Below are 44,732 nucleotides of genomic sequence, written 5' to 3' on the forward strand. Positions count from 1 at the left end.
TCGGAGCCGAACTCCGGGTATCCGTTCAGGCCTCAAGGGAAAGACGAGGGCGATCCGACTCTAGCTCGACCCGTCAAACGGTCAGATTGCGCGAACAGCGCGGCGATCTTGCCGGTGATCGACAGCATTTCGGAGCAGTAGTCGAGATAGCGGGCAAGGTCGGCGGCGTTGGTGATGCGGGCTGGCGAATGCGCAGTCGGCTTGAAACTGGCTGAAAGCGTTGCCGGATCCTTGGTCAGCTGGTGCATGTCGATGACGTGGATCAGCGAACGCAGCCCGTGGAGCTGGCGAAACACCCGCTTGCGCTTGATCCGCTCCTCGGAGCGAATCAGGGCCAGAAAGCCCAGCACCGCGAGGATGATCATGTTGAGGGAGGCTTCGATGCCTTGCATCGACTGGAAGGCATCGTGGTTTCCCGAGATGCGGCCGAGCGGCAGGATTGTGCCGACGAACAGGAACATCAGCGCTCCGACGACGAAGGCGGCGATGATGAGGCCGCGCAGCCACCAGATCGGCGCCTCCAGCGCCTTGGCTGCCTTTGCCAGATCGCGCGACAGCGACACGAGCTCGGCGGCGACGCCGCGCAAGCCGGCATCGGGAAAACGCTCGGCGACGCGCTCTTCCAGCCGTTCGGCGGTTTCGAGGATCAGTTTCGAATCAAGCGAGCGGTAGCGCATGACGAAATATCCGATCGGCGCTCAGGGTTCGGCCGGTGCGTTGGTGCGCTTGCCGTAGCGGTTGGGTCCCGGCTGCCCGGGAAATAGGCAAAGCACGAGGAAAGCGATAATCGAGACAACCGGCACGAACAGCACCAGCGCCGCAACACCCGGCTTGTCGAGGTCATGCAACCGCTTCACCGCCAGCACCACGTTCGACCAAAGCGAGGCAATGAAGGCGATGAAGAAAATGAACGACCACATGTTGCTCTCGGTAGTGCCTTCCGGAACCAGCGTGAAACGGTAGAGTGGGAGGGCCTGTATGATGGCCACCAGCAGTCCTCCCAGAAAATAGGCCGCGCGGCTGACGCGGCCCGAAGTTCTGAAGAAAAGCCAGATGAGGTCTGATCTGTCAGGCAAGCGAATTCCGTCCGTATTCGTGGGGAAAGATCAATCGCGCAGCAATTCGTTGATCGATGTCTTGGAACGGGTTCTGGCGTCGACCCGCTTGACGATGACGGCGCAGTAGAGGCTGGGGCCCGGCTCGTTGTTTGGAAAAGGCTTGCCCGGCAGCGAGCCGGCGACGACGACGGAATTAGGCGGCACCTCGCCGTAGAAGATCTCGCCGGTGGCGCGGTCGACGATCTTGGTCGACTGGCCGATGAAGACGCCCATGCCGAGCACCGAGCCTTCGCGAACGATGCACCCTTCGACCACTTCGGAACGGGCGCCGATGAAGCAATTGTCCTCGATGATGGTTGGACCCGCCTGCATCGGCTCCAGCACACCGCCGATGCCGACACCGCCCGACAGATGCACATTCTTCCCGATCTGGGCACAGGAGCCGACCGAAGCCCAGGTGTCGACCATGGTGCCGCTGTCGACATAGGCGCCGACATTGACGAAGGACGGCATCAGCACGGCGCCGGGCGCGACATAGGCGGAGCGGCGCACGATCGACGACGGCACGGCGCGGAAGCCCGCCTTCTCGAAATCGACGGCGCTCCAGCCGTCGAATTTCGAGGGCACCTTGTCCCACCATACCGCCTGACCGGGACCACCCTTTATGATCTCCATCGGGGTGAGCCGGAACGACAGCAGCACCGCTTTCTTCAGCCACTGGTTGACGTGCCATTTGCCGTCGGCCTGCCGCTCGGCGACGCGGGCGACGCCCCGGTCGAGCAGGTCGAGCGCCGATTGGATGGCCTCGCGCGTCTCGCCGCGGGTTGCGGTCGAAATCGTGTCGCGTTCCTCGAAGGCGTTCTCGATAATCTCCTCGAGGCTCGCGAGATCGGGCTTCGACATGAATTCGCTCCATTACCAAGCTGTTAAGGGCCGGCGCCTTAACCTGTTTGAAAGTCGCGCGGACCCTATGTGAAGGCTTGGGGAGGGTCAATCGCGGCAGCGTCACGGGACGGCGCAAGTGAATGATTGGACGGGTAAAGCAAATATGACTCCCATGGAAAAGGCGGGATGGACGCCGCTGCCGCATTCGGACGAGGATCTGGAGCGGTCGAAAAGCGTGCCGGACACGCCGCAAACGCGCGCGGAGACATATCGGCTGGCCTGGAACGACCCCGATTTCATGACGCGGCGCGAGTTGCGCGCGGTCAGGCTGCAACTCGAACTGCTGAAGCCGGAGATGATCCTGGCCGAGCGCGGCATTCAATCGACCGTCATCCTGTTCGGCGGCGCCCGCATTCCCGAGCCCGGCGGCGAAGCCTGGGCGGCCAAGAACGAGACGCAGAAGAAGAACCTCGAGCAAAACAGCAAATATTACGAGGAGGCGCGCAAATTCGCCCGCCTCTGCTCACAGCAGTCGGCCACCTCGTACTATCGCGAATTCGTCGTGGTGACCGGCGGCGGGCCGGGTGTCATGGAGGCCGGCAATCGTGGCGCCGACGATGTTGGCGCGCCTTCGATCGGTCTCAACATCGTGCTGCCACACGAGCAGGCGCCAAACGCCTACGTGACGCCGGAACTCTGCTTCAACTTCCACTATTTCGCGGTCCGCAAGATGCATTTCGTCATGCGTGCCAAGGCCGTTGCGGTATTTCCCGGCGGCTTCGGCACGATGGACGAGTTCTTCGAAACGCTGACCCTGATCCAGACCGGCCGCATGGAACGTGTGCCGGTCATTCTGTTCGGCAAGGCTTTCTGGGCAAGGGCGATCGACCTCGATTTCCTCGCCGAGCAAGGCACGATCACGCCCGGCGACCAGGATATCATCGATTTCGTCGACACCGCCGACGAGGCCTGGGGGATCGTCAGCCGCTTCTATAAACTTTGAAATGCAAGCAAGGACTTGAAGCGCGCCGGCTGCCTCAAGCAGGGACTTCCACGATCGCCGTGAGAAAGCCGGCGAGGTCGTCGGTGACGAAGTCCACATCGTCCTCGTTGGCCGGGTCGCGTTCCCAGATTTCCGAGAAGGTCGGCTCGAAATTGCGTGGCACCACCAGCACCGTGGTCATGCCCAGCGATTTCGGCACCGACAGGTTGCGGGCAAGATCTTCGAACATCACCGCATTTTGCCCGGTAACGGCGTGGAGTTCGGCAAATTTCTCATAGGATTGCCGCGCCGGCTTGGGGTTCAGTCCGGCTGCGACAATATCGAAAATATCGTCGAAATGCTCGAGAATGCCCAGCTGCCGCGCGGTGCGTTCGGCATGCCGGCGATCGCCATTGGTGAAGATGAATTTACGGCCGGGAAGCTGGCGAATGGCGGTGCCGAGGACGGGATCGGGCACCAGCCAGGAATAATCGATGTCGTGCACTTTCTCGAGAAAATCGTCGGGGTCGATGCCGTGGCGCGTCATCAATCCGTTCAGCGTCGTGCCGTATTCGCGGTAGAGCTCCTTTTGCAGCTTGCGTGCTTCCTCGCGCGGCAGCGTCAGCAATTCTCCGACGTAGGCGGTCATCTTCACATCGATCTGCGAGAACAGATTCGAATGATGCGGATAAAGCGTGTTGTCGAGATCGAACACCCAGTCGGTGACATGGGCAAAGCGGGCGGGGTCGGGAAGCGTGGTCATACGTCCTTATGGCACGAAACGATCTTTCTAACAGGAGGTTTATCCACAACCTATGCGCGCCCTGGGTGGTAAAAATGGCGCCATGATTAAAATCTTAAGCATCGCCGAAAGGTGACATTCAGCGCTTTGCTGGAACCAAGACGGACCAGTGGGAGCAAGCGATGAATCGCATATTTCTAAAGTCTGCCGCCATCGCTTTCGCCTCCGTCGCGGTCTCGCTTTTGCTGACGCTGATCGTCGTGCCGGCAATGGGGTTTCCGATCAACCGCACCATCTGGCTGACATCCACCGTGTGCCCGCTCGCGCTTGCCTGGAGCGTCGGCGCCTATACGTTCTGGCAGGGCGAAAGGTTGCAGACCGCGCATCGCGAGCTCGCCCGCGCCCATGCCCAACTCGCCGCCGCGCACAGGCGCTTGGCGGAAAAGGCGAGCCGCGACGACATGACCGGCATGCTCAACCGCGAAAGTTTCTTTGCCGCTCTCGACGGCTCCCGGCGCAAATCCGATCGCGGGGCATTGCTGATTGTCGATGCCGACCATTTCAAGACCATCAACGACAGCTACGGCCATCTGATCGGCGACGATGCCCTGCTCCTGATCGCAAATGCGATAGAGCATGGCGTGCGCAGCGGCGACGTGCTTGGCCGCATCGGCGGCGAGGAATTCTGCGCCCTTCTGATTGGTGCCACCGAACACGAGGCCAGGCGAGCGCATCCGGCGTGAAGTCGAGCGTATCCGTTTCCGGCCCGTCGACGAACGAACGGTTCCGCTGACAGTCAGTATTGGCGGCATCACCTGCGGCAGAGACGCCGCAGTGTCGGAGCTAATGCGCGCCGCCGACCAGCGGCTCTACGAGGCCAAGCATCGCGGCCGCAATCTGTCGATCATCGACCGCGATATTTCCGAAGCCGCCTGAGCTCGGCCTTAAGCCTTCTGCTGCATTCAACCGCGCCGCTGCCCAGACTGTCAAAATCCGAAGATGGCGATGCGGAACAGCAGGGCGGCCGCCGCCAGCGCGACCTGAGCGATGCCAAGGCCAATGGGAGAGCCCCAGCCATACCACTCCATCGCCAGCTTGGCATATTTGAACTCCTCGGCCGGTGTGAGTAGGCCGCGCGTTGGGGTCTGATTCATGTTTCACTCCTTGCAGGCTGCGATAGGCCTTGCCTTGCGCCTGATGCAGCATATTACTATAATGGCCGTAATGTTAGGCAGATTGATAGTTAGATGGTCGAAATAAATTCGTCAAGCATGAATCGGGCCGACATGAAGACCGCCATCAGCCTTGCCATTATGGGCTGGCAGGACGCGACGCAGGCTTATGACGAGGCAGTGGGCGATAGGCTTGGGCTGAGTATGGCGGAACGCCATTGCCTGGCGCTGCTCTATGGCGGCCCGCGATCGGCTGGCGAGGTCGCTGCCGCAACAGGGTTGACGCCGGCCGCGGTCACCGCGCTGATCGACCGGCTGGAGGCACGCGGCCTGCTGACACGAACGCGCAGCCTCGAGGACAGGCGCAAGGTGGTCATAGAGGCGACGGAACTCACGCGAGAACTATCGGCGCGCTATTATGGCGCGATCGCGCAGGAGGGGGAAAAGGTGATCGCCACATTCAGCGACACTGAACTCGCCACGATCCTGCGCTTCGTCACGGCGTCACTCGACCTTCAGCGCGACCAGCTGGCCCGGCTGAAGGCCGAGGCTTTGGAAACAGCCGACAGCCTATAGGCTCGCCGGGTCGAGCGCTGGCTCGCCTTTGCGGCGCGCCACGATCGCCGCAAGATCGGCGGTCTCGAAAGCATCACGCAGGGCGGCGAACGACGGCAGCACGAAATAGGCACGCTGGAACTTGTCGATCTCGTAGCCGGTGCGCATCACGGTTTCCAGGTCGAAGGGGACATGGTGCGCCTCACCGCCTTCGACCGCGAACTGAAGCTCCGTGAAGGATGACATAAGCCCGGCGCCGAAAGCCTTCAGCGGCTGGCCCGGCTCGCGTATCAGCCCGTATTCGACGGTGTACCAGTAAAGCCTGGTGATCATCTCGTCGCCGCCGAGCGCAATCACGCTGTCGGCCTTCTTGCCATACATCTGCATGAAATCGGCAAAGACCGGCTGCGTCAGGATCGGCACGTGACCGAAGAAATCGTGGAACATGTCGGGCTCGACAATGTAGTCGAGCTCCTTTTGGGTTCGCAGCCAGTTGGTGACTGGGAACCGGCGGTTGGCGAGGTGGTCGAAGAACGGCGCGGCGGGAATGAGCCCCGGCACGGCGACGATCTCCCAGCCGGTGAACTTGCGCAGCTTCTCGCTGACCGCACCGAAATCCGGGATCTTATCGAGAAGACCGAGTGCCGCGACGCCGTCGAGGTAGGAGTGGTGGGCGAGCTTCCTGGTCAGCTTCGTCTGGCGGTCGCACAGCGTACGCCACACCGCCTGTTCTTCGTCGCTATAATTGTAGCCTTGCGCCACGGTGAAATCGGCACGGCAGACCGAATAATCGCCGCGAAGGCCTCGCGCCGCGCATTCGCGGGCATAGTCGGCAACGTTCATTGTCATGGCTTGCTCTCCCTGGAAATCATGATCAGCGGATTGCCGGAAATTCTAGCGGGATGGCGCGAGGCAAATCAGCTTTGATGGTGGCTCAAATGCGGGGTTGGAGGTAAAAGACTCCACGATCGAGCTTTGGGAGAGTGAAAATGCCTCAGTTTGATGAATTCGAGATCAAGATGCTCGACATCCTGCAGCGCGACGGGCGCAAGCCGGTCTCCGAATTGGCGCAGGAGATTGGGCTGTCGACGACACCTTGCGCGCGGCGCTTCGAGGCCCTTCAGCAGGCGGGCATCATAAAGGGCTTTGCTGCGGTGCTCAGCCGCCGCGCCGTCGGGCTGATGGTCGAAGTGTTCATCCAGGTGCGCCTCGTAACCCACAGCGACGGCTCACCCGAAACCTTTATCGCCGCCGTGCAGCGCATGGACGAGGTGTCGTCGTGCTGGACGATGACTGGAGACTACGATTTCCTGCTGCATGTCATGGTGCCGTCGGTCGACGAGCTCAATGCCTTCGTCATGCACCGGCTGATGCGGCTCGAAGGCGTGCGCGACGTACACACACAGCTTGTGCTGCAGAACATCAAGGGGCCCGGCCATGTCCCGCTTGCACATCTCAGACGATAGGCATTTCTGCGGAAAAGCTGCACACAAACTGCTGAAGCGAGCCAATCTCCGGAACTAGATCGCCGACTACGACATGCGGACCGCCATTGCATAAGGCCCGCCATGAAAATCGTCCTGATCAACCCGCCGCATACCGCCATCGGCAGCCGTGTGCCGGACGACCATCTGCCGCCGCTCGGTTTGCTGGCACTGGGCGGTCCGCTGATCGACGCGGGACACGAGGTGCGGCTCGTCGATGCCGAATTCGGGCCGATGCCGCTTGCCACGCTGGTCCGGGACGCCTTGAGCGATCATCCCGACTGCATTCTGATCGGCCATTCCGGCTCGACCTCTGCGCATCCGACAGCCCTGCTGATCGCCGGCATGGTCAAGCACATCGATCCGGCGACAATCCTGATTTATGGCGGCGTGTTTCCGACCTATCACTGGCGCGACATACTGGCCGAAACGGATGCCTTCGACGTCATCGTTCGTGGCGAGGGCGAGGCGACCATCGTCGCGCTGGCCGAAGCGCTGGAGAAACGCAAGCCGCTCTCGGCTGTGGCGGGGATCGCTTTTGCTGACGATGTGCGCCGTCCTTTTGCCACCCGGCCGGCAAGGACGATCGCCAATTTCGACGATTACCGCATCGGCTGGGAACTGATCGACTTCAGTCGCTACAGCTATTGGGGCGGCAAGCGCGCAGTAGTCATGCAGTTCTCGCGAGGCTGTCCGCATCTGTGCAACTATTGCGGCCAGCGCGGCTTCTGGACGCGCTGGCGGCACCGCGACCCCGTGAAGTTCGCGCGGGAGATTGCCTGGCTATACCGCAAGCATGGCGTCGAGCTGATCAACCTTGCCGACGAGAACCCGACGTCGTCCAAAAAAGCCTGGCGCGCCTTTCTCGATGCGATGATCGCCGAGAATGTGCCGGTGCTGATCGTCGGCTCCACCCGCGCCGACGACATCGTCCGCGACGCCGACAGCCTGCATCTTTATCGCCAGGCCGGCGTCATCCGCTGGCTGCTTGGCATGGAAAATACCGACGAGCAGACGCTTGCATTGATCCGCAAGGGCGGCAGCACCTCATCCGACCGCGAGGCGATACGGCTGCTGCGACTCAATGGCATCTTGTCGATGGCGACCTGGGTGGCCGGTTTCGAGGACGAAAGTTTGCGCGACCTCTGGCGCGGCTTCCGCCAGCTGATCGCTTATGACCCCGACCAGATCCAGGCGCTCTATGTAACGCCCCACCGCTGGACGCCGTTCTTCAGGATTGCCAGGGACCGCAAGGTGATCCAGCTGGACGCCCGCCTGTGGGACTACAAGCATCAGGTCCTGCAGATGACCCGCCTCAAGCCGTGGATGCTGTTCTTCGCCGTCAAGCTGATCGAACTGGCCGTGCAGTCGCGGCCCAAGGCGCTGGCGCGCATCCTGTTCCACAAGGATCCGGAGCAACGGCATTCGATGCGCTGGTACACCAAAATGGGCCGCCGCGTCTGGTTCCGCGAAGTCTGGGGCTTTCTGGTCCGCGACCGCCGCCTGAAAAATGGCCCGACGCTCGCCGAATTCTGGGGCGCGCCGCAAGACGAGGAAGAAGAATCGATGGTTGTCGAACGCCTGCCGCGTCAGTCCGTGACCGCTATTTCGCCAAACGCTTGAGCCCCTCAGACACCCGGCCTCACGGCACGATCAGCGTGCCGGCGCCGTGTTCGGTGAACAGCTCGAGCAGCACCGCATGCGGCGTCTTGCCGTTGAGGATGACGACGCCTGCGACGCCGCGCTCGATTGCCTCGATGCAGGTCTCGACTTTGGGGATCATACCGCCCGAGACAGTGCCGTCCTTGATCAGGGCCTTGGCCTCGGCCACGGTCAACTCGTCGATCAGCTTCTTGTCCTTGTCGAGCACGCCGGGCACGTCGGTAAGAAACAGCAGGCGCGTCGCCTGGCAGGCGCCGGCGATGGCGCCGGCAAAAGTGTCGGCGTTGATGTTGTAGGTATGGCCGTCGCGGCCGGGCGCCACCGGCGCCAGCACCGGGATCATTTCGGACCGCGCCAGGAGGTCGAGCAATGTGCGGTCGACCTCGACAGGCTCACCAACGAAGCCCAGGTCGAGCACCCGCTCGATGTTGGAATCCGGATCGATCATGGTCTTGCGCGCCTTTTCGGCAAACACCATGTTGCCGTCCTTGCCGCACAGGCCGATCGCCCACTCGCCCTCGGCATTGATCAGCGCGACGATCTCCTTGTTGATCGACCCGGCCAGCACCATCTCGACAATCTCGACGGTCTTCTGGTCGGTGACGCGCAAGCCGCCCTCGAATTTGGATTCGATGCCCATCTTGCTGAGCATGGCGCCGATCTGCGGCCCGCCGCCATGCACGACAATCGGGTTGACGCCGGATTGTTTCAAAAGTGCGATGTCGCGGGCGAAAGCCTTGCCGAGCGCGATGTCGCCCATCGCGTGGCCGCCATATTTCACCACGACCGTCTTGTTCTCGTAGCGCTGCATATAGGGCAGCGCCCTTGAAAGCAGCGCGGCCTGCATTTCGGCGGTGGCGGCGACATCCGTCATCGGCGTGGTTCCCAGCTTGGCATGAACGGCGGCGTCTTAGCGGGAATTGGACGAGGGGGCAAACGGCTTTGCTGTCACGATCGATCAAATCACCGCCTATGCCGGCCGCTGCAGCGGCGCCCGTCGGCCCAGCCAGCCCGAGATCCTTTCCATCTGCGCGGCGAACGACAAAAGCGTTTCCTCGTCGCCGGGGCGGCCGGCGGCCTGGACGCCGAGCGGCAGGCCGGCATCGGTGACGTAAACCGGAAGCGTGATCGACGGTTGCCCGCTGACGTTCTGGATCGCCGGCCAGTGGGTGAACCACAGGCTCTTGTCCATCAGCTGGCCGAATAGCGGCTTGAACTTCAGCAGACGGGCGAGGCGCAGTCTGTCCAGGACATTCTCGATGAATTCGTCGGCGCCTTTCGGGTCCATGGTGCCGCAGGCGAGCGGCGGGTGCGCGATGACTGGCATCAGCACTGCATCATAATGCGCGGTTTCGGCGATAAGCCGGCGCGAGGTTGCGTGCAGCCGCTGCAGGCCGGCATAGATTTCGCCGGCCGAGAGAATTTCACCGAACCGGCTCATCACGCGCGTGGCGCGTTCGATGTCGCCTGAGATGGAGCGGCCGACGCGCAAGGCCTCGCCACGCATCGTGCCGGCCACCGCCGCAGCGACGGTTCTGGCGAAATCGGCGATGAAATCGCGATCGATATAGGGCAGGTCGATCTCCTCGACGCTGTGTCCGCCTTCGCGCGCCAGCCCGATCGCCGCATCCAGAGCTTTCAACGTCTCTTCCGATATCGGCAGGCCGAGCGGCGATTTTCGATAGAAGGCGAGCTTGAGCTTGCCCGGATCGCGCCCGGCGGCCGCAGTGAAACTGCCGTTCGGCGAGGGTGCCGCGTAGGGCGACAGCGGGTCGGGCCCGTGGGTCAGGTCGAGCAGCAGGGCCGTATCGCGCACCGAGCGGGCCAACGCATGGTCGACGACGAAGCCGTACCAGCTTTCGGTGACGAGCGGCGTCAAGGGTACGCGGCCTCGCGAGGTTTTCAGCCCGATCAGCCCGGTACAAGCGGCAGGCACCCTGATCGAGCCGCCGCCATCCGAGGCATGCGCCACCGGCACGACGCCGGCCGCGACCAGCGCAGCCGCACCGCCCGAGGAACCGCCGGTCGTATGCGCGGTGTCCCATGGGTTGCGGGTGATGCCGAAAGCCGCCGATTCGGTCACCAGCCTCAGCCCGTGTTCGGGTGCGGTGCTGGTGGCGATCGGAATCAGGCCGGCGGCCAGATAGCGTTCCGTCATCACCGAGCTGAAATCGGGGGTGAAGGCCGGGATGCGGCTGCCGCCATGCGTCGGCACGCCCTTCATGGCGACGCCGAGGTCCTTCAGCGCAAAGGGCACTCCGGCAAACGGCAGCTTGTGGTCGACGGTTTTCGCCCGCGCCCGCGCCGCCTCATAGAGCGGTTCGGCGATGGCGTTGATCTCCGGGTGGGTGGCCTCGGCCCGGGCGATCGCCGCATCGACGAGATCTTGCGGTGTGATCTCTCCCTTGTGCACGAGTGCGGCCTGGCCGGTTGCGTCATGCTCCCACAGAACCCGCTCGATCGACATGGTCGCCCTCCCGCTCATTGCAAGCTAGCGGGCTGCGATTTCATTGGCAATCGACGCTGGCGCTGCCGGTGCGCAAGACCATTTCAGTCGTTGCAAATACATTGCAATCGCCTAATTTGGCGGCGGATGACGCCGCAGGACATCAGCAACCTGATTGTCCGGACTTCGATGAAGGACCGGGCTGCGTTCGATCTGCTCTACCGGCAGACCAGCGCGAAACTTTTCGGCGTCTGCCTTCGTGTATTGAAGGATCGGGGAGATGCAGAAGAGGCGCTTCAAGAGGTCTTCGTCAAGATATGGACGAAGGCGGACCGTTTCGCCGTTTCGGATCTGAGCCCGATCTCCTGGCTGGTGGCCATTGCGCGCAATCATGCGATCGATCGGATCAGGGCGCGGCGAGAGCCTGCCGCCTATATCGATGCCGCGCTCGACGTGGCCGATCCGGCGCCGGGGCCGGAGGCCATGGCCGTGGCGGGCGGTGAGTCCGAACGCATCTACCATTGTCTCAAGGAATTGGAGAAGGACCGGGCGGCGGCCGTCCGGGGCGCCTATCTGGATGGCAAAAGCTATGCCGAACTGGCGGAGCGCTATGGCGTACCGCTGAACACGATGCGGACCTGGCTGCGGCGCAGCCTGTTGAAACTGAGAGAATGCCTGGAAAGATGACGCTGGCTGACGACAATGGACCGGAACGTGGGAGCGACGACCTGTTCGCCGCCGAATACGTTCTTGGCGTTCTGGCCGCCGATGAACGCGAGATCGCGTCGCGCCGCATCGATGCGGACGCCGCCTTCGCGCGCCTTGTCGATGCCTGGGAGGCGCATCTTTCGCCGATGGCCGCCGCCTATCCGGAGACAGAGCCTCCGATCAGGGTCAAGGAAGCATTGGACCGCCGGCTGTTCGCTGCAGAGCCGCGCGCCGGCCTGTGGTCGAGCCTTGGCTTCTGGCGCGGTCTTGCCGCCGCCGCCATTGCGGCGCTGGCGATCTACATCGCCGTGCCTTACTTCCGCCCGTCCACCGAACCGCCGCAGGCGCGGCTTGTCGCCTCGCTGGCGGCCGAAGGCAGCGACGTCAAATATCTCGTCGTCTACGATGCCGCCCGTCACGAGGTCGGTCTTTCCCACGTTTCCGGCGAGCGGGCCGCCGGCAAGGACTTCGAGCTGTGGATGATCGAAGGCAAGAAGGCGCCGGTGTCGATGGGCGTCATCCCGGCCGGTGCGACCGCGCATTTGCCCATCCCGCCCGCCGTCCAGGAGAAATTGGCGCAAGGCGCCGTGCTTGCGGTCAGCGTTGAGCCTGCCGGCGGTTCACCGACCGGCCAGCCGACTGGACCGGTGGTCGCAGCGGGCGATCTGAAGAGCATCTGACCGCTTCTCATCTCCGGAAGCAGACCTGAAATCTATCTCCCGTGATTTAAACGCCTGCAAAGCTTGTTAGCGGCTGTCGATCCGCGCCGGGCAAATTGCAGCGACAAATATTTTTTTTGCGGAGAGGGCGAAACTCCAGCATTTCTATCGCGTATCTCCTTGCGTTCCCAAATGAGGGGAACGATAACCAGAGGAGATTGAAATCATGCGTAAATTCGCCACCCTTTTGCTTGCCGGCACGGTCGCCATTTCCGCGCTCGCCACCATTGCCTATGCTCAAAATCCGAAGGTCGGCGGCGCCGCCATGTATGCCCAGAAAAACATCGTCGAAAATGCTGTCAACTCGAAGGACCACACGACGCTGGTCGCTGCCGTCAAGGCAGGCGGCCTGGTCGATATGCTGCAAAGCGCTGGCCCCTTCACTGTGTTCGCGCCGACCAACGAGGCCTTTGCGGCACTTCCAGCCGGCACGGTGGAGACGCTGCTCAGGCCTGAAAACAAGGACAAGCTCGTCAAGATCCTGACTTGCCATGTCCTCGGCGCCAAAGCGATGGCCGCCGACGTCGCCAAGATGGTCAAGAACGACGGCGGCACCCACAAGGTCAAGACGGTCGGTGGTTGCGAACTGTCGCTCAAGGCCGACGGCGGCAAGGTCACCGTGACCGACGAGAACGGCAACGTCGCCAATGTGACCATCGCCGATGTCGAGCAGTCCAACGGCGTCATCCACGTCGTCGACAAGGTTCTCCTGCCGAAGATGTAACAAACGCACGCTGCCGGCGAAGATATCACTAAGGGCCTCCCTGCGCACACTCCGCGCCGTTCACGCAAGATGTGGATAGGCGCGGAGTCCCGCTTTGAGGACAGCGATCGTCACCGGCTTTTGATTTCCGTGTGGCGGTCGAATTTGGCACAAGCAATGACAGGAGGAATGGCCATGAACCGTCGCGAGCTTCTTTTGAGTGGTGCGGCAGCCATTGGCGTTGTCGCAGGCGCCACCGCGCTGCGCATGGGCGGAGCCCAGGATGCACGCGCGGCTGAGACTTTCGAGGTTACCAAGACCGAAGCCGAGTGGCGCGCCATCCTGTCCGACGCGGCCTTCAATGTGCTGCGCAAGGAGGGCACGGAATACCCGGGCACCAGTCCGCTGCTCAACGAGCACCGCAAAGGCATCTTCGCTTGCGCCGGCTGCGGCCTGCCGGTCTATTCGTCAGAGACCAAGTTCGATTCCGGCACAGGCTGGCCGAGCTTCTGGCAGGAAATCCCGAATTCCGTCGGCAAGACCGTGGACAGGTCTTTGGGCATGACCCGCACGGAGGTCCATTGTCGCCGCTGCGGCGGCCATCTCGGCCACGTGTTCGATGACGGTCCGCCGCCGACCGGGTTGCGACACTGCATCAATGGCGTTGCCTTGACCTTCAAGCCGGCGACGGCGTGAGGACGGCTGCGACCCTGACTTTGTCGGAGCGCGAGAGGAGTTCGTAATGGTTGATTTTGCGCATGACCCCGAAAATCGCTTTTCGGGGTCATGCGCGAGGGCGCCAGGCGGGGGATCCAGCGCGCCTCAATGGCCTACGCCACCGCCGCCCTGAGCGGCTGGCTTGCGGATCACCAGGGTGAAGAGCCCAAGCGTCGCGAACAAAACCGTCAGCATGAAGAATACGTCCATGAACGACAGCAGCGACGCCTGCTGCTGGACCATGCCTGACAGTTTGGAGATGGCCGCCTTGGAGGCGTCGAGCCCGGCGGTCTGCTCGAAGTTGAGCGTCATGTTCTGCAGCTTCTGCTGTGCAGCGGCACTTCCCCATTGCACGTGCTCGGAGAGCCTGGCGTAGTGGAAGGCATTGCGGTCGATCAGCACGGTGTTGATGACTGCCAGGCCGACGGCGCCGCCGAGATTGCGGGTCAGGTTGAACAGGCCAGACGCATTCTTCAGCCGCTCCGGCGGCAAGGTTCCGAGCGCAATGTTGTTGATCGGCACCATGCAAAGCATCATCGAGCAGCCGCGCAGGATCTGCGGGATCAGCAGTTCATAGAAATCCCAGTCGGCGGTGAGATGCGTCATCCACCAGGTCCCCGTGGCGAAGCCGAAGAAGCCGATCATCATCATGATGCGCGGGTCCATCTTGTTCGACAGGATGCCGGAGATCGGCGCAGTGAAGAACATGGCTAGGCCGCTGACGAACAGCGCCTCGCCGATCATCATCGAATCGTAGCCCCGGATCCGCCCCAGGAACACCGGATAAAGATAGGTCAGACCGTAGAGGCCGATGCCGACGACGAAGGAGAACAGCGAGCCGAAGGCAAAATTGATATTGCTGAAAGCCCTCAGATCGACAATCGGCTCCTCGGCGGTGAACACGCGCCAGAAGAACAGCACCGCGCCGAAGGTCATGATGACGGCGCAGATGAACACCGCCTGATCCTGCAGCCAGTCGTTGTTGGGACCTTCCTCCAGCACATATTCCATGCAGCCCAGGAAGGCGGCCATGCCGGCAAGCCCCCACCAGTCGAACTTGCTGAACAGCTTGAGATTGGGTTTGTCGAAGTCGATCAGCGACCAGGCGGCCGTCGTCACCAGAATGCCGGGCACGACGTTGACCAGGAACAGCCAGTGCCAGGACATGGCATGGCTGATATAGCCGCCGACGGTCGGGCCGATGGTTGGCGCCAGCGTCGCTACCAGGCCGATCATCGGCGAGACGATGGCGCGACGCGACGGCGGGAAGATGGTGAAGGCGGCTGCAAAGACGCTCGGGATCATGCCGCCGCCGATGAAGCCCTGCACGGCGCGGTAGACGATCATCTGGTCGATATTGGTTGCGGTCGCCGCCAGCGCGCTGGCCGCGGTGAAACCTGCCGCCGAGATTGTGAACAGCACCCGCGTCGACAGCATCCGGCTGAGGAAGCCCGACAGCGGGATCATCACCACCTCGGCAATCAGATACGCCGTCTGCACCCACGGAATTTCGTCCGAACTGGCGCTCAGGCCCGCCTGGATCTCGGCCAGCGAGGCCGAGACGATCTGGATGTCCAGGATCGCCATGAACATGCCGAACACCATTGCCAGGAAGGCGATGACGCGGCGTGTCGAGATGTGGTCAACCGGCACCGGCATGGCTGGCGCCGGCGCCGATCCTGCAGTTAGGGTTGCGGTCGCCATGACCCTTGCTCCCGGTTCCGCTTTACTTCGATGCCGCAGGCGCGGTGCGGCTGTCGACGGCGACGACGACGCTCAGGCCGGCGCGCAGCTTGCCCGTCTTCAGCACATCGGCAGGCACGTCGATGCGAACCGGAACGCGCTGCACCACCTTGGTGAAATTGCCTGTGGCGTTTTCCGGCGGCAGCAGCGAGAACACTGCTCCCGAAGCCGGGGCCAGCGACGACACGGTACCCTCGATGTCCTGACCGTCGATCGCGTCGACCGACACTCTGACCTTTTCACCAGGCACCAGCCGGGCAAGCTGGGTCTCCTTGAAGTTGGCGACGATGTAGAGCTTGTCCATTGGCACGATGACGGCGAGCTTCTGTCCGGGGCTGATCAGGTCGCCCTGCTCGACCGAGCGGTTGCCGACCACGCCGTCATAGGGTGCGCGCAGCACGGTGAAGGACAGATCCCGCACCGCCTTGTCGTGGGCAAGCTGCAGCGAGGCCAGCGTGCTTGCCGATTCCGCCCGCTGCGCCTGGAGCACGCCGATATTCGCCTGAGCCGCCGCGATCTGCGCGTCGGCGCCGGCTAGTGCGGCATTGGCTTGCTCGACCGCCGTCTGGGCATCGTCCAACTGGGCCTGAGTACCGACGCGGGTCTTGAGCAACTGGGCGGCACGAACCTGAGCTCGCTTCGCATTATCGGCCGCGGCCTGGTCGGCGGTCTTCTGCGCCTGCGCCTGCTTGAGCGAGGCGCGCGCCGCCTCGGTCTGGGCATCGATGCGGTCGAGCGTCTTGCTCAACGTGGCGATCTGCGCCTCGGCCTGGGCAACGGCTATCTTGTAGTCGCCGTCATCGACGATCAGCAGCGGGTCGCCGGCCTTCACCTGCTGGTTCTCGGTCACTTTGACCTGATCGACATAACCCGAGATTTTTGGCGAGATGAACGCCGTGTCGGCCTGGACATAGGCGTCGTCGGTCGTGATCATGAAGCGCCCGTCGGTCCAGTAATCATAGCCATACCAGGCGCCGGCGCCCAGCAGGGCCAGGCCGATGATGGGCAGCAACATCGAGCGCATCGAGCGCTTCTTCTTGGCGGGAGCCAGCGGGGTGACGTCGGCGGGCTTGAGAGGGGCTTCCGGCGCTTCGATCGCAGGCTGGACCTTGGCACTGGGGAACGGGCGGACTTCGGCACTGGTGGGCGCGTTCGAGGACATGATATCTCTCTAAATTAACTGGCGCTGAATTTCGTCAGACTGAACCGTTCGGTTCGATCTCGACGTTGACTTAGCGCTTAAAGAGGCCCATATCAAGAGCAATCGAACCGGATGGTTCGAATTATTTTACGAGGTGTGACATTATGGCCGAAGCCCCCAAGGCCGCTCCTTTGCCTGATTCAGGCCCATTGCCCAGCGCCGGCAAGGACCAGTGCGATCTGCTGGACAGTCTGCCGCGCGGCCGCCCGGCCGCGGGGCAAGACCCGGTCAAGCGCAGCCAGATCATCGAGGGTGCGCGCCGTGTCTTCATCGACAAGGGCTTCGAAGCCGCGTCGATGAACGACATTACGCGCGAGGCCGGCGTGTCCAAGGGCACCATCTATGTCTACTTCGCCAATAAGGAAGAGCTGTTCGAAGCGCTGATCGAGGAAGAGCGCGGCACGATTTTCAAGAACATGTATGAAGTGCTCGACCAGATTGGCGACCTTCGCCAGACGCTGGTGAAGTTCGGCGTCGTGCTGTCCATGAAGATCACTTCGGCGAGGGTCATCCTGGCGCAGCGGACGGTGATCGGCGCGTCGGAACGCATTCCGGAGCTTGGTGCCCGGTTCTACGAACGCGGCCCGAAGCGTGGCCATGACAGGGTCGTCGTTTTCCTCAACATGGCTATCGAACGCGGCCTGCTGAAGATCGACGACGTCGAACTTGCCGCCTATCAGTTCACCGAGCTGTGTCTGGCCGGTCTTTTCCGCCAGTGCATATTCGCCTATCGCACCAAGGCGCCAAGTGCGGCCGAGATCGAACACATCGTCAGGTCGGGCGTCGACGTGTTCCTGAAGGCCTACGGCACCGAACAGCTGGCAGAGCAGGAACGGGCCTCCAGCCCCGCCTGACAGGCTGCCAGGGTCGGTGGCCTATCCGCCATTGGCGGCGAGCACGATCGCCGCACGCAATTCCTCGAGGCCCTCGCTCTTTTCCGACGACGTGGCGAGCACGAAGGGAAATGCCGCCGGGCGTTTCTTGATCTTCTGGAGCGTTTCCTCGATCAGCCGCGGTACCCCCGCCGCTTTGATCTTGTCGGTCTTGGTCAGCACGATCTGATACGACACCGCCGCCTTGTCGAGCAGCGACAGCACCTCGTCGTCCTTGGCCTTGATGCCATGGCGGGCATCGATCAGCACGTAGACGCGCTTCAGCGTCACCCGGCCCTTGAGATAGTCGAACACGAGCTTCGTCCACTCGTCGACCTTTTCCTTCGGTGCCGTGGCGTAGCCATAGCCTGGCATGTCGACCAGCGCCATCGGCGGCAGATCGGCGCCTTCTCCCGAAAATCCGCCAGGCACGAAATAGTTGAGCTCTTGCGTGCGGCCCGGCGTGTTGGAGGTGCGCGCCAGCCCCTTTTGGTTGACCAGCGCGTTGATCAGCGACGATTTGCCGACATTGGAGCGGCCGGCAAAGGCGATCTCGGGCGGTCCCTCCGGCGGCAGGAATTTCATCGCCGGCACGCCGCGGATGAAGATCCAGGCTCGCGTGAACAATTCGATACCGATCGTGGTCTTGTTCAACGCGTTCAAACCGCTGCCTCCAGAAGAAAAATGTTGCTGCCACGAATGGCATCGAGATTGCGGCTGATCTTTTCCACCGGCCAGTGCCACCACGCTAGCGCCAGCAGCCGCCGGATGGTCCTGTCATCGAAGCGCATCTTCACCACTTTGGCCGGATTACCGGCGACAATTGCATAGGCTGGCACATCGTGCGTCACCACCGACTTTGCCGCGACGATAGCGCCGTCGCCGATTTTCACGCCCGGCAGCATCACCGCTTCCATGCCGATCCAGACGTCGTTGCCGACGATTGTGTCGCCACGCACCTCCTTCGACCATGTCGCCGGGTCGAAACCTTCCTCCCAGCCGTGACCAAAGATGTTGAACGGATAGGTCGAAAAGCCGGACATGGCGTGATTGGCGCCGTTCATGATAAAGCGCGCACCCTCGGCAATGGCGCAGAACTTGCCGATGACTAGCCTGTCGCCGATGAACGGATAATGATGCAGCACGCATTTTTCGGCGAATTTGTCGGGTCCGTCAGGGTCGTCATAATAGGTGAAGTCGCCGATCTCGATATTCGGCGCCGTCACCAGCGGTTTCAGAAAGCCGACGCGTGTGTGCAACGGGATCGGATGCTTGATCGATGGATTGGGTCCGGTCATATCGAGCTCCGTCGAGCAACTGCCAGCCAGGTCAAAATAGCGCGATCCGTCCGGCAGTACCAATCGCTTAATCCAGACCGGCAGCCTGTGCAAAAAGCCCCGGACGAACCGGGGCTTTCTGGTTTCGCACTATCGGAGCGCCGGCTATTCCGCCGGCGACGGTTTCTTGCGGAACAGCGCGACCAGATTGTCCCACAATTCGATCTTGGCGCCCTGCCGCTTCATGATCACGCCCTGCTGCAGGATCGACAGCGTGTTGTTCCAGGCCCAGTAGATGACGAGGCCGGCCGGAAAACCCGCCATCATGAAGGTGAAGATCACGGGCATCCAGGTGAAGATCGCCGCCTGCGTCGGGTCCGGCGGCGTCGGGTTCATGCGCATCTGCAGGAACATCGTCACGCCCATGATCAGCGGCCAGACGCCGATCATCAGCATGTGCGGCAAGGTAACGGGGATCAGCCCGAACAGGTTGAAAATCGACGTCGGGTCCGGCGCCGCCAGATCCTGGATCCAGCCGAAGAACGGCGCGTGCCGCATCTCGATGGTGATGTAGAGCACCTTGTAGAGCGAAAAGAACACCGGGATCTGCAATGCCACCGGCCAGCAGCCGGCGAGCGGATTGATCTTCTCGGTCTTGTAGAGCTCCATCATCGCCTGCTGCTGCTTCATCTTGTCGTCCGCGTATTTCTCGCGGATCTCGAGCATCTTGGGCTGCACCTTCTTCATGTTCGCCATCGACGCATAGGACTTGTTGGCGAGCGGGAAGAACAGCGCCTTGACAATGACGGTGGTGGCGAGGATCGCCAGACCGAAATTGCCGAAGAATTTGTAAAGCGTGTCGATCAGCCAGAACATCGGCTTGGTGATGAAATAGAACCAGCCCCAGTCGATCAGGAGGTCGAACTGACGGATATGACGGTCCTTTTCATAGGCGTTGATCGTTGAAACTTCCTTGGCGCCGGCGAATATCTCCGACTCCACGGTCGTCGATTGCCCGGGAGCGATTGTGACCGGATCGGACAGGAAATCGGACTGGTAGCTGTGCGGATGGGGCCCGCTTTTGAACTCGAAATAAGAGAATTTGGGCTGAAATTCGCGGCCGCCAGGCGGCACCAGGGTCACCGCCCAGTATTTATCGGTGATGCCTAGCCAGCCGTCGGTCGACTTGCCTGGCTTGTATTCCCTTTCCGATTCGACGCTGGAGTATTTGTACTCCTGCAGGCCCTCGCTTCCGGTAACGCCGATCAGGCCTTCGTGCAGCACATAGGTACTGGCGATAGCCGGCTTGTCGAAACGGGTGACGCGGCCATAGTTCGACAGCGTCGCGGGCGCCGAGCCGCCGTTCTGGACCGTGTCGGACACGGTGAACATATACTGGGCGTCGACCGAGAAGGTGCGTTTGAAGGTCAGGCCCTTGTCGTTGGTGAAGGTCAGTGTCACCGGCGTCGCCGGTGTCAGCGTCGCATTGCCGTCGGTCTGCCAGACGGTGTCGGGACCCGGCAGCCTGCCCACATCCGGCGTGCCGGAAAAACCAATCTCGGCGAAATAGCCGTTCGGCAGGGACGCCGGGTTGAGCAACGCGATCTCGGGCGAGGTCTTGTCGACCGTCTCCCTGTAATGCTTGAGCTTGAGATCGTCGAGACGTGCGCCGGTGAGGTTGATCGAGCCTTCGAGGCTCGGCGTGTCGATCTTGACGCGCTTGGTCGAGGCGATCGCCTGGTCGCGGCTAGCCGCGGTGACGGCTTCGCCGCCAGGCGCGCTCGGAATGGCGCCGGGCTGCACCGGTGTTTCGCTGGCGCCCGGACTGGTGCTTTGGGCGGCCTTCTTCTGCTCCGCCACGCGCTGCTCTTCGATGCGGGCGGCTTCGCGCTGCATCTCGCTGCGCGGCATCACATAGAAATATTGCCAAAGCGCCAGGATCAGCACCGACAGTGCGATGGTGATGAAGAAGTTGCGGTTGTTTTCCATCGAAGCCCTTGGCCTATCGTGTTCCACGCAATCTGCGGGAGAGTTCGGCCTTCAACTGGCCGAACGGAGTGGTAAGCACGTCTTCGCGCCCGACGATGACATAATCATTGCCCGGCGCCATGTCATCCGCGGCATGCGTGCGCACGGCCTCTCTGAGCCGCCGCCGGATGCGATTGCGAACGACGGCGTTGCCGACCTTCCTGGTGACGGTGTAGCCGACGCGCGGCGCCTCGCCGTCGCCGCGGCCCAGGACCTCGACGAGGAAAAGCCGCCCGCGGCGCTTTTCGCCGCGGCGGACAGCCAGGAATTCCGCGCGCTTCAGAAGCCGCTTGGGATGGGCACCCGTTGGCTTGCCGGTTGCGGGCAACGATCTTGTCTCTCGCTTGGTGCTCAGGCGCTGAGACGCTTGCGACCGCGGTTGCGGCGGGCTGCGACGACGCCGCGGCCACCTTTGGTGGCCATGCGGGCGCGGAAACCGTGCCTGCGTTTGCGGACGAGTTTGGACGGCTGGTAAGTACGCTTCATTTGTTTAAATACCGCGGGGTGCGGCCCTTCTTGATTCTGTCACTTTGTAACAGGAGCTTTGCCGGGCCGGTTTAGGCGCGATCGAAACCGCGCCGGGACGAATGGCCCGAGCGTGAGCGGGCTTATAGAAAGAAGGGTTTTGGAAGTCAATCCAGCGTGTCGGGCCGGCATTGTCGGACCGGCATCGAAGTCTTGCGGCCCTTTGTCCGGCTTCGGCCAAGGATGAATTTGGCAAAAAAGCCGCAATCGCCTAATCTCACCCGATCAAGCGATCGTGAAGACGAGCAGTCCCTAAGACAAGCAGCCGTGATGACAGGCAGCCGTGACGACGAGCATGAGTGAAGTCCCAGCAACCGACGAAAGCATCGCCCAGGCGAAGGCGTCCACCCGCAGGGTGCCGCTGGCGCGCGGCCTGTCGACCAAGTTGCTGCTGCTCACCATCGTCTTCGTGCTCTTGGCCGAAATCCTCATCTTCGTGCCCTGGATCGCCAGCTACAGGCTGAGTTGGCTGAAGGAGAGGCTGAGCACCGCCGCCGCGGTTTCCATCGTCCTGGTGCAGGGCGAACCTGCCTCGCTGTCGCGTGCCGCCCAGAACGACGTACTGATGGCGATCGGCGCCAAGGCGATCGCCGTGCGCGACGGCGGCGTCTCGCGGCTTCTGGTCGTGGCCGAAATGCCGCCGCAGGTCGACGAGCATATCGATATCGCCAATGTCGGCATGATCGAGGGTATGACCGGCGCGCTGGACACGCTGTTTTTCGGCGGCAAGCGGATGCTGCGCGTTTTCGGGCCGGTCGGCGACAGCGACAAGGAATTCGAGCTGATCATGCCCGACCACCGCCTGCGCAATGCCATGCTGATCTATTCGCGCAACGTCGCCTTCGTCTCGCTGCTGATCTCGCTGTTCACCGCCATGCTGGTCTACGCCGCGATAGACCTGATCATGATCGGCCCGATCAGGACGATGACACGCTCGATGCTGTCCTTTTCCGAGGCGCCCGACGATCCCGGTCGCATCATTCACCCCGCCGCCCGGGCCGACGAGATCGGCGTCGCCGAACGCGAGCTGTCGCAGATGCAGGAGCGGCTGCAGAAGATGCTGTCCGAGCAGAAGCACCTGGCCGATCTCGGCCTGGCCGTGTCGAAGATCAACCACGACATGCGCAACATCCTCGCCTCGGCGCAACTGATGTCGGACCGCCTGCGCCAGGTCAAGGACCCGACCGTGCAGGCCTTCGCACCAAAACTGCTGCGCGCGCTCGACCGTGCGGTGTCCTACTCGGAGGGCGTGCTGGCCTATGGCCGCACCCAGGAGCCGCCACCGTCGCGCCGCAGGCTGCGGCTGCGCCAGCTGGTCGAGGACGTCCAGGGCCTGCTCGACATCGAATGCGGCATCGAATTCGTCAACGCCGTCGATCCGGTGCTCGAGGTCGACGCCGATTCCGACCAACTGTTCCGCGTGCTCACCAATCTTAGCCGCAACGCCGTGCAGGCGATGGCGGCCGACACCGAGAGCGCCGTGGTGCGCCGCCTGACCATATCGGCCGAGCGCATCGGCAGCGTCAGCCGCATCGTCGTCACCGACACCGGCCCCGGCCTGCCGCCAAAGGCGCGAGAAAACCTGTTCGCGGCATTTCGCGGCTCGGCCCGCAGTGGCGGCACCGGCCTTGGCCTGGCGATCGCCCATGAATTGATCCGCGCCCATGGCGGCACGGTGGAGCTGGTCGAATCGATCGGCGGTCGCACCACATTCGCCGTCACCATTCCCGACCAGCCGGTCCGGCTCGACCAGGCCCGCAACGGTCTGCGCCGCCCGGCGTAACGAACCGTTTCGTTACGGACCGTTTCAATTCGCAAATGGTTGGTCCGAGACTACGAGCCATCGGCTCGGCCGCCGTGCAACGGCGTGTTCCGTTACGGGCCGTTCCGATTAGCAAATGACTGATCCAAGACGACGACCTATCGGCTCGGCCGCCGCGTGACGCGATCTTGCCTTCGCCGGCCGGCGCATGACGGCAAAACATGACGGCAAAACTTTTGGCCAGGATCGGCTTGCTTTTCGCAAATTCAGTCGCTAGGGAACAGCTCACATTCGCGGCCGGTCGCCAGGATCGGATCGCGGGGCTATGCAAAGCATGGCCTGTTGCGCGCCCGTAGCTCAGCTGGATAGAGCACCAGACTACGAATCTGGGGGTCAGGAGTTCGAATCTCTTCGGGCGCGCCATTAAACTCATGCCTACCCCGGGAACATAAGTAACAGAATCTACCACCGGTGGCCGGAAAGTCGCGAGGGCTGAGCGCCATCCATGCCAAAAAGGGGATCGTCAGCTAACGCTGCTCAGTCGGCCTGCTTAATCTCCGGGCCCGGTTCAGTCGGCGGGCCCGGCGTGCAATCCTGGCCAGTGCATTCCTGCACGGGATCTTTCGCCGGCGGGAGACAATTTTGGCCTTCACAATGAACGGGCGGCTGCGCTGTTGCGGCTTTATTGTTCTGCGGCACAGGCCGATCCTCAGCGCGAACGGCCGGCATTCCAAGGTCGATCATGGCCGTGCACAAGAGCGCAATCCGAAGCAAATTCATTTTCGCCTCCGCAACTGACAGCGAGACGCAGATTATACCTTCGAACTGCGGCCAACATCCTGTCACCCGCGAACGGCGTTAACAGCGCGTTTCATTGCCGGTCGGAAGGGCGTACCGATTGAGATCGAGCGTCGTCCTCTTCCTGGCAAAATAGCGCCAGAAACGGGGCTTTCGGCCAGAGGTGACTGAAGCTAACCTTCCGATTTTCCTGTACACCTGTTCGAAGGGTTCGAGGTGCGTTGGGGCCTCGCATACTCGAGGTTTTCAGTTCTTTCACGGGGGAACGTACATGACGGCATTCAACAGCGTCCGCTTCCGGGTCAAGCCGGGTAGTGAAGACGAATTCGTCGAACTGTTCAGCAGCGCTCCGCGCAATTTCGAGGGATTGCGAAAAATGGCTCTCATCAAATCGGGAGATGGCGCCTTCTTCTCGATTGGAGAGTGGGACACTTTTCAGCACATGGTCGATGCCCGGCCCAAAATGCTGGGCAATCTTGATCGGTTCCGGCATGCGTTGCAGCAGCTTGAGGGCGGATATACGGATGCTGTTTCCGGCGAGGCTGTCTTCGAGACGGACGGCAGGAGCAGCGGCAGGTCGGTATAGCTTCGCACTTCGAAAAGCTTATGCCGTGCGCCACTTCCCGGCTCTATCACCTAAACCGCACATTCCCCCTGGAAAGCTCTGCCACCGACCGGCATCCCATCAGCCGCATGTCGCGTTCGATCTCGGTTCGCATCAGGCCGAGCGCCCGTTCGACGCCGGCCTGTCCGGCGGCGGCCAGCGGGAAGAGATAGTAGCGCCCGACGCCGACGGCCTTGGCGCCCAACGACAGGGCCTTCAGCACATGCGTTCCGCGCTGGACGCCGCTGTCGATGATCACGTCTATCTTGTCGCCCACCGCGTCGACGATCTCCGACAGATGGTCGAAGGGGCTGCGCGAACCGTCCAACTGCCTGCCGCCATGATTTGACAGAACGATGCCGGTGCAGCCGATGTCGACGGCCTTTCTGGCATCGGCGACGCTCATGATCCCCTTCAGGCAAAACTGGCCGTTCCAGAAGCGGACCATGTCTTCGACGTCCTTCCAATCCAGCGACGGGTCGAGGATCTCGGTGAAATAGCGGCTGATGGAAAGCGCTCCGCCGCCGAGATCGATATGGCCGTCCAACTGCGGCAGGCTGAACTTTTCGTGCGTCAAATAGTCGATAGCCCATCTCGGCTTGATCGCGAACTGCATCATGCCGCCGAGCGTAAGCCGAAAGGGGATGGAAAAGCCGGTCCGCAGGTCACGCTCGCGGTTTCCGCCGGTGACGCTGTCGACCGTCAGCATCATCACCTCGACGCCGGACGTCTTGGCGCGCTCCATCATGGCGCGGTTCAGGCCGCGATCCCTGTGGAAATAGAACTGATAGACCTGCGGCGTCCTGTGCTTGCGGACTTCCTCCAGGCTGACCGTGCCGAGCGACGAGACGCCGAACATCGTGCCGAACTTCTCCGCCGCCGCGGCGACGGCGCGCTCGCCGCTATGGTGAAACAGTCGCTGGAGAGCCGTCGGCGAACAATAGACCGGCATCGCCAGCTTCTGGCCCATGACGGTGACCGACATGTCGACCTGTCCGACGCCGGCAAGGACATTGGGGACGAGATCGCAGTCCTCGAACGCCGCCGTGTTGCGCCGCAGCGTCGTCTCGTCGTCCGCGCCGCCATCGATATAATTGAAGATCGGACCTGGCAGGCGCTGTTTTGCCAGCCGGCGGAAGTCCTGAAAATTGTAGCAGCTTTGCAATCTCATGAAATCAATCGGGTATATGCCGGGCCCGATGTCAAGCCTGTGCCATTGTCGATCGCCGGCGCTCTCGCCTCAGCCCGCCAGAGCGCCAACCGATTCCCGCTCCACCAGCGGGCATTCGAGCTTGGTGATGGGATAGCGGCCACGACCGGGAGCAGCGGGGACTTCGAGTTGCTCGATCGCCCATTGTCCCATCGCCATATGCGGCAGGATCGACGTCGTCAGCGGCGGGAACAGATGCCGCGCGATCTCCTCGTCGTCATAACCGATCACCGAAATATCCCGGGGAATGTGCAGCCCGGCCTCCTTCAGCGCCTCGTAGCAGCCGATTGCGGTGCGGTCGTTCTGGCAGAAGATCGCGGTCGGCCGGTCCTTCAGCGCCAAGAGCTTGACGGTCGCGGCATAGCCGGCGCTCGCCGACCAGTCGCCTTCGACGACCAGCGCCGGGTCGAACGGAATGTCGGCCGTCGCCAGCGCCCGGCGGTAGCCCTTCAGCCGGTCCTGCGCCGCCTGCATCCAGGGCTCGCCGGTGATGGTGGCGATGCGCCGGTGGCCATGGCCGATCAAGTGGCGGGTGGAGCTCTGGCCGCCGGCGATCTCGCTCGGCACCACGGAGGGGAAGGCATAGTCGGCGGTGTAGCAGTTGAGCAGGATGACCGGAATGTCGAGGCCGTAGAGATAGTCCGGCGCGACGATCTCGCGGGTGAAAATGGTCATGTAGATCAGCGCCGAAATGCCCCGCTTGGTCAGAGCCGCGATGGCACGGGGCTCCATCACCTCGTCGCCCATGGTCTGCGCCACCAAAAGCACATTGCCGGCGTTCCACGAGGCTTGCCGCGCCCCTTCAATGGCGACGACCGCCTCCGGGCTGGTCGCCAACTGGTCGACGACGAAGCCGATCACGCCATCCAGCCCGTCGAATGCGGCAACCGGGGCTCGCAAGGCAGAAAACACGGGCGGCGAATAGCCCAGCGTTCGCGCCGTCTCGATCACCCGCTCGCGGGTTTGCTGCGACAGCCTGATGCCCGGCGTGTTGTTGAGCACGAACGAAACCGTCGCCTGCGAACAGCCTGCCGCCCTTGCGATGTCGGTCATGGTAACGCGGCCCTTGGGGTTTTTCCCGGACAGCTTGCGCCGCCTGGTACCCTCAAGGACGGGATCACGCAGTGGTTCGTTCATGTCATTGGTCCCGCGAATCTCGCATTTATAGGGCGAAGCGATACTAATAGATATAATCGACTCTCTTAGGCGATTTAGTCCCCGATCCAAAACGGTTGCGACTGGGGAGGCCTCACTTGTTTGTGGGCGAGAATCCCGACCAAACTAATACTCTTTACTAATATCTAGCATCCCTATAACGTCAATCCATCATGCCCGGACGACGTCGGACCGCGCATGTTCGGAACGCAAGTCAGCCTGGTATCGGACGGTTCCCGTCAGTCGAAGCTTGCCTGCCGCTCCGGGAAATGTCAGACAAATCGGACTATTTACGAACGGCGAATGAGTCTCTAAAGTCGACGATAGCGGCTGGAATGGCGTCGTTCTTCGCTGCCGGAAACCCTTGAGGAGGAGGGCGTCCAAGCCGCGCCGGCACGTTCATCATCAGCGAAAATTACTGAGTCAAATGGGAGGTTGAATATGAAATCTGCGATACGAAATGCGTCCGTCGCCGCTGCGGCCCTGCTGCTCGGCCTTTCCGCCAGCGCAATTGCGCGGGCCGACGACAAGCCGACTCTGGCCTTCGTCGTCAACGGCGCTTCCGATTTCTGGAAGGCGGCCGAAGCCGGCGTCAAGAAGGCTCAAGGCGAACTGCCCAAATACAATCTGGAGCTCAAATATCCGGAGCAGTCCTCGGTCGCCATCCAGCAGCGCCTGATGGACGATCTGGTGACGGCCGGCGTGAAGGCGATCATGGTCTCGGCCGTCGATCCCAAGACGTCGACCGACGGGCTGAACAAGATCGCCTCGGAAACGGCGTTGTTCACCACCGACAGCGACGCACCGCAGACCAAGCGTGTCGCCTATATCGGCTCTTCCAATGTCGATGCCGGCAAGCAGGCGGCAGAGATCGCCAAGAAGGCAATGCCTGACGGCGGCAAGTGCCTCGGCTTCGTTGGCCTGCTCGGCGCCGACAATGCTAAAGAACGTATCCAGGGCATGAAGGACGGCCTCGCGGGCACCAAGATCGAATTGGTCGACGTGCGTGGCGACGACATCGATCAGGCTCGCGCCAAGAAGAACGTCGAGGACGCGCTGGTCGCCAGCCCCGACGTCACCTGCATGGTCGGCTTCTATTCCTACAACACGCCGCGCATCTATGAAGCGCTGCGCGATGCCGGCAAGCTCGGCCAGATCACCGTCGTCGGCTTCGACGACGATCCGATCACGCTGGGCGGCGTCAAGGAAGGCACCGTCGCCGCTACCGTCGTGCAGCAACCCTTCGAATGGGCCTATCAGGGCATGAAGCTGATGGCTGCCTATCTCGAGGGCGACAAGTCGGGCATTCCCGCCGATGGACTGATCATCATCCCGACCAAGATCATCGGCAAGGACGATGTTGACGCCTACGCCGCCAGCCTCAAGGCGATGTCTGGAAACTGAGCGAATTAGGTTGCGCCGGCTCAAGGTTCGCCTTGAGCCGGCGATTCTATTGACGGGCTTCGCGAGGCCCGTCAGTCTGAGACCAAACGGCTCACCGGCTGCTGTCAGCGTGATGAATTATTCCGACCCATCCATCGTTGCATCCACGGACGCTCCGTTCCTGAGCCTCGACGGTGTGCGCAAGACCTATCCCGGCGTCGTCGCGCTGGACGGATTCTCGATGGACGTAAGGCCCGGCGAGGTCATCGGCCTGGTCGGCGAAAACGGCGCCGGCAAATCCACGCTGATGAAGATCCTCGGCGGCGTGACCCGGCCGGACACCGGCACCATCACCGTCGATGGCGTCGCCCATGACAGTCTGACCGTCGAGGCCAGCATCGGTTCGGGCATCGCCTTCGTCCACCAGGAACTCAACCTGTTCGAGAACCTCGACGTCGCCGCCAATATCTTCTTCGGCCGCGAACCGCTGCGCGCCGGCCCGTTCAGGCTGGTCGACCGCGCCAGGCTGCGAGCGCTGGCGGCGCCGCTGCTCAAACGCGTGGGCGCCAATTTCTCGGCCGATACGCCGGTGTCGGCGCTGTCGCTGGCGCAGCAGCAAATGGTCGAGATCGCCAAGGCGCTGTCGATCGAGGCAAGGCTGGTTATCCTAGACGAACCGACCTCGAGCCTGCCGATCGCCGAAACCGACAAGCTGCTCGGTGTCATCAAGGCGCTGAAGGCAGACGGCATCAGCGTCATTTTCATCTCGCACCGCCTGCACGAGGTCGAGCGCGTCGCCGACCGCGTCGTCGTGCTCAGGGACGGCATGCTCGCCGGAACCTTGCCGAAGAGCGCCATCAATCACGACCAGATGGTCAAGCTGATGATCGGCCGCATGCTGAAGGAGCGCGAGAAGGCCGCGGAATCGGCGCGCCCCCCGGGCTCTGTCGCGCTGTCGGTCAAGGCCATTCGCACCGCTGCCTATCCCGACCGGCCCGTCGACCTCGATGTCAGGCATGGCGAGATCCTCGGCCTCGCCGGACTCGTCGGCTCCGGCCGGACGGAGCTGGCGCGCGTCCTGTTCGGCATCGACAAGAGCTTTGGCGGCTCGTTCCAGCTTGACGGAAAAGATCTGGTTCTTGGTTCGGCCGCGGACGCAGTGGCCAACGGTATTTTCCTCGTCCCCGAGGATCGCAAGCTGACCGGCATCCTGCTCGACCTTTCGATCGCCCAGAACATCTCGCTGCCCAATCTGCCGGCGCATTCGCGGCGCTCGCTGGTCTCGGCCGGCGCGGAATCCGCCACCGCCGAGAAGCAGAAGACCAATCTCGGCATCAGGGCGCCCTCCGTCCAGACGCGCACCGGCACGCTGTCGGGCGGCAACCAGCAAAAGGTCGTGCTGGCCAAATGGCTGGCGATGAAGCCGAAGGTGATGATCCTCGACGAGCCGACCCGCGGCATCGACATCGGCGCCAAGGCCGAGATCTACGGGCTGATGCGGGCGTTGGCCGATGCCGGCGTCGCCGTGCTGATGATCTCCAGCGACATGGAGGAGGTGATCGGCGTTTCCGACCGCATTGCCGTCATGCATGAAGGCCAGATCTCCGGCATTCTCGACAAGGACCGGTTCAGCCAGGAAAACGTGCTGCTGCTGGCGGTCGGCAAGCAGCCGAAGTAGTTCGCAGGCATTGGAGAAGACGATGAGCAAGAAAGATCTCGGCCTGCTGATCCTGATCCTGGTGGTCGGCGCGGTGGTGGCAATCATCAACCCACGCTTCCTGCTGCCGATCAATCTCGCCAACACCTCGAACCTGATCGGGTTGTTCGGCATCCTGTCGATTGGCCAAGCCTTCGTCATCATCACCGGTGGCATCGAATTGTCGGTCGGCTCGGTGGTTGCGCTGCTCGGCGTGCTGTTCATCGACTTCATCGCCACGCGCGGCATGGCCTGGCCGGTCGCCCTGCCGCTGATCCTGGTGCTCGGCGGCATCATCGGGCTGGCGCATGGCTGGCTGATCACCCGGCTCAAATTGCAGCCTTTCGTGGTGACTTTGTGCGGCCTGTTGATCTATCGCGGCGTGGCGCGCTTCTATACCGCCGACGGCACCGCCGGCTTTGCCTTCGGACAGAATTTCCCGGAACTCGAGTTCCTGACGGCGGGGCGGTCCTGGGGCGTGCCGAACAGCTTCATCGCGCTGATCGTCATCGCCGTCGTCATGTGGGTGGTGCTGCACCGGTCGGTGTTCGGGCGCTATCTCTATGCCATCGGCAAGAACGAGGAAGCGGCGAAATATTCCGGCATCCGCACCGGCCGCATCGTCATGGCCGCCTATGTTATCTGCGGCGTGCTGACGGCGCTGTCAGCTATCTATTTCGCCATGTACACACGCTCGATCTCGCCGGCGAGCCACGGTCAGTTCTACGAGCTCTATGCCATCGCGGCCGCGGTGCTCGGCGGCTTCTCGCTGCGTGGCGGCGAAGGCTCGCTGATCGGCGTCCTGCTCGGCACCGTGCTGCTGCAGGAGCTGCAGAACCTCGTCAACCTGCTCGGCATCCCGTCCTCGCTCAACTTCGCCGTCATGGGCGGGGTGATCCTCATCGGCGTGCTGGTCGACCAGCAATGGGGCGTGTTCAGGGCGCGGCGGCGGATGCTGGAAGCCACACGCAAGGGCGTGGCGGGTGCTGCCGCCGAGTGACGCAAAAATAGCTGGATGAAATACGCCGACGGCCATAGCAGGTGGCGTGAAAGAGTCAGCCGGAGCTTCGCGACAGCAGTTCAGGTCGGTCTCTATTTGGAACGAAACCCGTATCTGAGCGTTTATTTAAGCTTTGCTACGCGGAGGCGTTCCATGCCCACGAATCCAGTTAGTACCGCCAAAGTAGGAACTCACCCCCTCCACCCGATGCTGATACCGTTTCCTGTCGCGTTTCTTGTCGGTGCGTTTGTCACCGACCTGGTTTTCTGGGGGACTGCCGATGCCTTCTGGGCACGGGCATCGATGTGGCTGATCGGGGCAGCCATAGTAATGGCCCTTCTCGCTGCGACAGCCGGATTTATCGACTTCCTCAACGAGCCGCGCATTCGCGCCTTGTCCGACGCCTGGTACCACATGCTAGGCAACTTGACCGCGGTCGTTGTGGCACTGATCAATTTCTACCTTCGCTATGCGCAAGGCGCCGAAGCCGCGGTCCGCCCATGGGGTGTGCTCTTGTCGTTCATAGTGGTCTGCATACTGCTGTTCACCGGCTGGAAGGGCTGGGAGATGGTGTATCGGCACCACGTTGCAGTTCTGGACACACCAGCGGATGCGCCAGCGAAGCCTTCGACAACCACTGCCACGGATACTCGTCACGCTGGTCGGGACCGGCACGCCGCATGAGGCCATAATCCCGAAAAGTGGATACCGGTTTCCAAAAAGATATCGGTTAGACAAGTAGCGCCCATACCGAATGCATCGGATGGGCGCTACTTTAGATAAGGCCCGACATGTCGGAGAAGGCCATGGCCTTGCGCAGCACCTCGGCGGAGCGCTCGCCGGCGGCTTCACGAGGGCCGCTATTGTCGATCGAGGTGACACCCGGTCCGGACAGCGCGACATTGGCACTGCGCGCCAGCCGTGCCAGCACTTCGCCGCGCGATTCGCGACCGCGCAATGCCAGCCGCTCGGCCAGGATATCCGGTGTAGCCGTGATCTCGACGACAGCCAGATTGGCGTAGCGCTCCCGCAGCGCCGGGATGATCGCGCGCGAGACGTTGGCGATCGCGACACGGCCGTTTGAGACCGACCAATCGACTTCGGCCGGGATGCCATAGCGCAGGCCATGCGCCTCCCAGGAAATCGCGAAGGCGCCATCCGCTTCGGCCTCGACGAAGGCAACGTCGGCGAGCGTGTCGTGATCCTCGGTGGCCGCATCGCTCGGCCGGGTGATCACCCGGCGCACGAACTCCAGCCGGCTCTCGTCGGCAAACACGGCGCGCGCATAGCCGATCACCGTGTCCTTGCCGGCACCGCTCGGCCCGACGACGGCGACGAAGACACCGTCGCGGATCGGAAATCCCGTAGCGGACAATTCACGCTCGACCGATGCCGACACCATCATGCGACTCGGCGTCCCTGCCGCCAGACCGTGCGGACGACCGGGACATGGTCGTCGACGCGCACGCGAACCAGATCGGCGCGCCGGCCGGGCTCGATGACACCGCGATCGGTGAGGCCGACCGCCTCGGCCGGGTTCTTCGAGACCATCGCCACCGCCTGTGGCAAGGAAATGCCCTCGACCACGTCGCCGAGGAAGAAGGCTGACTGGATCAGACTGAAGGGAATGTAGTCCGACGACAGGATATCGAGCAGGCCATCGCCGGCCAGCGTGCGGGCCGAGACATTGCCCGAATGCGACGCGCCGCGCATGACGTTCGGCGCGCCCATCAATACGCCGAGCCCTGCCTCTTTTGAAGCCCGCGCCGCCTCCTCGGTGGTCGGGAACTCGGCGACGCGCACACCTTGCTCGATCGCTTCGTCGACATGGCCGACGGTTGCGTCGTCATGGCTGGCGAGCACGATGCCGCGCTCTTGGCAGGCAGCGGCGATGAAGCTGCGGTTCGGGCTCGAATTCCTCGCCGATTCCGCCATCCGCTTTTCGCAGAATTTCTGGAAATCGCGATCGGTCAGCTTCAGCTTGCGCTGGTAGTAATAGGCGTAGGTTTCCAAATTGACGAACTGGCGCTGTCCGGGCGCATGGTCCATCAGCGACGCCAGCCTGACCCGCTCGTCGCCGTCGAAATTGGCGAAGGCTGTGAGGCAGTCCGGCGCCGAAACCTCGCAACGCAGATGGAGGAAATGGTCGGCCCTGAGCCGGTCCTGCTGCACGCTGTCCTCGATCGCGTCGGCCAGCTTGCGTATGTCGGCGGCCGTCAGGTCGGCATCCTCGTCCATGCCGACACGCAAGGCGTCGAGCACGGTGGTGATGCCGGCGGTCGCCACCTGCGCGTCATGGGCGAGCACCGCGGCGATCGGGTTCCAGCGCACTTTCGGCCGTGGCGCGTAATGGCCTTCGAGATGATCGGTGTGGAGCTCGACCAGGCCAGGGATGATGAAGTCGCCGCCCATGTCCTCGCCGCTGCGGCCGGGTCCGGCATCGATGGCGGCGATCATGCCGTCGCGCAGCACGATCGACCCTTCGACGATCTGGTCGGCCAGCACAATACGGGCATTGTCAAGAACGGTCTCGGCAGTCATTTCAGGCAGTCCTTGCAGCATTTTGCAGCCAATTGAAAATGAATTGGCTTCGCACCATGCGGTTAAAGCAAATAGCCATTTAGGCAGTTCTTCTGGCCGGGCGGCGCCCGAGCGCGTGATGGGACAGCACCATGAACGGTGCGCCCGGTTCAGTTTCCACAAACAGCGTCAGCGCGTCCACCGCCACCGGCCGTTGCAGCACGTCCGCAAACAGGCTGTCGATTGCTAGGCGAAGACGAGGGCTTTCCTGTGACGACACCCGGCCGGACAGCGTCATATGGAAGCGAAACGTCTCGAAGACATAGGGATAGCCCCACTGGCAGAGATTGCGGAACTCGTCGGGCTTCAGCGAATCGGGGCTGCGCCGTTCGATCTCGGCTTCCGTCAACGGCGCGCGAAAGCGGTCGAAGTCGCGCACCACGTCGTCGGCGAAGCGGTTGAGCGCCGGCAGCGGTGCTTCCGGCAACAGCGCGAAGAAGCCGTCGATCTGGCTGACGACGAGGCGCGGGATCGTAACCACCGGCGTCGCCTCGGCAAAATCGTCGAGTGCTGCACGAAGCGACGTTTCCGTCTCGTTGGAGGCCAGTCTGAAGGGCGCCTTCAGTGTCGCATGAAAGCCATAGCGGCGCGCCGAGGCGGTATGGAAGGCAACTTCTGCCGCCGACAACTCGCCCGCAGCCTCGACCGGCTTTGTGGCGGCACCGAATGGGTCGCGGCCGAGCCAGTCGGCGGCGATCCGTGCCAGCGGTTCGTCCTGTCGGGGGGTGAAATAGATCGCGTAGCGCATCGAAAGTCCTCGTCAGCCCCGCTGCCATAGGTGATTTCCATGACGAATTGACGAAGCTTTGCGGCGTTTTCGGTAACAAAACCACACAGCCGGGTCGTTAGCCGACGATTTTTCGCTTGGACCAGCGGTTGGGGCGAAGGGGAAGTGGTTAGGCCTTCATCAGCCATTCGTGCTCGGGCGCGTTGTGGAATTTCCACGTCCGCTTCGGTCCGGCCATGACGTTGAGATAATAGAGATCATAGCCGTGGCAGGCTGCGCAGGGGTGATAACCCTTGGGAACCAGCACGACGTCGCCGTCCTCGATCGCCATCGCCTCGTCTAGCGAACGAGCACCGTTCTCGTCGGCATCGGTGTAGACGCGCTGGAAAGCAAAGCCCTGCGGCGGGTTGAGACGGTGGTAATAGGTCTCCTCGAGATAGGATTCAGCCGGCAGATTGTCCTGGTCGTGCTTGTGCGGCGGATAGCTCGATGTGTGGCCGCCGGGTGTGATGACCTCAACCACCAGCAAGGAATCGGCCGGCTTGCCTTCCGGCAGGATGTTGGTGACGTAGCGCGTGTTGGTGCCTTTGCCGCGAACCTCCTGGCCGAGATCGTCGGGTCCGATGACACGGATCGGCAGACCGCCGCCCAGTCCTGGCGCCGAACAGACGGCAAGTTCGAGATCGGTATCGGCGCTCACCGACCACTCCGACCCCTGCGGCACATAGACCGACCAAGGCTTGCCTTCGAACGGCGACATGCGTTCGCCGAGCAGGCCGAGATCCTTGCCGCCGGCTTTGGCCTTGCCCTTGCCGGTGACGAACACCAGGCAGACCTCACGATCCGCGGTTTGCCCGGAAGCGCTCTCGCCGGGCCTGAGCCGATGCAGATCGAAGCCGACATAGGTCCAGCCGGCGTTTTGCGGCGTCACATGAGCGATGCGGCCGTGGCCCTTATTGGCTTTGACGAGCAGCTTCGACATGGTCATTCCTTCGGTTCGGCGTCCGCCGATGACTTGTCCTCGTCAGCCGGCTTGTAGAGATAGAAGAATTGCCAGACGGCATAGCCGGCGAAGCCGAGCGCGATCACGCCCCAGAACGGCGTGCCGGTGGCGAATTCGATCACCGACCAGACCAGGCAGACCGCGACAACGGCAACGCGCCGCCACAGCGGCCGGAAAAACGGGTGCTCGGAGTCTTTCATCGGATCAACACCTTTCCTCGCGAACTCTCAAGCATTGGGAAAGCCCTGTGTCTCCACCGTATAGCCGGCCGCCGTCATAGCCCGCATCAATTCCTTGTAGCCGACCTGCGCCATCTTGAGCGGCGGGTTCTTCTTCGGATCCTGCTCGGCCTCGACCACGAACCAGCCCTCATAGCCATGGTCGGCGAGCCTCTGGACGATGGCGCCAAAATCCAGCGAGCCATCTCCCGGCACGGTGAAGGCGCCAAGTGCCACCGCGTCGAGGAACGATTGCTTCTCGCGATCCAGTCCCGCGATCACCTCCATGCGCACATCTTTCACATGCACATGGTTGATGCGCGGGTGGTGGTTATCAATAGCGCGCAGCACATCGCCGCCGGCAAAGGCCAGGTGACCCGCGTCGAGCAGCAATGGAATGCCTTCTCCCGAGTAACGCATGAAGGCATCTAGCTCTGGCTCGGTCTCAACTACTGCCGCCATATGATGATGGTAGGAGAGCGGCATGCCTTGCTCTGCACACCATTCGCCGAACTGCGTGAGCCGCCGGGCGTAGGCTTTCATTTCCTCGTCCGAAAGCCTGGGCTTGCTGGCGAGCGGCTTCGAGCGGTCGCCCTGGATGGAGCGGCCGACTTCACCATAGACGATGCATGGCGCGTTCACCGCCTTGAACAGGTCGATCATCGGCTGGATACGATCCTTGTTCTTCGCCATGTCTTCGTCGACCAGCGTCCCCGAGAACCAGCCGCCGCAAAGCGTCACGTCGGCCTCTTTCAGGATCGGCAGCATGATTTGCGGATCGTTGGGAAAGCGGCGGCCCATTTCCATTCCGGTAAAGCCAGCCGAGCGCGACTGGCGCAGGCACTCCTCCAGCGACACATCATCGCTGAGTTCGGCAAGATCGTCGTTCCACCATGCAATGGGGGACATGCCCAGTTTGGCTTTCAAGTCGTCACTCCAGTTTCAGACATTCGAGGCGCGTTCGCGGATGGCTAAAGAACCCGCCCGCTCAGCGCTTCCTCATATTTCTTGCGCGCCGCATTCACTTGCGGCCGTGCCGAGACTTCCGGCACTGCGACATCCCACCAGCTTCCACCGGCCTCGGTCGAAACCAGCGGGTCGGTGTCGATGACCAGCACGGTCGTTCGCGTGTTCTTCTTCGCTTGCGCCAGCGCCGTTTCCAGCCCGGCGATCGATGGCACTTTTTCGGCAATCGCACCCATGCTCGCAGCATGCGCGGCGAAGTCGATCTCGGGCAAGGTTTCGTGACGGGTGTCCTTCAGCAGATTGTTGAAGCTGGCCCCGCCGGTCGCAATCTGCAACCGGTTGATGCAGCCATAGCCGCGGTTGTCGAGCAGCACGATGGTCAGCTTGAGGCCGAGCATCACCGAGGTCGCGATCTCGGAATTGAGCATCAGGTAAGAGCCGTCGCCGATCATCACCACGACCTCTTCGTCCGGCTTGGCCATCTTGACGCCAAGCCCGCCGGCGATTTCATAGCCCATTGTCGAGAAGCCGTATTCTGCGTGATAGGAGCCGGGCGCGCCCGCCTGCCATAGCTTGTGCAATTCGCCGGGCAAGCCGCCGGCGGCATGAAGCAGTACCACGCTGGAGCCCATGGTGCGCTGTACTGCGCCAATCACTTGCGCGTCGGACGGATAGGCGGCATTGGTCGACGCCGTCACCTTGTCGGCATCCGCTTGCCAGTTTTTCTTGCCGGTGATCGCATTGTCGGTCCAGCCTGAAGGGGCTTTCCAGCCTTTCAGCGCCGCAGCGAGTTCGGCGAGCCCTTCCGCCGCATCGGCGACCAGCGGCAGCGCCTGGTGCTTTCCGGCGTCAAAAGGCTGCACGTTGAGCCCGATGATGGTCCTGCCGGTATGCTTGAACAATGCCCAGGAGCCGGTGGTGAAATCCTGCAGTCTGGTGCCGACGGCAAGCACGACGTCGGCCTCTTCGGCCAGCCTGTTGGCCGCCGAAGTGCCGGTAACGCCGACCGCGCCCATGTTCAACGGATGATCGTCCGGGAGCGAGGATTTGCCGCCTTGCGTCTCACAAACTGGAACGCCGGCGCCTTGCACCAGTTTTGCCAACTCCTCGGATGCCTGCGAATAGAGTACGCCGCCGCCCGCGATCACCAGCGGCTTTTTCGCCGCTTTGAGTACCGCGACTGCGGCCGCCAGTTCGTTGCGGTCCGGGCGCTGCCGTCGCGGCGTCCAGAGTCGCTCGGCAAAGAAACTCTCGGGGTAGTCATAGGCCTCGGCCTGCACGTCCTGGCACAGCGCCAGCGTCACCGGGCCGCATTCGGCGGGATCGGTCAGCACCTGCATGGCGCGGTTGAGCGCCGGCATGATCTGCTCCGGCCGCGTGATGCGGTCGAAATAGCGCGACACCGGGCGGAGGCAGTCATTGACCGTCGCCGTGCCGTCGGAGAAATCCTCGGCCTGCTGCAATACCGGATCGGGAATGCGGTTGGCGAAGACGTCGCCGGGAAGAAACAGGACGGGCAACCTGTTTACGTGCGCAAGTGCGGCCGCCGTCACCATGTTGAGCGCGCCGGGGCCGATCGAACTGGTCGCGGCCATGAAGCGACGGCGGAAATTGGCCTTGGCGTAGGCGATCGCCGCATGCGCCATTGCCTGCTCGTTATGGGCACGGAAGGTCGGCAGTTCGTCGCGAACCTGGTAGAGCGCCTCGCCGACGCCGGCGACATTGCCGTGGCCGAAGATCGCCCAGACGCCGCCGAAGATCGGCACTCTCTTCCCGTCCATCTCGGTCATCTGTCGAGCAAGAAAGCGGGTCAGCGCCTGCGCCATCGTCAGGCGGATTGTCTTGGTCATGTCGGTTCCTCCGCAGTCCTTATGCCGCGCCTTCTTATGCTGCTTTGCGGCCGCGCGCCGCAAGCCATGCCTCGGTCAGTCTCTCGAAGCGAGATGCCATGTCGGCAACCGCTTCATCGTCTGACATCTTGCCGGCAAGCCATTGTTCGGCCGCGTTGATGAAGATGGTGCGGCCGACGGCAAAGCCCTTGACGATAGACGCCTTGGCGGTGGCAGCAAAGGCCGCTTCCAATTCGTCCTGCGGCGCTTCGAGGCCAAGCAGCACAATCCCGCGGCACCACGGATCGTTCTTCAGGATCACCGCCTCGATCTTTGCCCATGCGCCGGCCGATGCCTGTGGTTCGAGCTTCCACCAATCGGGCTTGATGCCGAGTGCGTAGAGTTCCTCGAGCGCGCGCGGGATGGTCATGTCGTCGAGCCTGCCGTGCTTGCCGGCGATGATCTCGACCAGAAGTTCTCTGCCCACTTTCCGCGCGGCCTCGAACAAAGCGCGCAGTTTCTGCTGCTGTTCGCTCTTCAGCGCCGCGGGATCGTCGGGATGATAGAAGCACAGGCACTTGATGCAGTGGTCGACCGGCCATTCGGTCAGTTGCGAACCTATGTCTTGCGAGAACTCGAAGCGAAGCGGCCGCGAACCCGGCAACTCGACCGGCCGGCCGAGCCAGGCGAAGGAATGGTGGGCGAATTCGAACATCGCCTCGCGTCCGTATTTTTCGTCGAGCAGCATGCCGTAGCCGGCGCGGCCAGCCGCGACCTTGGCCGCAGCCTTGACCGTCAGCACCTTGAAAGCTGGGATTCGCGACGGATCGGCGCCGGCTTTTGCCGCGACATCCTCCAGCTGGACGCGGTGGTCGCAGGCGAACGCCATCAGCGAGGGGATGTCGCGCCGGCGCGTGGTCGCCCAATGGATGTGATTGATCGCCTCGTCCTTGCGCAGCGCCAGATGCTTGCTGCCGTTTTTCAGGAAGAACTGCAATTCCTCGAAAGTCGGGTATTCCGGTGCGCAGAGCAGCCGCGACACGGCAAAGGCGCCGCAGGCATTGGCCCAGGTCGCCGCCGTCGCCAGGCCTTCCTCGCCGAGCCAGCCGCGCAGGAAGCCCGACATGAAGGCGTCGCCGGCGCCGAGCACATTGTAGACCTCGATTGGAAATCCCTTGCCGACGATACCGTCCTCGAGGTCGTCGCTGATCGGCCCGTCATAGACGATGCAGCCCATGGCGCCGCGTTTCAGCACGATGGTTGCCGCCGACAGCGAGCGGATGGTTTTCAGCGCGCTCAGGCAATCGTCTGCGCCCGAGGCGATCATGATTTCCTCTTCGGTGCCGACGATGAGATCGCAATCGGGCAGCACCGTCTTCAACTGCGCCGAGACGCGGTCGGATTTCACATAGCGCTCGAAGCCTTCGGCGTGGCCGGCGAGACCCCAGAGGTTGGGGCGGTAGTCGATGTCGAACACCACCTTGCCGCCCTTGGCTTTCATGACACGGATCGCCTTGCGCTGGGCGGCGTCGCTGTTGGGCCGTGAAAAATGCGTGCCGGTGACGACGACCGCGCGTGCCGAAGCGATAAACGCCTCATCGATATCGTCTTTCGAAAGCGCCATGTCGGCGCAATCGCTGCGATAGAAGATCATCGGCGAGACGCCTTCATCCTCGACCGACAGCAGCACCAGGGCGGTCAGCCGCTCCGGATCGGTCTTGAGGCCTTGGACCGAAACGCCCTCGCGGGTCAGCTGCTCGCGGATGAAGCGGCCCATCTGCTCATTGCCGACGCGTGTGAGCAGCGCCGAGCGCAGGCCGAGCCTGGCAGTACCGACCGCGATATTGGCCGGACAGCCGCCGACCGACTTGGCAAAGGAAGTAATGTCCTCGAGGCGCGAGCCGATCTGCTGACCATAGAGATCGACGGAAGCGCGGCCGATTGTGATGATGTCGAGCGGCGCATGTCTCGCTTCCACGGCTTCGCCCATTCGAACCTCCCATCGGCTTTGTTGTCTTGGGTAACACGCGCGAGCGGCAGCGTGGCGCCGGCAATATGAAATAATAATTCCAATCCATAGTCAATATGGAACGAGCATTCCCAAGGCTGAAAAGTGCTGTGCAAGGCTCGCGCGTTCAGAAACTTTGAAGTCAGACGAACGTCAAGTGTCTACCACTGAAACCAGCTGATTTACCAAGGAAGCGGGCCATCATCGTTGAAGAACCCGGCGGTCGGGCCATCGGCGTCCAGGGTCGCCAGGTGAATGACGATCTCGGCCGCCTGCTGCACCGTGCGGTGACCTCTATACTCGTTGAGATCGGTGGCGGTATAGCCGGGCGCCGCGGCGTTGACCTTGATGTCTTGCGGCGCGAGCTCCCTGGCGAAGGCCACGGTGATGGCGTTCAAGGCCGTCTTGGAGCTGCCGTAGCCCATCATGTTAACGGCGTGGTTCGCAGTGGCGGGATCGAGCGCCCGGCCGATGGACCCGGTGGAGCTGCTCACCATCACGATCCGGGCAGCAGGTGCTGCTAGCAGCAGCGGCAGGAATGCCTGGGTCACGCGGATCGGGCCGAAGACATTGACGTCGTAGGTGGCCTGGATGTCGGCGATCCGCTGCTGGCTCGGCGGCAGGTCGTAATTGATGGCGACGCCGGCGTTGTTCACCAGCACGTCGAGGCAGGGGCTGGCCTGCCTGAATGCCTCGGCTGCCGCCTTCACACTGTCATCCCGCGTGACGTCCAGCTCAAGCCACTCCACGTCGAGGCCTTCGGCGCGCAATGCCTGCGCCGCCGCCATGCCGCGTTCGGCGCTCCTGGCGCCGAGCCAGACCTTGAAGCCCATGGTCGCCAGTCGCCGGGCGATTTCACGGCCTATACCCTTGTTGGCGCCGGTCACCAGCGCGCTTTTCGATGTTCTCATAATCGGTGTCTCCATTTTTCTTGTGGAAGACCCACAAATGGTGCGAGGCAGCAGGGGTTGCGCGCCGGAAATTCTCCGGCTCTTGCCTAATCCTCTCACGCTGTTGCGCCGCCGGTGCGAATGCGCGATGCTGGCGCAATGAGCGAAGCGCTGCAGGAGTTGATCGAGATCGCCAGCCGCCATGCGCGCGGGCGACGAACAAGAACGGCGGTTCCCCGCGTTTCGATCGGCCGCAGCGAAGTCGCCACGCCGCCATTGTCAGGGGTGTGGGGGTCGGGGATCTTATTCGTACTGCAGGGCGCGAAGACGGTTCTGATCGGCGACCGGGCTCTTCGTTACAATCCGGCCAGCTATTTCATCTATACTGTCGAGACGCCCACCATCAGCCAGATAATCGAAGCGAGCGCGGCGCGTCCTTACCTGGCCATTGGCTTGACCCTTGACCTGCAGGCCGTCGCCGCGCTCCTCGTCGAGCACGCGCCGGCCCTCAGTGGCGACAGTTTCTCCACCTCTCCCGCTGATGACGATCTGCTCGACGCGTTGCGTCGAATGATGCGGCTGCTTGACCGGCCAGCGGAGATTCCCGTGCTCGCGACCATGATCGAGCGAGAGATGGTGTTTCGGCTCCTGCAAGGCCCCCAAGGCGGAAAGCTTCGTGAACTTGCGCGCGCCGATGGCCATCTGTCCCGGATTGGCCGGGCGATCGCCTGGATCCGTTCGCATCCCCATCAGCCGGTCCGGGTCGGCGATCTGGCCGAGATTGCCCGTATGAGCAGTGCTGCGTTTTATCGTCACTTCAAGGCGGCGACGGCCATGAGCCCAATCCAGTATCAAAAGCAAATCCGCTTGCTGGAAGCCCGCCATCTGCTGATTGCCCAGCCGGGCAACGTCGCACGTGTCGCCTTCGCCGTCGGCTATGAGAGTGCTTCCCAGTTCAGCCGGGAGTATGCCCGCCAGTTCGGGTCGCCGCCTGCCCGCGACGCAGCGCGGCTTTCGGCAGAAGGCGAAACGGCAATAGAGGTGATCTAAGGCTTGCGCTTCTTGCCAGTATCGCGCCGCTTCTCGCCGACCGCGACGGTCAGCGCCATAGCCAAAGCCATCGTCGCCGACAGCGAGCGGAAGCCGGCGAAATCGGCCTCGGCGACCTCGAACCAGACCCTGGCGAATTGGGCGAGTGGCGAAAAGGAGCTGTCGGTAATCGCCACGATCGGCACGCCTTGCTCCGAAATGACGCGCGCCTCCTCGATGGTGGCCGGGGCATAGGGCGAAAAGCTGATGGCGATCACGGCGTCCCTTGGAGAGGCAAAGCCGATCATCTCTGCATTGAGGCCGGCGGCCGATTCGATCAGCTGGTTGCGGATCTTGAGCTTGCCCAATGCATAGGCGATATAGGAGGCGACCGGGTAGGAGCGCCGCTTGGCCAGCACGTAAATGGTTTCGGCCTTGGCCAACACGGTGATTGCATCTTCGAAATGGTCTTCATTCAGCGTGCGCGAAATGTCGTTGAGCGAGGTACTGGCTGCGGCAACAAAACCGTCGAAAATCGCGCGGTGGCCGGCGCCTTCCTCGGCCTTGGCGCGCAATGCCGCCAGCCTTTCATCATAGGATGAGTTGCGCTCGCGCAGGCGCTCGCGAAACACCAACTGCAGGCTGGTGAAACCATCAAAACCAAGCTGCTGGGCAAAGCGGATCAGGGTCGAAGGCTGGACACCGGCGGAAGCGGCGATGCTGGCAGCGGTGCCGAAGGCGATATCGTCTGCGTTGTCGAGCGCATAGGCGGCGATCTGGGCGATACGTTTCGGCAAGCTGTGGCGCCGCTCCAGGATCGTCGCCCGCAGCGTCTCGAAATCGCGCGGCACCCGTTCGTCCATCGTCGCTCCGCCCAGGCTCATCGTCTGGTTCCCTCTGTGCCCCATCATAGCGGGCCTGTGCAAGAACACCATAAAAAATGAGACAAGCGTTCCATCTCCAGACAAAATGGACTAATTCATCCACACAAATTTTGCACACAGGGAGGCAAGCGGATGGTCGGGGTAGGTCTTATCGGCACGGGTTTCATGGGCAAGTGCCACGCCATTGCCTGGAACGCGGTCGGCACCGTCTTTCCCGATGTGGCCAAGCCAAGGCTGGTCCATCTGGGCGAGGTCAACGAGGATCTTGCCAAACGCCGTGCCAGCGAATTCGGCTTCGCCAAGGCCTCCGGCGATTGGCGCGCCGTCGTCGACGACCCGGAAGTCGATGTCGTTTCGCTGACCACGCCGAACCAGTTCCACCCGGAAATGGCCATCGCCATCCTCGAAGCCGGCAAGCATCTGTGGTGTGAAAAACCGATGGCGCCGAGCTTCGCCGAGGCGCAAGCAATGGCCGCGGCGGCCCAAAAGTCCGGCAAGGTCGCCGCGCTCGGCTATAACTATATTCAGAACCCAGCGATCCGCCATATCGGCGCGCTGCTCGACGAGAAGATCATCGGCGAGGTCAACCATCTGCGTATCGAGATGGACGAGGACTTCATGGCCGATCCGGAGGCGCTGTTCTTCTGGAAGCACGAGGCGGCGTCCGGTTACGGCGCGCTCGACGATTTCGCCGTGCATCCGCTGTCGCTCATCGCCGTACTGTTCGGCCGCGTTGCCCGTGTCATGTGCGACATGGCCAAACCCTATGCCGACCGCCGCGTCGCCTCGGGCGGGCGCCGCGCGGTCGAGACCTACGACATCGCCAGCATCCTGATGCATCTCGAAAACGGCATCGCCGGCACGCTGCTGGTCAACCGTTCGGCCTGGGGCCGCAAAGGCCGGATCGCCATCCAGATTTTTGGCTCGAAGGGCTCGATCCTGTACGACCAGGAGCGGATGAATGAGTTCCAGCTCTATCTGACGGCCGACCGGCCGACCGAGCAAGGCTACCGCACCATCCTGGTGGCGCCGCATCATAAGCCTTATGACGCCTTCCTGCCGGCGCCCGGTCACGGCCTTGGCTTTAATGATCTCAAGATCATCGAATGCCGGGAACTGTTGACGCGGCTTGCCGGCAAGCCGGCGCGGATCATCGATTTCGACGAAGGCCTGGAGATCGAGCGCACGGTACACGCGATGGCGCGCTCGTTCGCAGAACAGCGCTGGATGGAGGTGCGGTAATAAGCCCCTTCTCCCCTTGTGGGAGAAGGTGGCCGAGCGAAGCTCGGTCGGATGAAGGGTGTTGGACGGATCGCTACAGCGAAGAAATAACCGCTTAAAATCCCTCAATATTTTACGCCAAGTTTCTTCCAGCACCCCTCATCCGGCTCGGCGCTGCCCGCCGATCCACCTTCTCCCACAAGGGTGTTTGGACTGGGGACATCGCGAACAGATGTGCGAGGACATCGCGAACAGTTTTGCGCTTTTGCGCGAGGGGGTTCGGGATGCCA

At 62.5% G+C, this 44,732-nt stretch carries 44 protein-coding genes, 1 tRNA gene and 1 pseudogene; 19 read left to right on the forward strand and 27 right to left on the reverse strand.

Annotated elements, in window-relative coordinates; translation table 11 throughout:
- Positions 1-32: 32 nt before the first annotated feature.
- Genes NKJ55_RS29700 through dapD form a run of 3 tightly spaced genes read right to left on the reverse strand, consistent with a single transcriptional unit; the run spans position 33 to position 1,961 of the window.
- A complete protein-coding gene (locus NKJ55_RS29700) occupies positions 33-677 on the reverse strand; it encodes a hypothetical protein (protein ID WP_352452987.1) in 645 nt (214 codons plus the stop codon).
- A 21-nt stretch (positions 678-698) separates the two neighbouring features.
- Positions 699-1,076, reverse strand: coding sequence for a DUF805 domain-containing protein (locus NKJ55_RS29705; RefSeq protein ID WP_023677473.1), 378 nt, complete (start codon positions 1,074-1,076; stop codon positions 699-701).
- Positions 1,077-1,106: 30 nt separating this feature from the next.
- Entirely contained in the window at positions 1,107-1,961 is an 855-nt protein-coding gene (dapD, locus tag NKJ55_RS29710; RefSeq protein ID WP_023677474.1) for a 2,3,4,5-tetrahydropyridine-2,6-dicarboxylate N-succinyltransferase, read from the reverse strand.
- A gap of 145 nt (positions 1,962-2,106) precedes the next feature.
- On the opposite strand from dapD, the gene NKJ55_RS29715 reads away from it, so the two are divergent.
- Complete coding sequence (locus NKJ55_RS29715; RefSeq protein ID WP_023718198.1) at positions 2,107-2,946, forward strand: LOG family protein; 840 nt, start codon at positions 2,107-2,109, stop codon at positions 2,944-2,946.
- A 34-nt stretch (positions 2,947-2,980) separates the two neighbouring features.
- Here the strand turns inward: NKJ55_RS29715 and NKJ55_RS29720 are convergent, their stop codons facing one another.
- The gene (locus NKJ55_RS29720) at positions 2,981-3,688 is read right to left on the reverse strand and encodes a pyrimidine 5'-nucleotidase (protein WP_023677476.1); all 708 of its coding nucleotides are present in this window, start codon (positions 3,686-3,688) and stop codon (positions 2,981-2,983) included.
- A gap of 161 nt (positions 3,689-3,849) precedes the next feature.
- On the opposite strand from NKJ55_RS29720, the pseudogene NKJ55_RS29725 reads away from it, so the two are divergent.
- A pseudogene (locus NKJ55_RS29725) lies at positions 3,850-4,603 on the forward strand (GGDEF domain-containing protein).
- Positions 4,604-4,653: 50 nt separating this feature from the next.
- On the opposite strand, the gene NKJ55_RS29730 reads toward NKJ55_RS29725, so the two are convergent.
- Positions 4,654-4,821: a hypothetical protein gene (locus tag NKJ55_RS29730; RefSeq protein ID WP_352452988.1), complete on the reverse strand. Its 168-nt coding sequence runs from the start codon at positions 4,819-4,821 to the stop codon at positions 4,654-4,656.
- A gap of 93 nt (positions 4,822-4,914) precedes the next feature.
- On the opposite strand from NKJ55_RS29730, the gene NKJ55_RS29735 reads away from it, so the two are divergent.
- On the forward strand, positions 4,915-5,415 hold the full coding sequence (locus NKJ55_RS29735) for a MarR family winged helix-turn-helix transcriptional regulator (RefSeq protein ID WP_352452989.1): 501 nt from the start codon (positions 4,915-4,917) through the stop codon (positions 5,413-5,415).
- On the opposite strand, the gene phhA is transcribed toward NKJ55_RS29735, so the two are convergent.
- On the reverse strand, positions 5,410-6,243 hold the full coding sequence (gene phhA, locus NKJ55_RS29740) for a phenylalanine 4-monooxygenase (RefSeq protein ID WP_352452990.1): 834 nt from the start codon (positions 6,241-6,243) through the stop codon (positions 5,410-5,412). The two genes, NKJ55_RS29735 and phhA, sit on opposite strands and share 6 nt — an antisense overlap.
- A 140-nt stretch (positions 6,244-6,383) precedes the next feature.
- Here phhA and NKJ55_RS29745 point away from each other — a divergent pair, with 140 nt between their 5' ends.
- Positions 6,384-6,860 carry an Lrp/AsnC family transcriptional regulator gene (locus NKJ55_RS29745; RefSeq protein ID WP_023677481.1) on the forward strand — a complete coding sequence of 159 codons (477 nt, stop codon included), beginning with the start codon at positions 6,384-6,386 and terminating at the stop codon, positions 6,858-6,860.
- Positions 6,861-6,962: 102 nt separating this feature from the next.
- Complete coding sequence (gene bchE / locus NKJ55_RS29750) at positions 6,963-8,501, forward strand: magnesium-protoporphyrin IX monomethyl ester anaerobic oxidative cyclase (protein WP_352452991.1); 1,539 nt, start codon at positions 6,963-6,965, stop codon at positions 8,499-8,501.
- Positions 8,502-8,520: 19 nt separating this feature from the next.
- Here the strand turns inward: bchE and argB are convergent, their stop codons facing one another.
- Together argB and NKJ55_RS29760 are read right to left on the reverse strand one after the other, a co-directional pair.
- Entirely contained in the window at positions 8,521-9,414 is an 894-nt protein-coding gene (gene argB / locus NKJ55_RS29755) for an acetylglutamate kinase (RefSeq protein WP_023677482.1), read from the reverse strand.
- A 96-nt stretch (positions 9,415-9,510) separates the two neighbouring features.
- Entirely contained in the window at positions 9,511-11,007 is a 1,497-nt protein-coding gene (locus tag NKJ55_RS29760; RefSeq protein WP_352452992.1) for an amidase, read from the reverse strand.
- A gap of 126 nt (positions 11,008-11,133) precedes the next feature.
- Between NKJ55_RS29760 and NKJ55_RS29765 the strand changes: the two genes are divergently transcribed.
- The 4 genes from NKJ55_RS29765 to msrB all read left to right on the forward strand — a co-directional run bounded on the left by NKJ55_RS29765 (position 11,134) and on the right by msrB (position 13,812).
- Positions 11,134-11,673 (forward strand): sigma-70 family RNA polymerase sigma factor, encoded by a 540-nt coding sequence (locus tag NKJ55_RS29765; RefSeq protein WP_023677484.1) that lies wholly within the window; start codon positions 11,134-11,136, stop codon positions 11,671-11,673.
- A complete protein-coding gene (locus tag NKJ55_RS29770; protein WP_352453016.1) occupies positions 11,670-12,374 on the forward strand; it encodes an anti-sigma factor in 705 nt (234 codons plus the stop codon). Before NKJ55_RS29765 ends, NKJ55_RS29770 begins: the two co-directional genes overlap by 4 nt.
- 205 nt (positions 12,375-12,579) lie before the next feature.
- Positions 12,580-13,137, forward strand: coding sequence for a fasciclin domain-containing protein (locus NKJ55_RS29775; RefSeq protein ID WP_352452993.1), 558 nt, complete (start codon positions 12,580-12,582; stop codon positions 13,135-13,137).
- Positions 13,138-13,311: 174 nt separating this feature from the next.
- A complete protein-coding gene (gene msrB, locus NKJ55_RS29780) occupies positions 13,312-13,812 on the forward strand; it encodes a peptide-methionine (R)-S-oxide reductase MsrB (RefSeq protein ID WP_023677487.1) in 501 nt (166 codons plus the stop codon).
- 126 nt (positions 13,813-13,938) lie between these two features.
- On the opposite strand, the gene NKJ55_RS29785 is transcribed toward msrB, so the two are convergent.
- Entirely contained in the window at positions 13,939-15,492 is a 1,554-nt protein-coding gene (locus NKJ55_RS29785) for a DHA2 family efflux MFS transporter permease subunit (protein ID WP_352453017.1), read from the reverse strand.
- Positions 15,493-15,559: 67 nt separating this feature from the next.
- Positions 15,560-16,738, reverse strand: a complete 1,179-nt coding sequence (locus NKJ55_RS29790) for an HlyD family secretion protein (RefSeq protein ID WP_352452994.1) — start codon at positions 16,736-16,738, stop codon at positions 15,560-15,562.
- A gap of 143 nt (positions 16,739-16,881) precedes the next feature.
- On the opposite strand from NKJ55_RS29790, the gene NKJ55_RS29795 reads away from it, so the two are divergent.
- Complete coding sequence (locus tag NKJ55_RS29795; RefSeq protein ID WP_352452995.1) at positions 16,882-17,631, forward strand: TetR/AcrR family transcriptional regulator; 750 nt, start codon at positions 16,882-16,884, stop codon at positions 17,629-17,631.
- 21 nt (positions 17,632-17,652) lie between these two features.
- Here NKJ55_RS29795 and yihA read toward each other — a convergent pair whose 3' ends face one another.
- The 5 genes from yihA to rpmH all read right to left on the reverse strand — a co-directional run bounded on the left by yihA (position 17,653) and on the right by rpmH (position 21,440).
- A complete protein-coding gene (gene yihA / locus NKJ55_RS29800; RefSeq protein ID WP_031193748.1) occupies positions 17,653-18,312 on the reverse strand; it encodes a ribosome biogenesis GTP-binding protein YihA/YsxC in 660 nt (219 codons plus the stop codon).
- Positions 18,309-18,947, reverse strand: coding sequence for a CatB-related O-acetyltransferase (locus tag NKJ55_RS29805; protein ID WP_352452996.1), 639 nt, complete (start codon positions 18,945-18,947; stop codon positions 18,309-18,311). The genes yihA and NKJ55_RS29805 overlap by 4 nt, the downstream gene beginning before the upstream one ends.
- Positions 18,948-19,091: 144 nt before the next feature.
- Positions 19,092-20,915, reverse strand: coding sequence for a membrane protein insertase YidC (yidC, locus tag NKJ55_RS29810; RefSeq protein WP_352452997.1), 1,824 nt, complete (start codon positions 20,913-20,915; stop codon positions 19,092-19,094).
- 13 nt (positions 20,916-20,928) lie between these two features.
- Entirely contained in the window at positions 20,929-21,282 is a 354-nt protein-coding gene (gene rnpA, locus NKJ55_RS29815) for a ribonuclease P protein component (RefSeq protein ID WP_352452998.1), read from the reverse strand.
- A 23-nt stretch (positions 21,283-21,305) separates the two neighbouring features.
- Complete coding sequence (gene rpmH / locus NKJ55_RS29820) at positions 21,306-21,440, reverse strand: 50S ribosomal protein L34 (protein WP_008833937.1); 135 nt, start codon at positions 21,438-21,440, stop codon at positions 21,306-21,308.
- Positions 21,441-21,774: 334 nt separating this feature from the next.
- Between rpmH and NKJ55_RS29825 the strand changes: the two genes are divergently transcribed.
- The 3 genes from NKJ55_RS29825 (at position 21,775) to NKJ55_RS29835 (ending at position 24,625) form a co-directional block, all read left to right on the forward strand.
- A complete protein-coding gene (locus NKJ55_RS29825; protein ID WP_352452999.1) occupies positions 21,775-23,262 on the forward strand; it encodes an ATP-binding protein in 1,488 nt (495 codons plus the stop codon).
- A 325-nt stretch (positions 23,263-23,587) separates the two neighbouring features.
- A tRNA-Arg gene (locus NKJ55_RS29830) sits at positions 23,588-23,664 on the forward strand.
- A gap of 646 nt (positions 23,665-24,310) precedes the next feature.
- A complete protein-coding gene (locus NKJ55_RS29835; RefSeq protein WP_352453000.1) occupies positions 24,311-24,625 on the forward strand; it encodes an antibiotic biosynthesis monooxygenase family protein in 315 nt (104 codons plus the stop codon).
- A gap of 46 nt (positions 24,626-24,671) precedes the next feature.
- On the opposite strand, the gene NKJ55_RS29840 is transcribed toward NKJ55_RS29835, so the two are convergent.
- Both NKJ55_RS29840 and NKJ55_RS29845 read right to left on the reverse strand, forming a co-directional pair.
- Positions 24,672-25,814, reverse strand: coding sequence for an alpha-hydroxy acid oxidase (locus NKJ55_RS29840; RefSeq protein ID WP_352453001.1), 1,143 nt, complete (start codon positions 25,812-25,814; stop codon positions 24,672-24,674).
- A 69-nt stretch (positions 25,815-25,883) separates the two neighbouring features.
- Positions 25,884-26,906 (reverse strand): LacI family DNA-binding transcriptional regulator, encoded by a 1,023-nt coding sequence (locus NKJ55_RS29845; RefSeq protein ID WP_502904531.1) that lies wholly within the window; start codon positions 26,904-26,906, stop codon positions 25,884-25,886.
- Between the two features lie 543 nt (positions 26,907-27,449).
- On the opposite strand from NKJ55_RS29845, the gene NKJ55_RS29850 reads away from it, so the two are divergent.
- From NKJ55_RS29850 to NKJ55_RS29865, 4 genes are all read left to right on the forward strand, one after another.
- A complete protein-coding gene (locus NKJ55_RS29850) occupies positions 27,450-28,412 on the forward strand; it encodes a sugar-binding protein (RefSeq protein ID WP_352453003.1) in 963 nt (320 codons plus the stop codon).
- Positions 28,413-28,524: 112 nt separating this feature from the next.
- Positions 28,525-30,069, forward strand: coding sequence for a sugar ABC transporter ATP-binding protein (locus tag NKJ55_RS29855; RefSeq protein WP_352453018.1), 1,545 nt, complete (start codon positions 28,525-28,527; stop codon positions 30,067-30,069).
- 22 nt (positions 30,070-30,091) lie between these two features.
- The gene (locus NKJ55_RS29860) at positions 30,092-31,087 is read left to right on the forward strand and encodes an ABC transporter permease (RefSeq protein WP_023677502.1); all 996 of its coding nucleotides are present in this window, start codon (positions 30,092-30,094) and stop codon (positions 31,085-31,087) included.
- Positions 31,088-31,240: 153 nt separating this feature from the next.
- Positions 31,241-31,771 (forward strand): DUF2231 domain-containing protein, encoded by a 531-nt coding sequence (locus NKJ55_RS29865; protein WP_352453004.1) that lies wholly within the window; start codon positions 31,241-31,243, stop codon positions 31,769-31,771.
- 91 nt (positions 31,772-31,862) lie between these two features.
- Here NKJ55_RS29865 and phnN read toward each other — a convergent pair whose 3' ends face one another.
- The 9 genes from phnN to NKJ55_RS29910 all read right to left on the reverse strand — a co-directional run bounded on the left by phnN (position 31,863) and on the right by NKJ55_RS29910 (position 41,329).
- Positions 31,863-32,492, reverse strand: coding sequence for a phosphonate metabolism protein/1,5-bisphosphokinase (PRPP-forming) PhnN (gene phnN, locus NKJ55_RS29870; protein WP_352453005.1), 630 nt, complete (start codon positions 32,490-32,492; stop codon positions 31,863-31,865).
- Entirely contained in the window at positions 32,489-33,628 is a 1,140-nt protein-coding gene (locus NKJ55_RS29875; protein ID WP_352453006.1) for an alpha-D-ribose 1-methylphosphonate 5-triphosphate diphosphatase, read from the reverse strand. The genes phnN and NKJ55_RS29875 overlap by 4 nt, the downstream gene beginning before the upstream one ends.
- 79 nt (positions 33,629-33,707) lie before the next feature.
- Entirely contained in the window at positions 33,708-34,415 is a 708-nt protein-coding gene (locus tag NKJ55_RS29880) for a DUF1045 domain-containing protein (RefSeq protein WP_352453007.1), read from the reverse strand.
- A gap of 148 nt (positions 34,416-34,563) precedes the next feature.
- Positions 34,564-35,376 (reverse strand): 5-deoxy-glucuronate isomerase, encoded by an 813-nt coding sequence (iolB, locus tag NKJ55_RS29885; RefSeq protein ID WP_352453008.1) that lies wholly within the window; start codon positions 35,374-35,376, stop codon positions 34,564-34,566.
- Positions 35,377-35,378: 2 nt separating this feature from the next.
- On the reverse strand, positions 35,379-35,597 hold the full coding sequence (locus NKJ55_RS29890; protein ID WP_352453009.1) for a DUF3329 domain-containing protein: 219 nt from the start codon (positions 35,595-35,597) through the stop codon (positions 35,379-35,381).
- Between the two features lie 27 nt (positions 35,598-35,624).
- The gene (gene iolE / locus NKJ55_RS29895; RefSeq protein WP_352453010.1) at positions 35,625-36,542 is read right to left on the reverse strand and encodes a myo-inosose-2 dehydratase; all 918 of its coding nucleotides are present in this window, start codon (positions 36,540-36,542) and stop codon (positions 35,625-35,627) included.
- A gap of 44 nt (positions 36,543-36,586) precedes the next feature.
- Positions 36,587-38,431 (reverse strand): 3D-(3,5/4)-trihydroxycyclohexane-1,2-dione acylhydrolase (decyclizing), encoded by a 1,845-nt coding sequence (iolD, locus tag NKJ55_RS29900; protein WP_352453011.1) that lies wholly within the window; start codon positions 38,429-38,431, stop codon positions 36,587-36,589.
- 34 nt (positions 38,432-38,465) lie between these two features.
- Complete coding sequence (locus NKJ55_RS29905; protein ID WP_352453012.1) at positions 38,466-40,400, reverse strand: bifunctional 5-dehydro-2-deoxygluconokinase/5-dehydro-2-deoxyphosphogluconate aldolase; 1,935 nt, start codon at positions 40,398-40,400, stop codon at positions 38,466-38,468.
- 200 nt (positions 40,401-40,600) lie between these two features.
- Complete coding sequence (locus NKJ55_RS29910; RefSeq protein ID WP_352453013.1) at positions 40,601-41,329, reverse strand: SDR family oxidoreductase; 729 nt, start codon at positions 41,327-41,329, stop codon at positions 40,601-40,603.
- 138 nt (positions 41,330-41,467) lie between these two features.
- On the opposite strand from NKJ55_RS29910, the gene NKJ55_RS29915 reads away from it, so the two are divergent.
- Positions 41,468-42,358 carry an AraC family transcriptional regulator gene (locus NKJ55_RS29915; RefSeq protein ID WP_352453014.1) on the forward strand — a complete coding sequence of 297 codons (891 nt, stop codon included), beginning with the start codon at positions 41,468-41,470 and terminating at the stop codon, positions 42,356-42,358.
- Here the strand turns inward: NKJ55_RS29915 and NKJ55_RS29920 are convergent.
- The gene (locus NKJ55_RS29920; protein WP_352453019.1) at positions 42,355-43,200 is read right to left on the reverse strand and encodes a MurR/RpiR family transcriptional regulator; all 846 of its coding nucleotides are present in this window, start codon (positions 43,198-43,200) and stop codon (positions 42,355-42,357) included. The genes NKJ55_RS29915 and NKJ55_RS29920 overlap by 4 nt on opposite strands.
- Positions 43,201-43,353: 153 nt before the next feature.
- Here NKJ55_RS29920 and NKJ55_RS29925 point away from each other — a divergent pair, with 153 nt between their 5' ends.
- Positions 43,354-44,463 (forward strand): Gfo/Idh/MocA family protein, encoded by a 1,110-nt coding sequence (locus tag NKJ55_RS29925; protein WP_352453015.1) that lies wholly within the window; start codon positions 43,354-43,356, stop codon positions 44,461-44,463.
- The last annotated feature ends 269 nt before the right edge of the window (positions 44,464-44,732 follow it).

This window comes from Mesorhizobium sp. M0106 (assembly GCF_040322715.1).
Classification (GTDB): domain Bacteria; phylum Pseudomonadota; class Alphaproteobacteria; order Rhizobiales; family Rhizobiaceae; genus Mesorhizobium.

What these genes read in the sequence shown, in the direction of transcription:
- yidC (WP_352452997.1), bottom strand. Translation starts at nt 20,915, where the DNA reads ATGGAAAACAACCGCAACTTCTTCATCACCATCGCACTGTCGGTGCTG.
- NKJ55_RS29855 (WP_352453018.1), top strand. Translation starts at nt 28,525, where the DNA reads ATGAATTATTCCGACCCATCCATCGTTGCATCCACGGACGCTCCGTTC.
- NKJ55_RS29785 (WP_352453017.1), bottom strand. Translation starts at nt 15,492, where the DNA reads ATGCCGGTGCCGGTTGACCACATCTCGACACGCCGCGTCATCGCCTTC.
- argB (WP_023677482.1), bottom strand. Translation starts at nt 9,414, where the DNA reads ATGACGGATGTCGCCGCCACCGCCGAAATGCAGGCCGCGCTGCTTTCA.
- NKJ55_RS29770 (WP_352453016.1), top strand. Translation starts at nt 11,670, where the DNA reads ATGACGCTGGCTGACGACAATGGACCGGAACGTGGGAGCGACGACCTG.
- msrB (WP_023677487.1), top strand. Translation starts at nt 13,312, where the DNA reads ATGAACCGTCGCGAGCTTCTTTTGAGTGGTGCGGCAGCCATTGGCGTT.
- NKJ55_RS29735 (WP_352452989.1), top strand. Translation starts at nt 4,915, where the DNA reads ATGGTCGAAATAAATTCGTCAAGCATGAATCGGGCCGACATGAAGACC.
- NKJ55_RS29925 (WP_352453015.1), top strand. Translation starts at nt 43,354, where the DNA reads ATGGTCGGGGTAGGTCTTATCGGCACGGGTTTCATGGGCAAGTGCCAC.
- NKJ55_RS29850 (WP_352453003.1), top strand. Translation starts at nt 27,450, where the DNA reads ATGAAATCTGCGATACGAAATGCGTCCGTCGCCGCTGCGGCCCTGCTG.
- phhA (WP_352452990.1), bottom strand. Translation starts at nt 6,243, where the DNA reads ATGACAATGAACGTTGCCGACTATGCCCGCGAATGCGCGGCGCGAGGC.
- NKJ55_RS29715 (WP_023718198.1), top strand. Translation starts at nt 2,107, where the DNA reads ATGACTCCCATGGAAAAGGCGGGATGGACGCCGCTGCCGCATTCGGAC.
- NKJ55_RS29920 (WP_352453019.1), bottom strand. Translation starts at nt 43,200, where the DNA reads ATGGACGAACGGGTGCCGCGCGATTTCGAGACGCTGCGGGCGACGATC.
- dapD (WP_023677474.1), bottom strand. Translation starts at nt 1,961, where the DNA reads ATGTCGAAGCCCGATCTCGCGAGCCTCGAGGAGATTATCGAGAACGCC.
- NKJ55_RS29700 (WP_352452987.1), bottom strand. Translation starts at nt 677, where the DNA reads ATGCGCTACCGCTCGCTTGATTCGAAACTGATCCTCGAAACCGCCGAA.
- NKJ55_RS29760 (WP_352452992.1), bottom strand. Translation starts at nt 11,007, where the DNA reads ATGTCGATCGAGCGGGTTCTGTGGGAGCATGACGCAACCGGCCAGGCC.
- NKJ55_RS29875 (WP_352453006.1), bottom strand. Translation starts at nt 33,628, where the DNA reads ATGACTGCCGAGACCGTTCTTGACAATGCCCGTATTGTGCTGGCCGAC.
- NKJ55_RS29880 (WP_352453007.1), bottom strand. Translation starts at nt 34,415, where the DNA reads ATGCGCTACGCGATCTATTTCACCCCCCGACAGGACGAACCGCTGGCA.
- rpmH (WP_008833937.1), bottom strand. Translation starts at nt 21,440, where the DNA reads ATGAAGCGTACTTACCAGCCGTCCAAACTCGTCCGCAAACGCAGGCAC.
- NKJ55_RS29765 (WP_023677484.1), top strand. Translation starts at nt 11,134, where the DNA reads ATGACGCCGCAGGACATCAGCAACCTGATTGTCCGGACTTCGATGAAG.
- NKJ55_RS29745 (WP_023677481.1), top strand. Translation starts at nt 6,384, where the DNA reads ATGCCTCAGTTTGATGAATTCGAGATCAAGATGCTCGACATCCTGCAG.
- phnN (WP_352453005.1), bottom strand. Translation starts at nt 32,492, where the DNA reads ATGATGGTGTCGGCATCGGTCGAGCGTGAATTGTCCGCTACGGGATTT.
- NKJ55_RS29860 (WP_023677502.1), top strand. Translation starts at nt 30,092, where the DNA reads ATGAGCAAGAAAGATCTCGGCCTGCTGATCCTGATCCTGGTGGTCGGC.
- NKJ55_RS29845 (WP_502904531.1), bottom strand. Translation starts at nt 26,906, where the DNA reads ATGACCGACATCGCAAGGGCGGCAGGCTGTTCGCAGGCGACGGTTTCG.
- NKJ55_RS29835 (WP_352453000.1), top strand. Translation starts at nt 24,311, where the DNA reads ATGACGGCATTCAACAGCGTCCGCTTCCGGGTCAAGCCGGGTAGTGAA.
- NKJ55_RS29805 (WP_352452996.1), bottom strand. Translation starts at nt 18,947, where the DNA reads ATGACCGGACCCAATCCATCGATCAAGCATCCGATCCCGTTGCACACA.
- NKJ55_RS29775 (WP_352452993.1), top strand. Translation starts at nt 12,580, where the DNA reads ATGCGTAAATTCGCCACCCTTTTGCTTGCCGGCACGGTCGCCATTTCC.
- NKJ55_RS29825 (WP_352452999.1), top strand. Translation starts at nt 21,775, where the DNA reads ATGAGTGAAGTCCCAGCAACCGACGAAAGCATCGCCCAGGCGAAGGCG.
- NKJ55_RS29730 (WP_352452988.1), bottom strand. Translation starts at nt 4,821, where the DNA reads ATGAATCAGACCCCAACGCGCGGCCTACTCACACCGGCCGAGGAGTTC.
- NKJ55_RS29790 (WP_352452994.1), bottom strand. Translation starts at nt 16,738, where the DNA reads ATGTCCTCGAACGCGCCCACCAGTGCCGAAGTCCGCCCGTTCCCCAGT.
- NKJ55_RS29865 (WP_352453004.1), top strand. Translation starts at nt 31,241, where the DNA reads ATGCCCACGAATCCAGTTAGTACCGCCAAAGTAGGAACTCACCCCCTC.
- iolD (WP_352453011.1), bottom strand. Translation starts at nt 38,431, where the DNA reads ATGACCAAGACAATCCGCCTGACGATGGCGCAGGCGCTGACCCGCTTT.
- NKJ55_RS29890 (WP_352453009.1), bottom strand. Translation starts at nt 35,597, where the DNA reads ATGAAAGACTCCGAGCACCCGTTTTTCCGGCCGCTGTGGCGGCGCGTT.
- bchE (WP_352452991.1), top strand. Translation starts at nt 6,963, where the DNA reads ATGAAAATCGTCCTGATCAACCCGCCGCATACCGCCATCGGCAGCCGT.
- NKJ55_RS29915 (WP_352453014.1), top strand. Translation starts at nt 41,468, where the DNA reads ATGAGCGAAGCGCTGCAGGAGTTGATCGAGATCGCCAGCCGCCATGCG.
- NKJ55_RS29795 (WP_352452995.1), top strand. Translation starts at nt 16,882, where the DNA reads ATGGCCGAAGCCCCCAAGGCCGCTCCTTTGCCTGATTCAGGCCCATTG.
- iolB (WP_352453008.1), bottom strand. Translation starts at nt 35,376, where the DNA reads ATGTCGAAGCTGCTCGTCAAAGCCAATAAGGGCCACGGCCGCATCGCT.
- NKJ55_RS29720 (WP_023677476.1), bottom strand. Translation starts at nt 3,688, where the DNA reads ATGACCACGCTTCCCGACCCCGCCCGCTTTGCCCATGTCACCGACTGG.
- NKJ55_RS29905 (WP_352453012.1), bottom strand. Translation starts at nt 40,400, where the DNA reads ATGGGCGAAGCCGTGGAAGCGAGACATGCGCCGCTCGACATCATCACA.
- NKJ55_RS29840 (WP_352453001.1), bottom strand. Translation starts at nt 25,814, where the DNA reads ATGAGATTGCAAAGCTGCTACAATTTTCAGGACTTCCGCCGGCTGGCA.
- NKJ55_RS29910 (WP_352453013.1), bottom strand. Translation starts at nt 41,329, where the DNA reads ATGAGAACATCGAAAAGCGCGCTGGTGACCGGCGCCAACAAGGGTATA.